General features: G+C 40.4%; 59 protein-coding genes and 1 pseudogene (2 of these 60 cut by a window edge). 16 read left to right on the plus strand and 44 right to left on the minus strand.

The window, feature by feature from the left end; genetic code table 11:
* The 9 genes from pyrG to RYX56_RS09230 form a co-directional block, all read right to left on the minus strand.
* Positions 1-667, minus strand: partial view of a CTP synthase gene (gene pyrG, locus RYX56_RS09190; protein WP_317121761.1) — the start only. The gene continues 932 nt to the left of window position 1, outside the view; the window shows 667 of its 1,599 coding nt (coding positions 1-667); the start codon lies at positions 665-667; the stop codon falls past the left edge of the window.
* A 218-nt stretch (positions 668-885) separates the two neighbouring features.
* Entirely contained in the window at positions 886-1,407 is a 522-nt protein-coding gene (gene rpoE, locus RYX56_RS09195) for a DNA-directed RNA polymerase subunit delta (protein ID WP_317121762.1), read from the minus strand.
* Between the two features lie 703 nt (positions 1,408-2,110).
* Positions 2,111-5,374, minus strand: coding sequence for a fused isobutyryl-CoA mutase/GTPase IcmF (gene icmF, locus RYX56_RS09200; RefSeq protein WP_317121763.1), 3,264 nt, complete (start codon positions 5,372-5,374; stop codon positions 2,111-2,113).
* A gap of 13 nt (positions 5,375-5,387) precedes the next feature.
* Positions 5,388-6,017, minus strand: a complete 630-nt coding sequence (locus RYX56_RS09205; RefSeq protein ID WP_317121764.1) for a TetR/AcrR family transcriptional regulator — start codon at positions 6,015-6,017, stop codon at positions 5,388-5,390.
* A gap of 148 nt (positions 6,018-6,165) precedes the next feature.
* Positions 6,166-7,308 carry an acyl-CoA dehydrogenase gene (locus RYX56_RS09210; RefSeq protein ID WP_317121765.1) on the minus strand — a complete coding sequence of 381 codons (1,143 nt, stop codon included), beginning with the start codon at positions 7,306-7,308 and terminating at the stop codon, positions 6,166-6,168.
* 14 nt (positions 7,309-7,322) lie between these two features.
* Positions 7,323-8,465, minus strand: a complete 1,143-nt coding sequence (locus tag RYX56_RS09215) for an acyl-CoA dehydrogenase (RefSeq protein WP_317121766.1) — start codon at positions 8,463-8,465, stop codon at positions 7,323-7,325.
* 63 nt (positions 8,466-8,528) lie between these two features.
* Positions 8,529-9,380: a 3-hydroxybutyryl-CoA dehydrogenase gene (locus RYX56_RS09220; RefSeq protein ID WP_317121767.1), complete on the minus strand. Its 852-nt coding sequence runs from the start codon at positions 9,378-9,380 to the stop codon at positions 8,529-8,531.
* A gap of 36 nt (positions 9,381-9,416) precedes the next feature.
* On the minus strand, positions 9,417-10,595 hold the full coding sequence (locus RYX56_RS09225; protein ID WP_317121768.1) for an acetyl-CoA C-acetyltransferase: 1,179 nt from the start codon (positions 10,593-10,595) through the stop codon (positions 9,417-9,419).
* Between the two features lie 174 nt (positions 10,596-10,769).
* Positions 10,770-12,872 (minus strand): (Fe-S)-binding protein, encoded by a 2,103-nt coding sequence (locus tag RYX56_RS09230; protein WP_317121769.1) that lies wholly within the window; start codon positions 12,870-12,872, stop codon positions 10,770-10,772.
* A gap of 351 nt (positions 12,873-13,223) precedes the next feature.
* Here RYX56_RS09230 and cls point away from each other — a divergent pair, with 351 nt between their 5' ends.
* Positions 13,224-14,420 carry a cardiolipin synthase gene (gene cls / locus RYX56_RS09235; protein ID WP_317121770.1) on the plus strand — a complete coding sequence of 399 codons (1,197 nt, stop codon included), beginning with the start codon at positions 13,224-13,226 and terminating at the stop codon, positions 14,418-14,420.
* 42 nt (positions 14,421-14,462) lie between these two features.
* On the opposite strand, the gene RYX56_RS09240 is transcribed toward cls, so the two are convergent.
* Complete coding sequence (locus RYX56_RS09240; protein WP_317121771.1) at positions 14,463-15,128, minus strand: potassium channel family protein; 666 nt, start codon at positions 15,126-15,128, stop codon at positions 14,463-14,465.
* 208 nt (positions 15,129-15,336) lie between these two features.
* On the opposite strand from RYX56_RS09240, the pseudogene RYX56_RS09245 reads away from it, so the two are divergent.
* Positions 15,337-15,492 (plus strand): annotated as a pseudogene (locus tag RYX56_RS09245) (DUF421 domain-containing protein); the annotation flags it as partial.
* Between the two features lie 115 nt (positions 15,493-15,607).
* Here RYX56_RS09245 and RYX56_RS09250 read toward each other — a convergent pair.
* The 8 genes from RYX56_RS09250 to speE form a co-directional block, all read right to left on the minus strand.
* Positions 15,608-16,384: an alpha/beta fold hydrolase gene (locus RYX56_RS09250; protein WP_317121772.1), complete on the minus strand. Its 777-nt coding sequence runs from the start codon at positions 16,382-16,384 to the stop codon at positions 15,608-15,610.
* A gap of 14 nt (positions 16,385-16,398) precedes the next feature.
* Positions 16,399-16,569 carry a XapX domain-containing protein gene (locus RYX56_RS09255; RefSeq protein ID WP_317121773.1) on the minus strand — a complete coding sequence of 57 codons (171 nt, stop codon included), beginning with the start codon at positions 16,567-16,569 and terminating at the stop codon, positions 16,399-16,401.
* A gap of 65 nt (positions 16,570-16,634) precedes the next feature.
* Complete coding sequence (locus RYX56_RS09260) at positions 16,635-17,117, minus strand: DUF456 domain-containing protein (RefSeq protein ID WP_317121774.1); 483 nt, start codon at positions 17,115-17,117, stop codon at positions 16,635-16,637.
* A gap of 65 nt (positions 17,118-17,182) precedes the next feature.
* Complete coding sequence (locus tag RYX56_RS09265) at positions 17,183-17,644, minus strand: hypothetical protein (RefSeq protein WP_317121775.1); 462 nt, start codon at positions 17,642-17,644, stop codon at positions 17,183-17,185.
* A 382-nt stretch (positions 17,645-18,026) separates the two neighbouring features.
* Positions 18,027-19,697, minus strand: a complete 1,671-nt coding sequence (gene argS / locus RYX56_RS09270; protein ID WP_317121776.1) for an arginine--tRNA ligase — start codon at positions 19,695-19,697, stop codon at positions 18,027-18,029.
* A 3-nt stretch (positions 19,698-19,700) separates the two neighbouring features.
* Complete coding sequence (locus RYX56_RS09275) at positions 19,701-20,138, minus strand: YwiB family protein (RefSeq protein WP_317121777.1); 438 nt, start codon at positions 20,136-20,138, stop codon at positions 19,701-19,703.
* A gap of 279 nt (positions 20,139-20,417) precedes the next feature.
* On the minus strand, positions 20,418-21,287 hold the full coding sequence (speB, locus tag RYX56_RS09280) for an agmatinase (RefSeq protein WP_317121778.1): 870 nt from the start codon (positions 21,285-21,287) through the stop codon (positions 20,418-20,420).
* A 12-nt stretch (positions 21,288-21,299) separates the two neighbouring features.
* A complete protein-coding gene (speE, locus tag RYX56_RS09285; protein ID WP_317121779.1) occupies positions 21,300-22,127 on the minus strand; it encodes a polyamine aminopropyltransferase in 828 nt (275 codons plus the stop codon).
* A 281-nt stretch (positions 22,128-22,408) separates the two neighbouring features.
* Between speE and RYX56_RS09290 the strand changes: the two genes are divergently transcribed.
* A complete protein-coding gene (locus RYX56_RS09290) occupies positions 22,409-24,526 on the plus strand; it encodes a transglycosylase domain-containing protein (RefSeq protein ID WP_317121780.1) in 2,118 nt (705 codons plus the stop codon).
* Positions 24,527-24,568: 42 nt separating this feature from the next.
* On the opposite strand, the gene nhaC is transcribed toward RYX56_RS09290, so the two are convergent.
* From nhaC to RYX56_RS09310, 4 genes are all read right to left on the minus strand, one after another.
* The gene (gene nhaC / locus RYX56_RS09295) at positions 24,569-26,005 is read right to left on the minus strand and encodes a Na+/H+ antiporter NhaC (RefSeq protein ID WP_317121781.1); all 1,437 of its coding nucleotides are present in this window, start codon (positions 26,003-26,005) and stop codon (positions 24,569-24,571) included.
* Between the two features lie 223 nt (positions 26,006-26,228).
* Positions 26,229-26,939, minus strand: a complete 711-nt coding sequence (locus tag RYX56_RS09300) for a GNAT family N-acetyltransferase (protein WP_317121782.1) — start codon at positions 26,937-26,939, stop codon at positions 26,229-26,231.
* 28 nt (positions 26,940-26,967) lie between these two features.
* Positions 26,968-28,086: a mandelate racemase/muconate lactonizing enzyme family protein gene (locus tag RYX56_RS09305; protein ID WP_317121783.1), complete on the minus strand. Its 1,119-nt coding sequence runs from the start codon at positions 28,084-28,086 to the stop codon at positions 26,968-26,970.
* 53 nt (positions 28,087-28,139) lie between these two features.
* Positions 28,140-29,408, minus strand: a complete 1,269-nt coding sequence (locus RYX56_RS09310; protein WP_317121784.1) for a Glu/Leu/Phe/Val family dehydrogenase — start codon at positions 29,406-29,408, stop codon at positions 28,140-28,142.
* A 307-nt stretch (positions 29,409-29,715) separates the two neighbouring features.
* Here RYX56_RS09310 and RYX56_RS09315 point away from each other — a divergent pair, with 307 nt between their 5' ends.
* A complete protein-coding gene (locus RYX56_RS09315; protein WP_317121941.1) occupies positions 29,716-31,095 on the plus strand; it encodes a sigma-54 interaction domain-containing protein in 1,380 nt (459 codons plus the stop codon).
* A gap of 40 nt (positions 31,096-31,135) precedes the next feature.
* Here the strand turns inward: RYX56_RS09315 and RYX56_RS09320 are convergent, their stop codons facing one another.
* The 3 genes from RYX56_RS09320 to RYX56_RS09330 all read right to left on the minus strand — a co-directional run bounded on the left by RYX56_RS09320 (position 31,136) and on the right by RYX56_RS09330 (position 33,237).
* On the minus strand, positions 31,136-31,555 hold the full coding sequence (locus RYX56_RS09320; protein WP_317121785.1) for a pyridoxamine 5'-phosphate oxidase family protein: 420 nt from the start codon (positions 31,553-31,555) through the stop codon (positions 31,136-31,138).
* Positions 31,556-31,647: 92 nt separating this feature from the next.
* Positions 31,648-32,469: a GNAT family N-acetyltransferase gene (locus RYX56_RS09325; RefSeq protein WP_317121786.1), complete on the minus strand. Its 822-nt coding sequence runs from the start codon at positions 32,467-32,469 to the stop codon at positions 31,648-31,650.
* Between the two features lie 237 nt (positions 32,470-32,706).
* The gene (locus RYX56_RS09330) at positions 32,707-33,237 is read right to left on the minus strand and encodes a YwhD family protein (protein ID WP_317121787.1); all 531 of its coding nucleotides are present in this window, start codon (positions 33,235-33,237) and stop codon (positions 32,707-32,709) included.
* Positions 33,238-33,381: 144 nt separating this feature from the next.
* Between RYX56_RS09330 and thmT the strand changes: the two genes are divergently transcribed.
* On the plus strand, positions 33,382-33,567 hold the full coding sequence (gene thmT, locus RYX56_RS09335; protein ID WP_317121788.1) for a 2-hydroxymuconate tautomerase: 186 nt from the start codon (positions 33,382-33,384) through the stop codon (positions 33,565-33,567).
* A 58-nt stretch (positions 33,568-33,625) separates the two neighbouring features.
* Here the strand turns inward: thmT and RYX56_RS09340 are convergent, their stop codons facing one another.
* From RYX56_RS09340 to RYX56_RS09355, 4 genes are all read right to left on the minus strand, one after another.
* Positions 33,626-34,129, minus strand: coding sequence for a YwgA family protein (locus RYX56_RS09340; protein ID WP_317121789.1), 504 nt, complete (start codon positions 34,127-34,129; stop codon positions 33,626-33,628).
* Positions 34,130-34,142: 13 nt separating this feature from the next.
* Positions 34,143-35,441 (minus strand): HD domain-containing protein, encoded by a 1,299-nt coding sequence (locus tag RYX56_RS09345; protein ID WP_317121790.1) that lies wholly within the window; start codon positions 35,439-35,441, stop codon positions 34,143-34,145.
* A 224-nt stretch (positions 35,442-35,665) separates the two neighbouring features.
* The gene (locus RYX56_RS09350; RefSeq protein WP_317121791.1) at positions 35,666-36,907 is read right to left on the minus strand and encodes a dicarboxylate/amino acid:cation symporter; all 1,242 of its coding nucleotides are present in this window, start codon (positions 36,905-36,907) and stop codon (positions 35,666-35,668) included.
* Between the two features lie 190 nt (positions 36,908-37,097).
* The gene (locus RYX56_RS09355; protein ID WP_317121792.1) at positions 37,098-37,322 is read right to left on the minus strand and encodes a YuzB family protein; all 225 of its coding nucleotides are present in this window, start codon (positions 37,320-37,322) and stop codon (positions 37,098-37,100) included.
* A gap of 210 nt (positions 37,323-37,532) precedes the next feature.
* On the opposite strand from RYX56_RS09355, the gene lipL reads away from it, so the two are divergent.
* The gene (gene lipL / locus RYX56_RS09360; protein ID WP_317121793.1) at positions 37,533-38,372 is read left to right on the plus strand and encodes an octanoyl-[GcvH]:protein N-octanoyltransferase; all 840 of its coding nucleotides are present in this window, start codon (positions 37,533-37,535) and stop codon (positions 38,370-38,372) included.
* Positions 38,373-38,384: 12 nt separating this feature from the next.
* Here the strand turns inward: lipL and RYX56_RS09365 are convergent, their stop codons facing one another.
* Entirely contained in the window at positions 38,385-39,107 is a 723-nt protein-coding gene (locus tag RYX56_RS09365; protein WP_317121794.1) for a hypothetical protein, read from the minus strand.
* A gap of 144 nt (positions 39,108-39,251) precedes the next feature.
* Here RYX56_RS09365 and RYX56_RS09370 point away from each other — a divergent pair, with 144 nt between their 5' ends.
* Positions 39,252-39,914 (plus strand): type 1 glutamine amidotransferase domain-containing protein, encoded by a 663-nt coding sequence (locus RYX56_RS09370; RefSeq protein ID WP_317121795.1) that lies wholly within the window; start codon positions 39,252-39,254, stop codon positions 39,912-39,914.
* Between the two features lie 98 nt (positions 39,915-40,012).
* Here RYX56_RS09370 and pta read toward each other — a convergent pair whose 3' ends face one another.
* A complete protein-coding gene (gene pta / locus RYX56_RS09375) occupies positions 40,013-41,011 on the minus strand; it encodes a phosphate acetyltransferase (protein WP_317121796.1) in 999 nt (332 codons plus the stop codon).
* Positions 41,012-41,282: 271 nt separating this feature from the next.
* On the opposite strand from pta, the gene RYX56_RS09380 reads away from it, so the two are divergent.
* Both RYX56_RS09380 and hemQ read left to right on the plus strand, forming a co-directional pair.
* On the plus strand, positions 41,283-42,026 hold the full coding sequence (locus RYX56_RS09380) for an enoyl-CoA hydratase/isomerase family protein (RefSeq protein ID WP_317121797.1): 744 nt from the start codon (positions 41,283-41,285) through the stop codon (positions 42,024-42,026).
* A 130-nt stretch (positions 42,027-42,156) separates the two neighbouring features.
* Positions 42,157-42,906 (plus strand): hydrogen peroxide-dependent heme synthase, encoded by a 750-nt coding sequence (hemQ, locus tag RYX56_RS09385; RefSeq protein ID WP_317121798.1) that lies wholly within the window; start codon positions 42,157-42,159, stop codon positions 42,904-42,906.
* Between the two features lie 73 nt (positions 42,907-42,979).
* On the opposite strand, the gene RYX56_RS09390 is transcribed toward hemQ, so the two are convergent.
* Complete coding sequence (locus tag RYX56_RS09390; RefSeq protein WP_317121799.1) at positions 42,980-43,426, minus strand: Lrp/AsnC family transcriptional regulator; 447 nt, start codon at positions 43,424-43,426, stop codon at positions 42,980-42,982.
* Positions 43,427-43,591: 165 nt separating this feature from the next.
* Here RYX56_RS09390 and RYX56_RS09395 point away from each other — a divergent pair, with 165 nt between their 5' ends.
* The 3 genes from RYX56_RS09395 to gerQ all read left to right on the plus strand — a co-directional run bounded on the left by RYX56_RS09395 (position 43,592) and on the right by gerQ (position 45,679).
* The gene (locus RYX56_RS09395; RefSeq protein WP_317121800.1) at positions 43,592-44,233 is read left to right on the plus strand and encodes a YitT family protein; all 642 of its coding nucleotides are present in this window, start codon (positions 43,592-43,594) and stop codon (positions 44,231-44,233) included.
* A 216-nt stretch (positions 44,234-44,449) separates the two neighbouring features.
* Entirely contained in the window at positions 44,450-44,881 is a 432-nt protein-coding gene (locus tag RYX56_RS09400) for a cell wall hydrolase (protein ID WP_317121942.1), read from the plus strand.
* Positions 44,882-45,175: 294 nt separating this feature from the next.
* Positions 45,176-45,679, plus strand: coding sequence for a spore coat protein GerQ (gerQ, locus tag RYX56_RS09405; protein ID WP_317121801.1), 504 nt, complete (start codon positions 45,176-45,178; stop codon positions 45,677-45,679).
* Between the two features lie 304 nt (positions 45,680-45,983).
* Here the strand turns inward: gerQ and RYX56_RS09410 are convergent, their stop codons facing one another.
* Positions 45,984-46,358: a DUF423 domain-containing protein gene (locus RYX56_RS09410; RefSeq protein ID WP_317121802.1), complete on the minus strand. Its 375-nt coding sequence runs from the start codon at positions 46,356-46,358 to the stop codon at positions 45,984-45,986.
* A 281-nt stretch (positions 46,359-46,639) separates the two neighbouring features.
* Here RYX56_RS09410 and RYX56_RS09415 point away from each other — a divergent pair, with 281 nt between their 5' ends.
* On the plus strand, positions 46,640-47,263 hold the full coding sequence (locus tag RYX56_RS09415; RefSeq protein WP_317121803.1) for a GNAT family N-acetyltransferase: 624 nt from the start codon (positions 46,640-46,642) through the stop codon (positions 47,261-47,263).
* On the opposite strand, the gene RYX56_RS09420 is transcribed toward RYX56_RS09415, so the two are convergent.
* From RYX56_RS09420 to RYX56_RS09445, 6 genes are all read right to left on the minus strand, one after another.
* Positions 47,258-47,770 (minus strand): hypothetical protein, encoded by a 513-nt coding sequence (locus RYX56_RS09420; RefSeq protein WP_317121804.1) that lies wholly within the window; start codon positions 47,768-47,770, stop codon positions 47,258-47,260. The two genes, RYX56_RS09415 and RYX56_RS09420, sit on opposite strands and share 6 nt — an antisense overlap.
* Before the next feature lie 142 nt (positions 47,771-47,912).
* Positions 47,913-48,206 carry a YwdI family protein gene (locus tag RYX56_RS09425; RefSeq protein ID WP_317121805.1) on the minus strand — a complete coding sequence of 98 codons (294 nt, stop codon included), beginning with the start codon at positions 48,204-48,206 and terminating at the stop codon, positions 47,913-47,915.
* A 71-nt stretch (positions 48,207-48,277) separates the two neighbouring features.
* On the minus strand, positions 48,278-48,532 hold the full coding sequence (locus RYX56_RS09430) for a MerR family transcriptional regulator (protein WP_317121806.1): 255 nt from the start codon (positions 48,530-48,532) through the stop codon (positions 48,278-48,280).
* 51 nt (positions 48,533-48,583) lie between these two features.
* The gene (locus RYX56_RS09435; protein WP_317121807.1) at positions 48,584-49,321 is read right to left on the minus strand and encodes a 3'-5' exonuclease; all 738 of its coding nucleotides are present in this window, start codon (positions 49,319-49,321) and stop codon (positions 48,584-48,586) included.
* 5 nt (positions 49,322-49,326) lie between these two features.
* Entirely contained in the window at positions 49,327-50,304 is a 978-nt protein-coding gene (locus RYX56_RS09440) for a DUF294 nucleotidyltransferase-like domain-containing protein (RefSeq protein WP_317121808.1), read from the minus strand.
* Between the two features lies 1 nt (position 50,305).
* Entirely contained in the window at positions 50,306-51,574 is a 1,269-nt protein-coding gene (locus tag RYX56_RS09445) for an ammonium transporter (protein WP_317121809.1), read from the minus strand.
* A gap of 315 nt (positions 51,575-51,889) precedes the next feature.
* Here RYX56_RS09445 and RYX56_RS09450 point away from each other — a divergent pair, with 315 nt between their 5' ends.
* Positions 51,890-52,558: a spore coat protein gene (locus RYX56_RS09450; protein ID WP_317121943.1), complete on the plus strand. Its 669-nt coding sequence runs from the start codon at positions 51,890-51,892 to the stop codon at positions 52,556-52,558.
* 21 nt (positions 52,559-52,579) lie between these two features.
* Here the strand turns inward: RYX56_RS09450 and RYX56_RS09455 are convergent, their stop codons facing one another.
* The 5 genes from RYX56_RS09455 to RYX56_RS09475 form a co-directional block, all read right to left on the minus strand.
* Positions 52,580-53,629 carry an AbrB family transcriptional regulator gene (locus RYX56_RS09455; protein WP_317121810.1) on the minus strand — a complete coding sequence of 350 codons (1,050 nt, stop codon included), beginning with the start codon at positions 53,627-53,629 and terminating at the stop codon, positions 52,580-52,582.
* A 72-nt stretch (positions 53,630-53,701) separates the two neighbouring features.
* Positions 53,702-54,529, minus strand: coding sequence for an aldo/keto reductase (locus RYX56_RS09460; protein ID WP_317121811.1), 828 nt, complete (start codon positions 54,527-54,529; stop codon positions 53,702-53,704).
* Positions 54,530-54,546: 17 nt separating this feature from the next.
* Entirely contained in the window at positions 54,547-55,203 is a 657-nt protein-coding gene (gene modB / locus RYX56_RS09465; RefSeq protein ID WP_317121812.1) for a molybdate ABC transporter permease subunit, read from the minus strand.
* A 2-nt stretch (positions 55,204-55,205) separates the two neighbouring features.
* Positions 55,206-55,961, minus strand: a complete 756-nt coding sequence (gene modA / locus RYX56_RS09470; RefSeq protein WP_317121813.1) for a molybdate ABC transporter substrate-binding protein — start codon at positions 55,959-55,961, stop codon at positions 55,206-55,208.
* Between the two features lie 223 nt (positions 55,962-56,184).
* Positions 56,185-56,859 (minus strand): uracil-DNA glycosylase, encoded by a 675-nt coding sequence (locus RYX56_RS09475; RefSeq protein ID WP_317121814.1) that lies wholly within the window; start codon positions 56,857-56,859, stop codon positions 56,185-56,187.
* Between the two features lie 331 nt (positions 56,860-57,190).
* Here RYX56_RS09475 and RYX56_RS09480 point away from each other — a divergent pair, with 331 nt between their 5' ends.
* On the plus strand, positions 57,191-57,325 hold the full coding sequence (locus tag RYX56_RS09480) for a hypothetical protein (RefSeq protein ID WP_277814310.1): 135 nt from the start codon (positions 57,191-57,193) through the stop codon (positions 57,323-57,325).
* Positions 57,326-57,521: 196 nt separating this feature from the next.
* Positions 57,522-57,671: the 5' end (the start) of a S8 family peptidase gene (locus tag RYX56_RS09485; RefSeq protein WP_317121815.1), read on the plus strand. The gene runs 822 nt beyond the window's last position; 150 of the gene's 972 nt are visible here — the first part of the coding sequence; it begins with the start codon at positions 57,522-57,524; its stop codon lies beyond the right edge, outside the window.

Genomic DNA, 57,671 nt, shown 5'->3' on the forward strand with positions numbered 1-57,671 from the left:
TCATATCTTGTGGTACTGGCTTTTCTGTACGAACAACAATGACATTTGGTTGAATACCAAGGCTACGTAATTCTTTTACGCTATGTTGCGTTGGTTTTGATTTCATCTCACCTGCAGCAGCAAGGTATGGGATTAATGTACAGTGAACGTACATGACATTATCCATCCCGATGTCACTCTTAATTTGGCGGATCGCTTCTAGGAAAGGCAAGCTCTCGATATCGCCAACTGTTCCACCGATTTCTGTAATGACAACATCTGCATTCGTTTCGCGACCTGCACGGAAAACACGTTCTTTGATTTCGTTTGTTACGTGAGGGATAACTTGAACCGTTCCACCAAGATAATCGCCACGACGCTCTTTTTTCAGAACAGTAGAGTAGATTTTACCTGTTGTAACATTGCTGTTTTGGCTTAAGTTAATATCAATAAAACGCTCATAGTGACCTAAATCAAGATCCGTTTCAGCACCATCGTCTGTTACGAATACTTCCCCGTGTTGATATGGACTCATTGTACCTGGGTCAACGTTGATATATGGGTCAAATTTTTGAATCGTTACCTTTAACCCGCGGTTTTTTAATAAACGTCCTAATGAAGCTGCTGTAATCCCTTTACCAAGTGATGACACTACGCCACCTGTAACAAAAATATACTTAGTTGCCATGCGATCGACTCCTCTACTTTTCATCCAAAATGTATTTTCCCCTAAAATGGTCAATAAAATAAAAAAAACAAAAGCGACAGCTCACCCTAGAAAGGGGGCGCACTTTTGTTTTGGTCATAGTAATATGCATTAGCTTTTAATAAAGCCCAAAAATGATTCTACCTAGTTCAGGCAAAGAAGTCAAGTCTCTCTTAAAAAGACTGAAAACGCAATTAACGTTATTCTTCCTCTTCTTCTAAGTCATCCTCACTATCGTCATCGTCAAATCCATCAAGATCATCTTTTTCAGTGAAGGTATCATCTGCATCATCTTCTTCATCTGCATCTTCTTCATTGGAGATCTCGTCCAACTCATCTTCAAGATCTTCAAATTCATCATCGAAGCCGTCGAAGCCATCTACCATGAGATCGTCCTCTTCTTCTTTAGCAGTCTTTTTACGAGGGTTTACTGGTGCAGTAATTTCCTCTTCAGACTGTTCGTGTGGGTACCAACTTTTTAGTCCCCAGTTGTTATCACCAAGCGTTAAGAAACGTCCATCAATGTTTAAGTCCGTATACAAAAATGAAATACGTTCATTCACATCTTTTTTAGTCATTTGCTTGATTTGAACAATTTCTTTAACTAAATCATTAAAGTTATAAGGTTTACGCTTTTCTTTCATTAAAGCATACGTTACTTCAATCATTGAAAGCTCTTGTAACTCATCCTTTTTCATCTCTTTTAGGTTCAACGTACACACGTCCTTTCAGCATTCTTGCATCTATTGCATATTAAATATTTGGCATAAAGTACATACCTTTCATTATAAACACATTTCATATAAATATGCTAGATTGTAGATGAAAAAGAATTTAAGACAAATTGATCTATTTACTAGAGAAGCGATGCACAAAAAGAGGCCGGAACAAAAGTGATTTAACTAAATGAAAATCCAACATAATGATAGATGTAGATATAAGCCGTTCCTGAAATAGACTTCGCTTTCCGCAGGAAGCCGTTGAGCCTCCTCGTGCTATCGCACTACGGGGTCTCACCTTTGGCTTTATCATCCTGCAGGCGTCTACGTCTATTTCATCCACTCATTCATCGCTTTATTCGGAATTTCAGTTAACTACTTTTGTTATGTCCTAGCCTCTTTTTGATGGGATGATTCTGGCCCCTTATTTGACCGCATGTCAGTGCAGTCGCTTCCGCTTTTCTTGTCTAGCTTCAGCTCCTTGTCCTGCGGGTAAAAACGGTGAATCAAATGAAGTCAAAGTACGACTTCATATCGCTCCCCCTTATTTTACCGCATGCCAGTGCAGTCGCTTCCGCTTTTCTTATTGTCTAGCTTCCGTGTTCAGGTAATCGGCGGCTTCACTTTGCCAAACGAAGCAAAAAGCGCTTCTTTTTGTCAAACCTCCACCCGCCTCATACCTAAGCGAACACTCCAGCTTTTCTTTCTACATATTCCTTCTATACTGTCCTCCTACTTGGTAGAGGGCGCCTGTGATTTGGCCTAGGCTGGCTACTTTGACGGTTTCGATTAATTCTTCGAAGATGTTACCGCCAGTGACTGCTGTTTCTTGTAGTCGTTTAAGTGCCACAGCTGTTTTATCTTGATGCTTTTCTTGGAAGGCACGTAGATTTGTGATTTGTTGCTCTTTTTCTTCTTTTGTTGCACGTGCAAGCTCCATGGTGAACTCTTCTTCTGAGTTATCGTTCGGGTTCATGTATGTGTTAACGCCGATGATCGGAAGCTCCCCTGTGTGTTTCTTCATTTCATAGTGCATGGACTCTTCTTGGATCTTGCTGCGTTGGTACTGTGTTTCCATCGCTCCTAGTACACCGCCGCGATCATTAATTCGCTCTAATTCTTGAAGAACAGCTTCTTCTACTAAATCTGTTAATTGCTCAATGATATATGAGCCTTGTAGAGAATTTTCGTTCTTCGCTAGGCCGAGCTCTTTAGTAATAATCATTTGAATGGCCATTGCACGGCGAACTGATTGCTCAGTCGGTGTTGTGATCGCTTCATCAAATGCATTGGTGTGAAGCGAGTTACAGTTATCATAGATCGCCATTAGCGCTTGAAGCGTCGTACGAATATCATTAAAGTCAATTTCCTGTGCATGAAGCGAACGTCCTGATGTTTGAACGTGGTATTTCAACTTTTGGCTGCGCTCATTTGCTTCATACTTATTCTTCATCACTGTTGACCAAATACGGCGTGCTACACGACCAATGACAGTATATTCTGGGTCAAGTCCGTTACTGAAGAAGAATGATAGATTTGGCGCAAACTTATTAATGTCCATGCCGCGGCTTAAATAATACTCTACGTATGTGAAACCATTTGCCAACGTGAATGCTAGCTGACTAATTGGATTTGCCCCTGCTTCTGCAATATGGTAGCCAGAAATGGATACTGAATAGTAATTACGTACCTCATGGTCGATGAAATATTGTTGAATATCCCCCATCATACGAAGCGCAAATTCTGTTGAGAAAATACACGTGTTTTGACCTTGATCTTCTTTTAAAATGTCCGCTTGTACAGTACCACGAACAGTTGAAAGGGTACGGGCCTTAACTTCAGCATATTCTTGTTCGTTTGGCTCGCGTCCGTTTTCTTCTTTAAACTTCTTAATCTGCTGTTCGATCGCTGTATTCATAAACATCGCTAAAATGATTGGTGCTGGACCATTAATAGTCATCGATACCGATGTTGACGGAGCACATAGATCAAAGCCATCATAAAGCTTTCTCATGTCTTCAAGCGTACAAATGCTTACTCCACTTTCTCCAACTTTCCCGTAAATATCAGGACGATAATCAGGGTCTTCACCATATAATGTGACGGAATCGAAGGCTGTACTTAAACGCTTGGCTTCATCATCTTTAGATAAGTAGTGGAAGCGACGGTTCGTACGTTCTGGTGTACCTTCCCCAGCAAACTGACGTTTAGGATCTTCTCCTTTACGTTTGAACGGGAATACGCCTGCTGTGTATGGGAATGCTCCTGGTACATTCTCTTCCATTGACCAGCGTAAGATCTCGCCCCAGTCTTCAAACCTCGGAAGAGCCACTTTTGGAATCTTAATACCAGATAAACTTTCAGTCGTAAGCTCCGTTACGATCTCTTTATCACGGACTTTCGTCACAAATGTATCTCCACTGTAAGATTCCTTCAGTGAATCCCAGTTATCAAGAATCGATTTGCAAGCTGGGTGAAGCTTCTGCTCGAATGATTCTTTCGTTTGCTCAAGTTGATTCAGAACGTCTTCACTCGCATTGCCATGGGCTTGAATAGCTTCAATTGTTCCCGTTAACTGATAGATCTTACGTGCTACTTCAACCTGCTCATCCGTTAGCTTTTTATACTGCCTAACTGACAATACAATGTCACGTAAATATTGTGTTTGCTCTGGTGGAATGATGACATTTTGCTTGATCACATCTTTACTTGTCTCAATCGACGTATCAAAATCCGTTCCACATTTCTCGTTTAATGCTTTCATAAGAGCGGCAAATAATGTGTTCGTTCCAATATCATTGAACTGACTTGCGATCGTTCCGTAAACAGGCATTTCTTCAGGTGCCTCTTCAAAACGAGTACGGCTGCGTTGATATTGCTTACGTACGTGGCGAAGAGCATCCTCTGAGCCTTTGCGATCAAATTTATTAATGGCAATCACATCAGCAAAGTCAATCATGTCTATTTTCTCTAATTGTGAAGGTGCTCCGTACTCACTTGTCATCACGTATAGAGATACATCTGAGACTTCCGTAATCTCAGCATCCCCTTGCCCGATTCCACTTGTTTCAACAATAACTAGATCATATCCAGCTGCCTTCGCTACATCAATCGCATCACGAATGCTATCAGAGATTTCTTTTCGAGAGTTACGTGTTGCTAGACTACGCATAAACACACGTGGGTTATGAATCGAGTTCATGCGAATACGGTCACCAAGTAGCGCCCCGCCTGTTTTTTGTTTTGTTGGGTCCACAGAAAGAATCGCAACGGTTTTGTCGGAAAATTCGTTCAAAAAGCGACGCACGAGTTCATCAGTTAAGGAACTTTTTCCTGCCCCGCCTGTTCCTGTAATCCCAAGAACCGGTACTTCGTTTGTCATTTGTTTTAATTGCTCTAATGTCTCTTCAAGAGTAGCAGCCACTTCTTTTTTTGCTTCAGCATGAAGCTCTGCATAAGAAATACAACGTGCAACAGCACGAGCATTTTTTTCTTTAAGAGAAGTCAGTTCTTCTGATACTTGTTCAACTGTTGGGAAGTCACATTCTTTTAGCATTTGATCAATCATGCCCTGCAAACCATGCTCACGGCCATCATCAGGTGAGAAGATACGTTGAATTCCGTACTCATGAAGCTCACGAATTTCTGGAGGTGTAATAACGCCACCGCCGCCACCATAAATGCGAATATGGCCAGCACCTTTTTCGTTTAACAAATCATGGCAATATTTAAAGAACTCCACGTGTCCACCTTGATAAGAAGAAATCGCAATCCCTTGAACATCTTCTTGAATGGCAGCGTTTACAATCTCTTCAACAGAGCGGTTGTGCCCAAGATGAATAACCTCAGCACCACTCGCTTGTAAAATACGACGCATTATATTAATAGAAGCATCATGACCATCAAATAAACTTGAAGCCGTCACGAAACGAACATGATTAGTTGGTTTATATGATTGCGTTGTTGACATCAAACTTCCTCCTTTATTTAGCAACCTTTGTGATCGGGGCAAGCAGTTGCTCGCTTTGAAGTTTTGTATATTGCTCTAATGTGTACAACTTGCGAATGGCCCAGCGTCGGAATGTCCACATATGCCCTTGCACTAAAATATTATGGCTCATCAGCTTAATTTCATCTTCACTTAAAGTTACGTTGTAGTTCGTTACATAGTCACGAATAATGTCTTCAAACATCTCTGTCATTTCTACTTCTTTTTGCAATACATACATGAGCGCTTCTTTTGGAAGAGACTTAGCCTCTTGGTACATGACAAGTACTTCATCTTGTAAGTGATCGATCACTCGAAAATAAGCTGCGATCGCTTTTTTTAGTCGATCAATTCCGACTGCTTTTGTATCAAGTTGTTGGACTAGTTGATCACGTACCTCTTCATAAATCGCATCACATACAAGGTAGAGTACATCTTCCTTTGAACCAATGTACTCATAAAGTGTTCCAATACTAAAGCCTGACTCTTTTGCAATCTCTCTTGTTGTTGTGCGGTGGAAGCCTTTTTCAATAAAAAGACGCACGGCTCCTTTAACCATTTGCTCACGACGTTTTTTGACTAATTGCTGATCCTTTACCATTGAGGGCACTGCTTTTTTTTTCAAACCTGTCAACCTACTTCCTTTTATCGTATTTCTTTTTTTATATGCCAATGGTCTACCTGGCAGTGAGGTGCCTCACTGCCCCTAGACCCCTTTATGTTACTTAATAGCATACTAAAAATTGAAGCTACGATCTATCATTTAATGTTGATTAGTCGGCTAACAACATTTTAGAGATAACAAGGCGTTGAATTTCATTTGTACCTTCATAAATCTGAGTAATTTTCGCATCACGCATGTAACGCTCTACCGGATAGTCCTTTGTATAGCCATAGCCACCAAATACTTGAACGGCTTCAACTGTGACATCCATTGCAGTATCACCAGCGAAAAGCTTAGACATCGCAGACTCTTTACCGTATGAAATACCTTCGCTTTCTCTCCATGCTGCTTGGTACGTTAATAGACGACTTGCTTCAATCTTAGTAGCCATATCTGCAAGCTTGAAACCAATCCCTTGTTGTGCACCGATTGGCTTACCGAATTGTTTACGCTCTTTTGCATAGCCTACCGCTGCATCAAGTGCACCTTGAGCGATCCCTACTGCTTGAGCAGCAATTCCGTTACGCCCACCATCAAGTGTCATCATCGCAACTTTAAAGCCTTCACCTTCACTACCAAGCATGTTTTCTTTTGGCACACGGCAATCTTCAAAGATAATTTCAGTTGTAGGAGATGAACGAATGCCTAGTTTCTTCTCTTTTTTCCCAACAGAGAAACCTGGAGTATCTGCTTCAACGATGAATGCAGTTGTTCCTTTATGACGTGCTTCTGGATCTGTTACCGCAAATACGATATAAATATCAGCAATCCCACCATTTGTAATGAAGATCTTTGAACCATTTAATACATAATGGTCACCATCAAGAATCGCTGTTGTTTTCATTCTAGCTGCGTCAGAACCTGAACCTGGCTCCGTTAAACCATATGCCCCAATCTTCTTACCTTCTGCCATAGGACGTAGGAATTTTTGTTTTTGATCTTCTGTACCAAATTTATATACCGGCCAGCCTGCAAGCGATGTATGCGCAGAAAGTGTTACACCTGTTGATGCGCAAACGCGTGATAACTCTTCAACTGCAATACAATAACTCACATAGTCTGCACCAATTCCACCGTACTCTTCAGGCCACGGAATACCTGTTAAACCAAGCTCCGCCATCTTATCAAAGATTTCACGGTCAAAACGCTCTTCCTCATCACGCTCTTCTGCTGTTGGTTCTACTTCATTTTTCGCAAAGTCGCGTACCATTTTACGGATCATATCTTGTTCATCAGTTAATAAAAAGTTCATTATGTTTCTCCCCTTTAATCTGCTAGTAAGTGCTTGCCAATCACGATACGTTGGATTTCACTTGTTCCTTCATAAATCTCACAAATTTTCGCGTCACGGAAAAAGCGCTCCACTGGATACTCTTTTGTATAGCCGTAGCCACCAAATACTTGCACAGCTTCTATTGCTACTTCCATAGCTGTACGTGAGGCAAATAACTTTGCCATCGACGCCTGTTTTCCACTGTCCTTACCAAGCTCACGTAGTTTAGAAGCCTGATAGACTAACAGTTTTGAACCCTCTACTTTTGTCGCCATATCAGCAAGCTTGAAGCCAAGCCCTTGCTGTTGCCCGATCGGCTTTCCGAACTGCTTGCGTTCTTTTGCGTACCCAACAGCTGCTTCAAGTGCAGCTTCAGCGATACCAAGAGATTGTGCTGCAATTCCAATTCGTCCTGCATCAAGATTACTCATTGCAATTTTGAAGCCTTCTCCTTCGTTTCCTAGGAGATTACTAGCCGGAACACGCGCATCTTCAAAAGTAAGCTCTGTTGTATTTGAGCCATGAAGACCCATTTTCTTTTCTTTCTTTCCTACTGAAAACCCTGGGGTATCTTTCTCTACAATAAAAGCAGAAATTCCTTTTGAACCAAGTGTAGAATCGGTTGAAGCAAATACAATGTATACATCTGCTTCCCCGCCATTTGTAATGAACACTTTGGAACCACTTAAGAGATAATCATCGCCATCTTTTTTCGCCGTTGTTTTTAAGCTGCCGGCATCAGAACCTGCACCAGGCTCTGTAAGACCAAAGGCACCTAAGTATTCTCCACTAGCTAGCTTTGGAATGTATTTCTGCTTTTGTTCCTCCGTCCCGAAATAGAGAATTGGATTTGTGCCAACGGAGGTGTGTACCGATAAAATAACCCCAACTGTCGCACTCACTTTAGATAATTCATTAATAGCAATAATATAAGAAGTGAAATCCATCCCAGCCCCGCCGTACTCTTCTGGAATTGGAATACCCATTAAGCCAAGCTCTCCCATTTTGTTGACAATCTCACGTGGGAACGTCTCGTTTTCTTCCATTTCTTCGATAAATGGCGTAATTTGTTCTTGTGCAAAGTCACGTACCATTTTCCGCATCATTTCTTGCTCTTCTGTAAATCGTAAATTCATCCTCTGCACCTCCAAAATCTGTATATCTTCTTTTATAGCGGCTGCTTCGCTTTGTTCGATCACTTATTCGTAAACGTAGAATCCTCTGCCCGTTTTCTTACCTAACCAGCCAGCTTTCACATATTTTCTAAGCAATGGACATGGACGGTATTTGTCATCTCCAAACCCATCATGCAATGTTTCCATAATATAAAGACATGTATCTAGTCCGATAAAATCAGCCAGAGTAAGTGGTCCCATTGGATGATTCATACCAAGCTTCATCACTTCATCGACTGCCTCAGGCGCGGCAACCCCTTCATACACTGTATAAATTGCTTCATTAATCATTGGCATTAAAATACGGTTTGAAACAAAGCCTGGGAAGTCATTCACTTCTACTGGAGTTTTTGATAATGTTCGTGAAAGATCTTCAATCGCTTCATACACTTCATCTGTTGTGGCAAGTCCGCGAATAATCTCAACTAACTTCATGACTGGAACTGGGTTCATAAAGTGCATACCGATTACTTTTTCCGGACGATTCGTAGCAGCTGCAATTTCTGTAATGGGGAGAGAAGATGTATTCGTTGCAAGAATCGCGTGTTCTGGTGCGATTTTATCAAGGTCAGTGAAAAGCTTTGATTTAATCTCCATGTTTTCCACTGCTGCTTCAATTACTAGGTCTACATTAGAAGCATTTTGTAAGTCCGTTGATGGTGTTAGACGTGAAAGAATCTCATCTCGCTTCGTTTCTTCAAGACGCCCTTTTTCTACTTGACGATTTAAGTTCTTTTGAATGGTCGAAAGTCCGCGATCAACAAAATCTTGTTTTAAGTCATGTAAGATCACGTCAATTCCTGCCATTGCATGTACTTGAGCAATTCCTGAGCCCATTTGCCCTGCACCGATTACCATTACTTTTTTCATACTCATGAAGACTCCACTCCTCTATTTTTTTTAAATGTTTATTTATTTCACTTCAATTAATACAGCATCACCTTGACCACCACCACTACAAATAGCTGCAATTCCCAGCCCGCCACCGCGACGTTTTAACTCATGTGCAAGTGTTAAAATAATACGTGCTCCACTTGCTCCGATTGGGTGACCAAGTGCGACAGCACCACCGTTTACATTCACTTTCTCCGGATCAAGCTCGGCAATCTGATTACTTGCTAGGGCAACCGCTGCGAATGCTTCATTAATTTCAAAAAGATCAATGTCACTAGCGCTTTTTCCTGCTTTATTTAATAGCTCATTAATAACAAGACCTGGTGTCTTAGGGAAATTCTCAGGCTCAATCGCAATCGCATGATGAGCGACAATGGTTGCCAGTGGTTCAATCCCTTCAGCTTTTGCTTTTTCATCTGACATAAGAAGCATAGCTGCTGCTCCGTCATTCACTCCCGGTGCATTTCCAGCTGTAATGGTGCCCTCTTTTCCGAAAGCAGGTCTTAATTTAGCCAAGCCTTCTGCCGTGGTGCCAGGACGCGGTGCCTCGTCACGCTCTACTAATATAGGATCACCCTTACGTTGTGGTACTGGCACAGCGACGATTTCATCATTAAATGTCCCCGAGTCAATTGCACTAAGTGCCTTATCATGACTTCTAGCAGCCCACTCATCTTGTACTTCTCGAGACAACGCTAGTTCATCAGCCACTCCATTTCCATAAGAACCCATATGAACAGAACGGAACGAGCAAGTTAAGCCGTCAAATACCATTCCATCAACCATTTCAACATTCCCCATCCGTGCGCCCCATCTTGCTTTTGGCACGTAGTAAGGAGCATTACTCATCGACTCCATCCCACCTGCAAGAATAACTTTTCCATCACCTGCTCGGATGATTTGATCAGCTAGTGTTACACTGCGCATGCCTGATGCACAAACTTTATTAATCGTTTCCGTTTTAACACTCCAAGGAATCTCAGCGTTATTCGATGCTTGACGAGATGGTATTTGACCTTGACCTGCTTGAAGTACATTTCCTAAGATGACTTCATCCACATTCTCGCCTTTCCAGTTTGCGCGAGCTAATGTTTCTTTTAAAACAATGCCCCCAAGTTCAGACGCTTTTAGGCTACTTAATGCGCCTCCAAATTTTCCAAAAGGTGTACGAGCTCCACTGACAATGACTGTTTTCATCGTTATTCCCCTTTCGATTCATGCATTTATTGACCGAACGCTCGCTCGGTAGAATTTCTGATAAAAAGCGCAAGTGTGATTGCGCTTTCATATGATGTCATAAAACATGAGAGCAGGACTCGCTAGACGCGAGTCGACAACTCTCCTGAATTTTCTACTATATTACTTACTATTCTATTGAACTAGTTCGGTTTCCTTCTTAATAAGTGATTTTTCTAAAATTTCTACAATATCCAACGTTTGTACGTCTTCTTCGACTTCTTTTGCTTTCGTACCATCGCTTAGCATCGTTAAGCAATATGGACAGCCTGTTCCAATCATCGATGGCTCAACTTCAAGTGCTTGCTCTGTACGAGCAACGTTTACACGTTGACCAGCATCTTCTTCCATCCACATCATACCGCCGCCGGCTCCACAACACATTCCGTTTTGACGATTACGATCCATCTCAACCACTTTAACCCCAGGGATCGCAGCAAGAATTTCACGTGGTGGCTCGTATACTTCATTGTAGCGACCAAGGTAACAGGAGTCATGATAAACAATCGTTTCATCGACTTCGTTAGTTGGCTTAATACGGCCTTCTTTAATGAGGTCAGCAAGAAGTTCTGTATGGTGATACACCTCTACTCCTTCAAGTCCGAAATCAGGATACTCATTTTTAAACGTATTGTATGCATGAGGATCGATTGTTACGATCTTCTTCACATTATGCTTGTTGAATAACTCAATGTTTGCACTAGCGAGCTCTTGGAATAAGAATTCATTTCCAAGACGACGTGGTGTATCGCCTGAGTTCTTTTCTTTGTTTCCGATAATCGCAAATGTCACGCCTGCTTCGTTCATTACTTTAGCGAAAGACTGAGCGATTTTTTGGCTTCGTTTATCATATGAACCCATTGACCCTGCAAAGAACAAGAATTCGAATTCCTCGCCTTTTTTCTCAAGTTCTTTCACGGTCGGAACATGGATATCCTCACGACCCTCGCGCCAGTTTTCACGCTCTTTACGGCTAATACCCCATGGATTTCCTTGACGTTCAATATTCGTCATCGCACGCTGTGCATCAGCATCCATCTTACCTTCTGTTAAAACAAGATAACGGCGCATATCAATGATTTTATCAACATGCTCATTCATTACAGGACATTGATCTTCACAGTTACGGCATGTCGTACAAGCCCAAATTTCTTCTTCTGTAATCACATCACCAATTAGACTTACATCATAACCAGCTGCCGCTTCTTGACCACCAGCACCTTGCATAGCTAGTTGGTTTGCTTTTGTATTAGAGAACGCAAATTCCGGGAGCCATGCAGACTTTGATGTAACAGCTGCTCCCTTTTCCGTTAAGTGATCACGCATTTTAACGATTAGATCCATTGGAGAAAGCATTTTTCCTGTGCCAGTTGCCGGACACATATTCGTACATCGACCACATTCCACACAGGCATATAAATCAAGCAATTGCTTGTGATTAAAGTCTTCAATCTTGTTGTTACCAAATTGCTCTTGCGTCTCATCTTCAAAGTTAATAGAAGATAGACGACCTACTTGATGCGTACGACCCATGAAGACGTTTGCAGGACCCGCGATTAAATGGGCATGCTTTGATTGTGGAACATACACTAAGAATGTTAATAAGAATAATAAGTGCATCCACCAGAAAACAAAGAACAATCCGCCTGCAACAGCTGGAGATACCCAACTAAATGCTGTAGCAATTCCTGATGCAATCGGCTCAAAACCACTCATTGATTTATCAAGCCAGATGATTTCCATCCCTTTCGCGAGTAGCTTCGATGTCATTAATCCGCCAATGAAAATAAGGACTAGACCAGATTTCCACCCACGCTTTAGACGAACAAGCTTCTCAACATAACGACGATAGAAAGCCCAAACTACAGCAATCAAGATCATCACAACAACGATTTCTTGGAAGAACGTAAAGTATGGATACAGTGGCCCAAGCGGTAGATGTGAGCCTACTGCTAGTCCTTTCCAAATTAAATCAATTGCGCCAAGCTGCACAAGCAAGAATCCGTAGAAGAACATTAAGTGAATGATCCCGCTCTTCTTGTCTTTCAATAACTTCTTTTGTCCGAACACATTTACCCAAACCGATTCAAGTCGCTCTTTCATAGAGTGATCAAACTCTGCCTTCTTACCGAGCTTGATGTACTCAACACGTGTCATAACGAGTGTAGCAAATAAGTACAACGCATACCCCGTCACTAGTAGAAAGGCAACAAGATTAACCCATGTTAACGCTTCCATCTTAAACGTCCCCCTTTTCGACCTAGCTAAATATTTCTGCTGACACATAAGTTGCTACGTCTAATTTGAATGTTTAGAAAATAATAAATTATTACGGTCATTATAGCACATATTTATGTGAATGAGCATTCAGTCGATAAAAAAGTTGAATTTTTTTTTACAATTTTTATGAGCCATTGACTTTTATCCTTTAAAGCCACTGAGATTCCTTTGGATACACCGTTATTTTCGTGAGAGATCAACTACAACCTAATGTTTCAATTGGACCTATTGATAATCAATTGATACATACCACTCTTCTCACTCGGGCATGATACGAATAAATAAATGTGTGGCATAGGAGGTGAGAGGATGAATGGAATGATCATTACACTTGTGATCATTGTACTATTGTTTATTTGGCTTAGAATGGATTTTGTACTCGGACAGAAAAAGCAACGTAAGGAAGCAACTCGCCATACTCAAGTTACTCGTTATGGGAATGTTAATTTCCTTGCAACAGGGGATGATTTTTTTGAGGCTTTATTTGCCGACCTTTCTCAAGCAGAGCATCATATTCATCTTCTTTTTTATATTTTCAAGGAAGATCACATTGGAAAAAAGGCACTTAAAATTTTAGCAGATAAAGCTCAAGAAGGGGTTACAGTTCGTGTCCTTGTCGATCGTTTTGGTTGTGAACTATCGAGAAAGACCATTAAGCAACTGAAGAAAAAAGGGGTGCGATTTGCTTATTCTCACCCTATAAGCTTCCCCTATTTATTCTTCACTCTTAATCGGCGCAATCACAGAAAGCTCGTTATTGTTGATGGACGCGTTGGGTACATTGGAGGGTTTAATATTGGAGATGAGTACTTAGGACGTGATCCTAAATTTGGTCCTTGGCGTGATTTCCACCTTCGACTAAATGGGGATGGTGTTCAGGATCTTCAAGAACAATTTTTAGAAGACTGGCAGACGGCTAAGCAAAAATTTGTACGAGAAGAAGCGCTCTACCCAAGTCTTAGAGAAGGCCCTCATCCTTTACGTATCTTACCGACAGATGGGAGTTATCTTGAGGAATCGTTTATCTCTTTAATAAGCCAAGCAAAAAAAACAATCACGATCGGCACCCCATACTATATACCTGGAAAACCTTTGCAAAAAGCGCTTATTGAGGCCGCAAAGCGCGGGGTCGATATCCGCTTAATCTTGCCCAAAAAAGGCGACCATCCATTTGTAAAAGAAGCAGCTTTTCCTTATTTCAAGGATTTACTTGTAGCGGGCATCGAAGTATATCAATATTACCGAGGATTTTTTCATGCCAAGGCCATTGTCATTGATACGCAGATGGCCGATGTCGGGACCGCAAACTTTGATAAACGAAGCTTCCATATTAACCATGAAATCAATTGTCTCTTGTATGATCAAAGGATCGTGCAAGTTGTGTTAGATCAACTCGAGCATGACATTTTCACAGCGCAAAGAATGACAATAGAGACTTTCAACTCACGACCATTCCTTCAACGTGGCAAAGAAAAATTGGCGACATTAATCTCAGGCCTGCTATAAACAACAAAGAGCACAGACAACGTATTGTCTGTGCTCTCATTCTTAAAGTCCCTCGTCCTCAAATCGGTTAATATCTAGTTTATGACCCATGACCACGAGCATATCGCCTTTATGAATAAGGTCATCTGGCATTGGCGAGATATTCATCTCCTCTCCTCGCTTCATAGCAAGGATTGTTACCCCGTATTTCGCACGTACATTTAATTGAACGAGCGTCTTATCATTTACCTTATCTGTTGCGCGAAGTTCGACGATACTATATTCATCTGAAAGGTCAATGAAATCGATCACTTTTTCAGAAGCCATATTATGAGCTATACGACGTCCCATGTCTGATTCTGGATGGACGACAAGGTCTGCCCCGATCTTTTCTAATACTTTATGATGATAATTATTTTGAGCTTTCACCCATACGATAGGAACATTCATTTCCTTTAAAACAAGCGTTGTTAAGATACTAGCTTGGATATTGTCACCAATTGCTACTACTACATGTTCAAAATTCGTGATTCCAATTTGCTTCATCGCATTTTCATCGGTCGTATCAACTTGCATCGCATGGGTTGAGTAAGCAACGTACTCACTAACCTTATCTTCGTCTTTATCGATCGCAAGCACTTCATGCCCTCTTTCATATAACTCCTTACACACACTTCCACCAAAACGCCCTAAGCCAATGACCGCAAACTGCTTTTTCTTTTTAGCCATGTCTTACCACTCCTTTTTTTAAAACCATCACAAAGAAATGGTTATCTTCCGTTTTCATAGAGTTAATTTACTCCTGTTAAATCGAGTTGTCAATCATACGTTCATGAAAAAATGTAATAGTTGATTACGCTTTGTTATATTGGGTTATTAGCATAGGCTTTATTTCATTTGGTAAGACTGTTGAAGAAATTCTAAAGTGGAGGGCGCTATGGCGGAACATGTTGAAATTTTGACACGAACGATTGTTGCTTTTACTTCTTTATTACTTAGTGCTAAGTTACTTGGAAAACAAACCATTTCTCAAATGACGACATTCGATTTTATTGCGACCATTACACTTGGGTCGATTACGGCAAACTTAGCATCTTACCAAATATGTGATATATGCTGTGTTGGCTCCAAATGGAAAGCTCTATATCGATACATACAAAGACGACTTTCTCGCTCATCCGATTATAAAGAATTGATCCAAGCTATTGTTAGACGAGCTCTCTTCGTTTAAGCCATTCGCTAATCACTTGGTTGCATTCATCCTGCCGCTTTGTAGGGACTTGATGAGCAACACCCGACACCAAAACTACCTCTACATCATGTGCTTTTTTCACGAAATCATAGATGTAATGATGCATGATGATATCTTGTTTGCCATAAACCAATAGCAATGGCATGTTAAGTTGATTAAGTCTGTGGATGGATTGATATTCATGACCTATTTTATAGGTTTCACTTAGCCAATTAGGATCAACCTCTTGAATGATTGACTGCATTTCTTTCGCATGAATTTTATTTTTAAAATGAGCTTTTGGGAGAACATAGCTAATGAGAGACATCCATCTTTTCTTCGCCGCCCACATACCAAGCTTAAATTCTTTATCTAGCATGAAAGTTGCCACTTCAGGAAAGCCACCCAATAATATTAAGCCGCTTGTAATCTCAGGAAATCGCAGGGCAAACTCCTGAGCAATCGAGCCTCCATTTGAATACCCAATAATGATTGCTTTTTTTGCACGAAGCTTCTTTAAAACCACTCGTACGCACTCTGCTTGTTCCTCAATCGATAAAGCTTTCGTATTTTTATCTTTGCTATGTCCATTACCAGGTAAATCAAGAACGACCACTTTACCAAGAAAAGATAACGGATATTGATACCGAAAAGTAAGATGGGACATGGCAGGAGGATGAATAAAGACAAGTGGTAGCCCTCTCCCCCGCACTTCATAAAAAATCTTCGTTCCCTTATAAGAAGCGTACGCCATGTCAACCTCTCCTTCTACTTCATAATCATCGGCCAAACCATTTCATAAAGCTTGTACCCTAAATAAATACCAACGATCCCCATAATTCCTGGTAGAGCCGGTGGTGCTGGAATTGGTAACTTAATTAAAGCAAAAACAAAACCAACGATTAACCCTGCTATGATAGCTAAAATAATTTCCTGCATCCTTATTTCCTTCTTTCTGAGATCTCTCTTCTCTTACTTTGTGTGATATGAAGCAGATTATGCTTCTAAATAAAAACTTCGATAAAAAACCAAATGATCAAGATAAGTTGAACGAGTCCTTTTGCAACCGTCCCACTTAAAAAGGCAAAAAATGAGGCAATAGCAACCAATACTGCTTGACGGGGATCCTTTGTTGAAATCAACTCGGTTATAAAAACGAGGATAAAAGGAACTAAAATGATCCCAAATGGAGGCATGATAAACGAACCGACGATCACACCTAGAGCAGCCATTCGCTCACTCCACTTTGAACCTCCGTATTTCTTCACAAAGAATTGACTGGCGATTAAATCCGCGGCAAATAGTAAGACAGTCAGAACACCAGCTCCAACCCAAAACCAGATTGATAAGGAGGCTCCATCTATTAAAAAGATATACATCAAGAACCCTACCCATAATACAAGCACAGAAGGAACAATGGGAAAGAGCAGTCCAATAAAGCTCAAAATAAACAAAGCGACAATAACAATCCAAATAACAACTTCCATCTTACAGCTCCTTTCTATTAGACAAGAAAAGAAGCCTCATCTAAAAGGCTCCCCAAAAACTAGGACTATCTTGAAATCGTTGCAAGTTCAGCTAACACATAATCACGGTCGCTTTCTTTTTCGATATGTGCAACTTGTTGATGGGCATAGGCAAGATGAGCTTTCATATGCTCAGTCTCACCTAGCAAACGATAAGCCCGAGCCAGGGCTTCCGCAACAAATGCTGCATCAAATCCCGTTAATTGATAGTGATCGTGGATTCGTTTATTCGCTAGAGCGTGCTTAAGTGCCGCTTCTCCTGCTCCAATAAGTGCGTACATACGAGAGATCTGCCACTCACCACGTGACCAATTAACATGATCACCAACCACTCCCCAATGATATCGGGACGTATGAGCCATATGAATCATTTCAAGCTCCTCATCTTCTGTACGATCAGTTTTATCCATTAAAACCCACGTGCGATTAAACAAACTTACAGCTAACTCTCTGTGTTGTTCTTTGGTGAAGGTCGTCTCGGTACTCATTCTACCCCCTCCCGATTTACTAGTAGCTTTGCACATAGTTGAAGGTATTTCTCTCATAAATCTCTTATAGCGCTCATAATAGGTCGAGAAACTGCTTCTCGCTCATTTATATATTTTAGCCGCTCATATCTTCCTGAGAGTCGCTCATATACCGATTATTCCGCACATAACTCAATGCGAGTCGCTCATAAATCTCTTATAGCGCTCATAATAGGTCGAGAAGCGAATTTTCGCTCATTTATAAGTATCGCGTTCATATCTTCCTGTGAACCGCTCATATTCCCATACGAGTCGCTCATAACCGATTAAAGCTGATAACGTTTTCGTATTTTTGAAACAAGTAGCTCCCTTTCACTAAGTGAATAGGGAGCTTTGAGTGGTTTTACATTTTCTCTGGTGCTGATACTCCAACTAGTGCTAGTGCATTTTGAATCGTTACTTGAGTCGCCTTCATAAGAGCAAGACGCGCTGTACTCTTATCTTTATCCTCAGCATCAATAACTCGCTCTGCATTATAAAAGCTGTGAAGAGCAGAAGCTAGGTCATGAGCATAGTTTGTGATACGGTGAGGCATTTGCTTTTCTGCCGCTTCAGCTACAACTGCTGGGAAATCACCAATGGCTTTTAATAGGTCATATTCCTTTTCCGTTGAAACAGCTGATAGATCTGTATCCATATCATACGTTAGGCCAAGCTCTTCTCCTTGACGAAGCATACTACATACACGAGCATGTGCATATTGTACATAGAATACAGGGTTCTCATTAGATTTAGACACAGCAAGATCCATATCAAAATCAAGTTGAGAGTCCGCACTACGCATCGCAAAGAAATAACGGACAGCATCGATTCCTACTTCTTCCATTAAATCACGAAGAGTAACAGCTTTACCCGTACGCTTACTCATCTTCACTTTCTCTCCACCTTGATACAAGCTCACCATTTGAATAATTTGTACTTCAAATTGTTCAGCAGAATAACCAAGCGCTTGGATCGCAGCTCTCATACGAGGAATATAACCATGGTGGTCAGCACCCCAGATATTGATCAGCTTATCAAAGCCACGTTGCATTTTATCTTGGTGGTACGCAATATCAGGTGTGAGATATGTGTACGTGCCGTCATTTTTGATTAGCACGCGATCTTTATCATCACCGTATGTTGTTGAACGGAACCAAGTGGCTCCATCCAGTTCATACGTTTCACCTTTTTCATCAAGTGTGTCGAGAACTTCAATCACTTTGTTCGACTCATAAAGAGATGTTTCAGAGAACCAGTTATTAAACTCAACACGGAACTCTTTTAAGTCAGACTTAATTTTATCTAGCTCTTTTTGAAGACCATATTGACGGAAGAATTCACGACGCTCAGGTTCTGATACACTCACATACTTATCGCCATGCTCTTCTGCTAGAGCTTTTCCAAATTGTACGATGTCTTTACCACGGTAGCCTTCTTCTGGCATTTCCTTTTCTAAGCCTAACGCTTGGAAATAGCGAGCTTCTAGAGAAAGAGCCAGATTGTTTATTTGGTTACCGGCATCATTGATATAGTATTCTCTCTCAACATTAAAACCAGCTTTACTAAGTACGTTGCATAGCGCATCCCCTACAGCAGCTCCACGTGCATGTCCTAAATGTAGGCTACCTGTTGGATTGGCTGATACAAACTCGACTTGAATCTTTTCGCCCTTACCAACATTAGTCTCACCGTATGTTTCGCCCGCTTTAAGAACAGCTGGTACAACCTCACGTAAATAACTTTTGTTCATAAAAAAGTTAATGAATCCAGGTCCTGCGATATCGACCTTTTCAATTGATGCTTGTTCTTTATTTAGTTTAGCTACTAATTCTTCAGCAATCTGGCGAGGTGCTTTTTTAGCAACACGTGCTAGTTGCATCGCCATATTTGTCGCATAATCACCATGAGCTTTATCTTTTGGCGCTTCTAATATGACTTCTGGAAGCTGCTCCTCTGTTGCTAGTCCTGCTGAAATAACCGCAGCTTTGATCTCTTCTTTCAAGTTTTGCTTCATTTGTTCAACACTGTTCATGTCTTACTGATCCTCCTCTAATGTCAATCGTACTTCATGTTCCCCTGCATCTTGTCCTTGTAGTAAAAATCGGTACTTGATGTGGATCTTACCTCGCTGTTTACGGGTTGGCCACGTAACAAGGACTTTATCTGTTATCGCCTTTGTTTCCCACGACGCTTCTGACGTAACATAGCGACCAAGCGACTCTTCACCTGAAATAAAGGCTTGTCGCATTAATACTGAACCTTGACGAATAAGCATTAACTCACGCCCATCCCATTTCATCGTCGTTTGGACAGATTCCGTTTCCGTTAAGGCTTCCTCAAATCGCAAGTAATCTTGACTTCCTTTATGATAGAGCTCACCTCTTGCTGTAAACTCATAGGAATCTGTATGATCGGTATGTTTAATTTTATTTTGGAAGATCATTTTCACTGTTTTCTTATTTGGTTTATTCATTCAGTCGCACACCTTTCTACAAGTGCGGGGGTTTAGATTATCACAAATCTAAACAACCATTCTTCTATTGTTCAAGTTTAGCGATTTTATCCCTTAGTTGCAAGGTTCTGTTCTGTGTCTATCTGTGATTTCGAGTCGAATCGTTTGAACACTGTATATAGGGGATGCCCTAAGCTCACTTTTAAACAACAAATTCAGGAAAAAGAAAAGAAAAAGATGAGCGGCCAATCTTAGTCGCTCATCTTTGTTGTCGTCTATATAATCTGCATAGGCACTACTTTACACCCAGCCTAGTATTATTTCGCGAATCATTTTACTTGCGGTGATTTGCGTTTGTTCTGTTGGGTCATAGGCTGGTGCTACTTCTACAAGGTCCGCTCCAATAATGTTGATACCAGAATCCGCAATGGCACCAATCGCATCTAGTAATTCTTTTGATGTGATTCCGCCAGCTTCAGCTGTTCCTGTTCCTGGTGCACATGATGGATCTAGAACATCAATATCAATTGTCACATAGACGTTACGACCTGCAAGAGTAGGAAGAATTTTTTTAAGTGGCTCTGCTACCTCGAATTTAGACATATGCATGCCAGATTCTTTAGCAAATTGGAATTCCTCGCGCATCCCAGAACGGATACCAAATGAATACACATTCTCTGCTCCAATTAATCCACACGCTTTACGAATCGGTGTAGAATGCGAAAGAACTTCTCCTTCATACTCCTCACGTAAGTCAGCATGGGCATCAATATGAATGATCGCGATATCTTCGTATTTTTTATTCATGGCTTTAAAAATCGGCCATGATAATAAATGCTCTCCACCAAGTCCGATCGGGAACTTACCATCTGCAAGCAACTTATCTACATACTCCTCAACCATATCAAGACTACGAGCTGCGTTACCAAAAGGAAGTGGAATGTCGCCTGCATCAAAGTAATTAACTTCTTCTAAATGCTTGTCCATATATGGGCTATATTCCTCTAACCCAAGAGAAGCTTCACGAATACGATTCGGACCAAAACGAGAACCTGGGCGAAAAGAAACTGTCCAGTCCATCGGCATACCGTAAATAACTGCCTTAGCTTCTTCATAACTTGGGTTACTCATAATGAACACTTTACCTGAGTATGCTTCATCAAAACGCATCGAAATTCCTCCTTATTTCACAAGATCACTAACAAACTTCGGTAGAGCAAATGATGCTTTATGAAGGTCTTTTGTGTAATACTTCGTTTCGATCTCGTGGAAACGTTCCTCTGGCACTTCTAATGGATCATGTTTTTTCGAGCCCATTGTAAATGTCCAAAGTCCACTTGGGTACGTTGGGATGTTAGCTGTATACACACGTGTGATTGGGAAAATCTCACGAACATCACGTTGTACTTGTGTAAGTAAATCTTTGTGGAACCATGGGTTGTCTGTTTGAGCAACGAAGATTCCGTCTTCTTTTAGAGCACGAGAAATCCCTTCATAGAATCCTTTTTCAAATAATTTAACAGCTGGTCCAACTGGCTCAGTTGAATCAACCATAATCACGTCATATTCATTTTCTGCTTTGGCAATATGCATGAAACCATCATCAACTTGTACATCAACACGTGCATCATCAAGAGCACCTGCAATAGTCGGCAAGTATTTTTTAGAGTACTCGATTACTTTCCCGTCGATCTCAACAAGTGTCGCACGCTCAACAGATGGGTGCTTTAATACTTCACGGATTACACCACCGTCACCGCCACCTACAACTAGCACATTTTTAGGGTTTGGATGTGTAAATAAAGGCACGTGAGCAACCATTTCGTGATAAACAAATTCATCTTTCTCCGTTGTCATAACCATGCCATCTAGGACAAGCATATTTCCAAATTCTTCCGTCTCTACTACATCTAATTGTTGAAAATCTGTTTTCTCACTATGTAGCGTACGTTTAATTTTTGCTGTAATCCCAAAACGTTCAGTTTGTTTTTCTGTAAACCATAATTCCATCTTTCTTCACCTCATTAGAATATCTATTTCTTGCACTTATATGACTCATCTAACTGTACCTTTTCTTAGGTGCACACAAACATGGAAGGCAGTAAATATCCTTCCACAAGTTCCTTATTTTCATCATAACAAAAGAAAGTATATAGGAAACGATCAAAAAAGCAAGCAAAATATCAACACACTCACACCCCTAATGTTTAAAACATTCCAAAACAGCCGAGAATGGTATCACAACACTGTTTTATCTTACTTTAAATCTTGATTTTAATGAGGTGACATACATGGAAGTCATCATGAATAGACGGCTGAAAAGACGTAGAAGCTTGCTTCGCCTCTTTTTTAGATTAATTCTCTTAGGGTTAGTGCTTGCTGCAGGTGGGGCTGTTGCTTTAATGTCTTATGCCAAAATGCAAGGTCCACCTCCTCTTAGTGTCGCTCAAACAACAGAATATTTAGCTGTTGATGACACCACGATTGGTGAGAGTCACCGTGGACAGAATCGTTATTTTGTCCCATTTAACGAAATTTCTCCATTAGTGGTCGATGCAACCATCGCAATTGAAGATCGTAAATTTTATGACCACCTTGGCTTCGACCCTATCCGGATTGGGGGCGCAATTGTCGCCAATCTGCGTTCAGGCGCTAGATCTCAAGGAGCGAGTACCATCACCCAGCAATACGCTCGCAACTTATATTTATCTCATGAAAAGACATGGGTGCGAAAATGGAATGAACTGATCTATTCTCTTCGACTCGAGATGAATTATGAAAAGGAACAAATTTTAGAAGGCTATCTTAATACGATTTATTACGGTCACGGGGCATACGGGATTGAGGCCGCCTCCCATCATTTCTTTAGCAAAGACTCCAAAGACCTCACTTTAGCAGAAGCTAGTATGTTAGCCGGTATTCCAAAAGGCCCTAGCTATTATTCACCGCTAATGGACGAAGAGCGCGCTAAAGCCAGACAAGAACTGATTTTAGATGCCATGGTGGAGACTGGCAGTATTACAAGTGCAGAAGCAAGGGTTGCTAAGGGACAGGAACTGATCATTACCGGTGAAAAGATTGTACAAGGGCTGCAAATCGGGCCGTACTTTCAAGACCTAGTTGAGCAGCAATTGATTGAAGAAGCAGGGATTGAACCAGCCCGTCTTGAGGCTGGTGGACTAAAGGTGTACACCACTCTTGACCCTGATATGCAAGAAGAGGCAGAGCGTTGGATCAAAAAAGAAATGCCTCCAATAAAGGCAGAAGCCCTTAATCAGAATTTAACAGATGACGAGCGAGCAGCCTTAATTTTACAGACCGCTTTAGTGGCGATGGACCCTAGAACAGGCGATGTTCGGGCATTAGTCGGAGGACGAGATTACAAACAGAGCCAGCTCAACCGGACCACTCAATCCAAAAGACATGCCGGTTCTACTTTTAAGCCATTCCTATACTATGCTGCTTTAGAAAATGGTTCGACACCGGCATCAACCTTATTAAGTGAACCTTCTACCTTTCAAATAGATGAAGGCCGAGGTAGCTATTCTCCTAGTAATTTTGGAGAAAACTATGCAAATGATTTCATCACACTTTTGCAAGCACTAGCCTTCTCAGATAATATCTATGCGGTTAAAACTCATCTTGTACTTGGAACGGATAAGCTTATTGACGTTGCCCAGCGAGTTGGAATAGAGAGTCCCCTTCGCGAAGATGCTTCTTTAGCTCTTGGAACAGCCGATGTCTCTTTACTAGAAATGGTGACTGGCTATAGTCCATTCGCTAATGGCGGACAAGCGGTTAAGCCACGTTTTATTAGGAAGGTAGTCGACTTGAATGGACGTGTGTTGTATGAAAGTGAGCCAGAAAAAAAGCAGGTACTAGACCCTAAGCTTGCCTTTATTATGACTGATTTAATGACCGGAATGTTTGACCCTACTCTCAATGCCCACGCTTCCGTTACAGGTGGTTCAGTTTCTCATCTTGTGAACAGACCAGTGGCCGGAAAAAGTGGCTCGACCAAGGTCGATAGCTGGATGATTGGCTATACCCCCCAACTCGTCACAGGTGTATGGGTAGGCTATGATAAAGGTGAAAGCATTCATCAAAGCACTGAAGGTCAAATTTCTAAGAAGATTTGGGCTAACTTCACCGAACACGCCTTAAAAGATGAGTTGAAGCTTCAATTCCAGAAACCACGCGGCGTTGTTGCAGTAGAGATGAATCCGCAAAGCGGCTATCTCGCATCGGAGACATGCCCAAAGAGTAGAGTAACGTATTTTGTTGCAGGAACAGAGCCGACGAAGACCTGCCCTGAAACAGCGAAACCAGACGGTACAGATGCCATTGATGAAGAGCAGCATGAGGAAGAGAGATTTATCGACAAGTTCTTTAAATGGTTTGGTCATTAAAAAAAGAGGCTTAGGTTAATCCTAAGCCTCTTAACTGATGGTTTATATCGCTTTCTGTTCGCTCTTGTCTTGAGCCTCATTCATCTCAAGAATTTGTGCATCTGTTAAGCGCGTGATCGTAAAGCCAGTCCACGCATAGATAATCGATAAAATTGGTACAACAAAGTTCAATACTGCATAAGGTGCATATTCAAATGGATGAACAGCTAAAGTGGCAAAAATGAAAATGGCACATGTATTCCAAGGAACAAACACCGATGTTAAGGTCCCCCCATCCTCTACAGCCCTAGAGAGATTTTTAGGGTGCAGCTTCTGGTCTTTAAAGCTTTGTACATACATACGGCCAGGCAATACTACTGATATATACTGTTCAGCTGTCGTAACATTTGTGAAAAAGGCTGAAGAAATAGCTGTCGTGACAAGTCCCTTAGATGTCTTAGCAAGCTTTAAGATTTGATCAACCATAGCTTTTAACATCCCTGTATTCTCAAGCACTCCACCAAATGTCATCGCAACAATAGTTAACGAAACGGTGTACATCATCGCTTCAATTCCACCACGATTAAATAAACTATCAATCATTTCATTACCTGAGCTAATACTAAAACCATCATTTAATGTATTAACTGCATCCCCTATTGATCCACCCTGGATGAAAATATGTGAGAGAAAACCTAAAATCACACCGACCGTGAGTGCAGGTAATGCAGGCACTTTTTTGGCAACAAGCATGATCACAATAGCTGGCACTAACAACAACCATGGTGTAATCACAAAGTTATTTTGAAGGCTCACCATTACCTCGGACACGTTACCATCTATCACATCAGAACCTGAAAATGATCTTCCTAAATACCAGTACACCCCTAAGGCAATGATGAGACCAGGTATCGTTGTTGCTAACATATGCTTAATATGTTCAAATAAATCAACACCTACCACACCAGCTGCTAGATTGGTTGAATCCGAGAGCGGGGACATTTTATCCCCAAAGTAAGCACCAGAGATAATCGCACCTGCAATCATCGGTGCAGGGATGCCCATGCTAATTCCAATGCCCATACCAGCCACACCAATCGTTCCCATTGTCGACCACGAGCTTCCAATCGCAAGAGCGACAATTGCTGAAATAATGGTCATCGTCATAAGGAATACTTGCGGGGAAATTAATTTAAGCCCGTAATAGACCATCGTTGCAATAACTCCTCCACCAATCCAAGCCCCGATAATTACCCCTACAATGATAATAATAACAACCGCAGGTAAAGCGAGACGTATCCCTTTGTAAATGCTCTCTTCTACTTCTTTCCAGCTAAAACCACAACGCCACGCTATGAAAGCGGATACAATCGTTCCTAGAATAAGTGGAATATGAGGCGATCCTTCAAAAACAACAATCGTAAAACTCATCGCTACAATCATAATAATCAACGGTACGACTGCCAAGCCAAAAGAAATTGGTTTTCTCTCTCTTTCCATATGTACTCCCCCTATGCGCATACTCTTCCATTATTTAGAATTATCAAACTATAATTGCAAGCTTTGTGCCAAGTTTGTACATTAGATGTTTCAAGCTTTTCTCTTATTCGAAAAAGAAAGAGCGCAAAATTTCTTTCGTTCCGAAAAAAATTATTACAGTTATGTATGAGCAACCAAGCTTAAAAGGTTCTTCTACATGTGCAAAAAAATGGGCTCTTTTGCCCTAAAGGATTGGTTTTGCAAACCCAACCATCAGTTGGCCTTCTTTTTGAAACAATTCATAACCATAATAACCTTGCTCTAGTAATCGTTTTTGTCCTTCGAGATCCTCTAGTGCAATAAGCTTAGCACCATCATTGTCTAATCTCATCTCTCGTTGTAATTCCCTCATAAAAATATAGCGTAAATGACCAGCATACTTCTCTTTAACTTTTGCAATTAATAAACCTTGAGACAATTTGTCCTTTAAGCTGGGAAGGTTAAAGGGATGAACTGTACAGCAGACATAATGATAGGACCCATTCATATTTTCCAGCTCTTTCATAACTAGAAAAGCTAAGCGCTTTTGCAGCCCGTTTCCTCGATAATCAGGATGAACAGACGAAATCTCTTGATGTACAACTTTCATTTGTTCATCAACAGATAAACCTAAGTCACGTCCTAAATTCTCTTTGTCTTCTCTAGGAAACCATAACGCTCTAAAGGCCACCAGGTGGTTTCTCACAATAACGCCAAGCATAAGGCCATTCCCTTCCAAGATCGTTCTAAATTCATCGTTTGATAAAGGTTGTAATGTATCTTTCTTTTCTAAAGTATCAAGCACCACTTGTTGAACGTTTAAAATAGCCGATAAATCTTCAATCTTTAATCGACGCACCTGATATGTTTCATTTGCCTTTGTAGCTTGACATGTCAACTCTCCTGTATAGGTCACGCGTAACGCTCCTCTCAAATTAAGTGACTTACGATTTTTTAGATATGACGACTTTTTCCTCTGTTAGCTCCTGAAGGACATTTTCATCAATTTGAATTCCAAGTCCAGGAAGTTCATTTAAACGAATATAAGGAATATCATACACTAAATTCCCCACATCTTTTGAAAATTTTAACGGACCTGTAAGTTCGACACTTGTAATTGCTTTTTTGGAAAATGCGACATGAAAGCCTGCAGCAGACCCTATCGAAGACTCAACCATAGATCCTATTTGACAGGTCATACCTATCATCTCCGCTTGATGAACGAGCTTCATTGCTGGATAGATTCCGCCGCATTTCATCAGCTTAATGTTCACTTTGTCAGCGGCACGCTTTAAACTTACTTCACGCATCTCTCGCGTCCCTTTTACTCCCTCATCTACCATAATTGCAACAGATGTCTTTTGTTTCACTTCACGTAAAGCATCAATGTCATCTGCAAGAACCGGTTGTTCAATCCAGTCGACCTGACAATCTTGAATCTTATTAATGACCAATAGCGCCTCACTACACGACATCCACCCTTGATTGGCATCAATTCGTATCAAAATATCACTACCGACTCTCCTCCGAACGGACTTTACACGTTCTACGTCTGTTAAAGGATCTGTCCCTACCTTCATTTTTAGTGCTCGATAGCCCATAGCAACTACTTGTTCAGCCTCATCGGCCATTTCATGTGGAGGTTTGATACTAAGTACATGTGCCAATGAAAAACGTTCATGGTACCTCCCACCTAAAAAATTATATACAGGTTGATTTACCGCTTTTCCGATAAGGTCGTAGCAAGCAATATCTATCGCAGCCTTTGCTGTTGGTACTCCGTAGATGGTCTCATCCATTAATGCATGAATTTTTTCTATTTTAAAGGGGTCTTCTCCAATAATTGCTGAAGCTAAATGATGCTTGATGACTTGAACTGTACTTCTCGCACTCTCTCCTGTTACATGTTCATCGGCAACCCCTTCCCCGTAACCAACCAAGCCACAATCGGTCTCTATTTTCACAATAATCGCTGGCATCGATGAGTACGTATGATAGCTAACAATAAAAGGCTCTTTCAATGGTAATTGAATCAAGTAAATCGATACTGATGTAATCTTCATACGTCTTGCCCCCCCTCAACAATCTGAGCCAAGTAAACTTGGCTTCAATTCTCCTAAACCCATCCTCTAAATCGAGAGGCTTCAGCCATTTTTCTTACTCCAACCATGTAAGCTGCTAACCTAGTATCAACATGATGGCGCTCTGCTGTTTCTATTACATTGTTAAAGGCTTTAACCATCTTATCTCGTAATTTACCGGCAACTTCTTCTTCAGACCAATAGTAACCAAGATTATTTTGCACCCATTCAAAATAAGAAACAGTTACCCCTCCAGAGCTTGCAAGCACATCAGGAACTAGCAGAATTCCTCTTTTTGATAATATTTCAGTAGCCTCGAGTGTAGTTGGCCCATTAGCTGCCTCTACTACAATTCTCGCTTTAATCTTACTAGCATTCTCTTCTGTTATTTGATTAGAGATTGCAGCTGGAACTAAAATATCACATTCTCGCTCAAGTAACTCTTTATTGGTAATCGTCTGTTTAAAAAGAGTGGTTACAGTCCCAAATGAATCTCTATTTTCAAGTAAATACTCAATATCAAGACCAGCTTCATCATATAAAGCTCCGTAAGCATCTGAAATTCCTACGATATTTGCCCCTCGCTCATGAAGGATTTTAGCTAGAAATCCGCCCGCGTTTCCAAAACCTTGAATAATGACCTTTGTGCCGTCAAGATCAAGTTGTTTTTTCTTTGCTGCTTCTTCAATACAAATTGTGACACCCATTGCTGTGGCCGTTTCTCTTCCATGCGAACCACCGAGGACCAAAGGCTTTCCCGTAATAAACCCTGGCGAATCAAATTCTCGGATTCGGCTATATTCATCCATCATCCAAGCCATAATTTGCGAATTAGTAAATACATCAGGCGCAGGTATATCTTTAGTTGGCCCTACTAGTTGACTAATTGCACGAACATACCCTCGACTCAACCTCTCAAGCTCTGGAAACGACATCGTACGTGGATCACAAATGATCCCACCCTTCCCTCCACCATAAGGAACATCTACTATTCCACACTTTAAACTCATCCAAATAGATAAAGCTTTTACTTCGTTTTCTGATACTTCTGGGTGAAAGCGCACCCCGCCTTTTGTTGGTCCTACTGAATCATTATGTTGTGAACGAAATCCTGTAAATACTTTGACTTCACCATTATCGAGCTTAATCGGTATCCGAACTGACAGCATCCGCATCGGTTCCTTTAATAGCTCATACACATCTTCCTTATAACCTAAATTAGACAATGCTTGATGAATAACCTCTTGTGTTGAAGCTAATACATCCTTTTTTACTTTTTTTGTTGGTTCCCCTACCTTCGCCATTCCCTCACCCCATTTTATTAGTAACTCAGCTTGTGAGTCTTGTTGAAACATACATGCTTATTTCTAGATGCAATCCTTGTGCCAATTTTTCATACGCAACAATAGGAGTTCCAGACCTTAATGCTAAAAACTTTTACACAGAGGAAAATCCAAAGTGACTTCCGCCTAATTTTTTTCGTTTTTCAAGAAAGAATGAAAATTTAATTTGCAGAAATCATCCTTTTTCGCTTAGGATAGAAAAGACAGAACGTTCTGAATTGGGGTGAGCGCAGTGGATCAATATCAAAAAATTAAAAAGCAGTTGATCATGTACGAAACACTTATTAATGAGATTGATGTAGGTATTCATGTTATTGATGAATTTGGGAAAACGGTTGTGTATAACGATAAAATGATGGAAATTGAATCATTATCTAGAGAAGACTTGATCAACAAAGACTTTCTCGACGTTTTCCGGTTTGAAGACGAACATGATAGTACGTTGCTTGAAGCGCTCCACCATCAAAAATCCACTCAAAATGTTAAGCAAACGTATTTTACTAAAGGTGGAAAAGAAATTACGACAATCAATAGGACATTTCCGATCACTGATGAAACAAATGTAATTGGAGCGATTGAAGTCGCTAAGGATGTTACTAAGCTAGAGCAACTCATTCGAAGGAATATGGAACAAAAAGGAAATACCAGATATACCTTTGACAGCATTATTGGAGGAAGTCACGCCATTCAAGAAGTCATTGAACATACAAAGCGCGCAACAAGGACTCCTTCATCCGTACTAATTGTTGGAGAAACTGGAACTGGCAAGGAATTGTTTGCACAAAGCATTCATAATGGGAGTGAACGAACAACTGGGCCTTTTATCTCTCAAAATTGCGCTGCGATGCCAGACACTCTAATTGAGAGCATCTTATTTGGCACAAGTAAAGGGGCTTTCACTGGGGCAACCGAGAAGATCGGCCTGTTTGAACAGGCTGAAGGAGGCACTTTGTTACTTGATGAGATCAACTCTCTAAGTCCGATGCTTCAAGCCAAACTATTACGTGCCATCCAAGAGAAATCGATTAGAAGAATTGGCGACACTATTGATCGTAAAGTTAATGTTCGGATCATTTCAACAATAAATGAAGATCCAATCGAAGCCATTGCAGAAAATCGTTTGCGAAAGGATTTGTATTATCGTTTAAGTGTCGTATCCCTTTTCATTCCTTCACTTCGAGAACGAAAAGAGGATATTCCTTTATTAGTGGATTCATTTATTGGGAAATACAATCAATTGTTCCGCATGGAGGTTAAAGGCGTTACACAGGAAGTACATACCCTTTTTGCTGAATATGACTGGCCAGGAAATGTTCGTGAACTTGAACATATTATTGAAGGAGCGATGAACCTAATCGTGGATGAAGAGTGGATTGATGTGAGTCACTTATCATATAATCTCAAAAATAAAATGCAACTGATTAAACATCAAGCCCCTGTTACGTTTACTAAAAGTAAACAGGATAAAGATTTTCCGGAAAGAGCTTCTTCGATTTGCAATCTAAAAGACTATCTACAAGAAGCTGAACAATATTATATTAAAAAAGCTCTCGAAAAACATAAATATCATAAAACAAATGCAGCAAATGAACTTGGACTTAGCAGGCAAACGCTACAGTACCGTATTAAACGATTAGATCTTGAGTAACGAAAAAAAGCCGTCTGCTCCATGCAGACGGCTTTCCTATTTATAATTCCAACACTTGTGGTTCTTCTCCTGCGTTCATGAGACGAATCATTGTCGGCTTAATTTCAAGCACAATATATGAAGGATCTTCTGGACCTTCAAACCATCTGCTAAAGGAATCACTCCAAATTTTCTTCTTCAGCTCATCCGAGTCTCGTATGGTAGCTTGTCCTTCTACCTCGACAAATTTATCACCTAACCCTTCACCTTCATACCCTAATAGAATATGAACATTCGGATTCTCGGCAATCTCCTCTGCCTTATGAGTGTCTTTATCTGTAGGTGTAAACAGTGTGAAGTCTTCGTTAAAGAAAGACATATAGCGTGAATGAGGCTTATTGTTTTTAACAGTTGCGAGTGTGCCTATCTTTTGGTTCTTTAGTACATCTAAAATTTTATTTCTTAATTCCTCTTGATTCATCCAAAACAGCCCCTTTAAATAGATTGTATATGTAGTATTCCTTATCCACTACAAGCTTAAACAACTATTTAGTATAGGACTGCTTTAATCGTTCATTCTGAAAATGTGTAATAATCTTGGGTGCTAAACTGTTCAAACCCGACTGAAGTATACAGTTTAAGAGCATGTGCATTTTCAAGAGCAACCTCTAGCAAAACATCCTGTCCTTTGGCCGCCTCCTGTTGAATCAGTCTGACAAGTACAGCTTGACCAATCCCTTTTCCTTGCATAGATGTGGTCACAACAAAGCCATAAATCCATGAGGCCTTATCATCTACTATAACTCGGAGCTTGCCTGCCCTTACGTTGTTTGCATAAACAATATAATGACCCTTCTCGGCACCTGGACTATACATTGTACGAGCCTCTTTTTCGCTCATACCAAACCCTTCGGCATCCATTTGTATGATATACTCCAAATCTTCAGCCTGCGCCTCCTTAATCACCACATCGTCTCTTCCAGTCTCACTTCTTATATGAGGGTTCCATTTCATCTGATGCTCAGAAAATGAGTAGGTAACAGGCTGGTTCTTAGCAAAACGATGGCCAGAAGTTGAATTTGATGGGATGTTTAATAAGACAGTCTGAATACCAGACGACTTTAATTGCATTAAAGCTTCATTTAAAAGCATTCCTGCATATCCATTTCGGCGTTTGCTTGGTCTAACCATCCCGCATATTTCAGCTTTATTACCGAAGCGATAGATGCCTAAAAAAGCCACCAGCTCCTGATCTTCATAATAAAAATAATCGTTTGTTTCATTCTGTGGTCTTGTCTCGAGCATTTCCCAATTAAGTTTTAAGTTAATTTCGTCATACCTTTCGACATCTTGCTGCAACGTTTTTATATCTTGTAATTGTTTTGTTAGTAGCATGCTTGTATTCCTCCATTCGCATCCCCCTAACCATTCGCTACCAAATGAAGAAATCCTTCAGAACAATGAAAAAGCACGAAGGCAGTCGCCCCGTGCTTTTTCGTGTCCTAGTATAAATGTGTCTTTATACTACCTCAAGTTTACTCTCTCTTGAAGAAAAGCTCAAGTATGCAGTTCAGTGTTCAAAAATCGTTCAAACTTGACCAATATTTAGTATTTACAAAGCTCTATCTTCCTTTATTCCGCACCCAAAAGTGCTTCATGCAGTTCTTTATCAGAATGATTCCACATTGCTTCATTATGCTTTTTTAGAAAGTCAGCCAGAATTTTTTTGGATTTAGAATCCATATCATCAACTAAGATCTTGCCTTTTAACGACTTATCCATTTTATTCACATGCTCAGGTAAACTCTTGTACCCACGACGAATTTCGGTATCAACCGTCATTTCACAGCCAGCTACCCCAGCATAATAAGGTTTACTTTCTTTATATTGAATGGCTACCCATACAAGCCAATAGAGCTTTCCGTTAGGTACGTCCTCTTTGTTCGGTAAAAATTTAATTCGCTTTTCCACCGCAGATCGCGCATGGAGGGCACCCATATCAACAAACGCTTCACCCTCAGCCGGATCAACAAAAACCGGAGAAACATTATCAAGATTCATAACCCCTGCCCCGTAGCCACCGTGACCAGAAGTAGAGTCTCCACTTAAAATATTAAATCCACCCGTTTTCTTTTTAAGGTTATCATTATTTAACAAATCCATTATGTTTCATCCTTTCTTCATTTCATGCGATCTATTCTTTTTAATCCTTACGCTCTTCATTCTCCCTATAGTATACATGATCCTCGTTTGTTCTGAAAATATTTGCTAAAATAAAGATAGTCTTATAACAAAGGAGCGATTCTCATGCCAATCGTAACAGTACAATTACTTGAAGGCCGTACAGATGATCAAAAAAGAGCACTTGTTGAAAGAGTAACAGATGCCGTTTCTGAGACAACAGGAGCACCTGCTGAACGCATTTCAGTCGTCATTGATGAAATGAAGCCAACAAACTTTGCAGTAGCTGGTAAGCGTCCTTCTGATCAGTAACATAAAAGTCTCAAGTTCAAAAAAGCCAAACAACCTATTACTGTTGCTTGGCTTTTCCTTATTGAACTGTCTTCTTTAAAGATTCAATGTACATATAAGCTTGTTCAAAGTCTTCCTCTGTATAATTTTGCTTACGCTTTAACGTTTGTACTTTTTCTTTAACATCTTCCCGCGTTAATTCTTCAAAATACAACAAAGTAGAAACAAGCTCCAAAAAGCGTGCGCTTTGCTCATTTAAACTTTCAAACATCGGCTTCACTTTTGGTAAGTCAAATTGATACATATCTAAAAACTTTTGTCCTTCAGCAGATAGCGCATATCGATATTGATAATAATTGCCTTTATCTTCTTTTGTTTCAGCTATAAAGCCGAGGTTACACAGCTCTTCCATTCTTAATGATAATTCCTCTGAGTAAGGACCGAACATGTGGAATTTGTAGCGTTCTGTGAATGTGATATTCAGCTTTTTGGCAATATAGATAATCTTTTGCAGCTTTTTCCGTCCAACAACCTCACCAGCTTGCAAAAAGACCGCCATTACTTTCGCGTGGTCTTGTAGCAACCGTCACGCCCCCTTATTTCTGTAAAATCTCAAGTATCCGCTGTTTAACCTCTTTATGTTCACGCACGTCCTCTAAGCAGTCGAGCGGAAAGTATAACTTATGATCTGTTCGTTTTTTCCCAGAAATGGCTTCAACGACATCCGACTCACGAGATAGCTCACGAATCTTTCCATTAGGTAGAACTAGATGAATAGGCAGTCTCTCTTCTTCTTCACCTGGTCGATAAAAATCATAGGGAAGATCTGATGAGGAGTCGATCACTAAATAATAATCTGGATTTAGATCTGCTTTCTTAAATAGTTCCTGTAACTCTGGCCAATCGTTCATTCGTTGATTTGGATTAAATTCGACATATTTGAACAGACGTCTATTTAGAAATCTTACACAAAGATCACTCAAAATGCGATCCTCTTCTTCTTGCCAAATTTGAAAATAATAAAGGGTTATCGCCTCATCTAATCGTAAATAATCGTCCAAGCTCCCTTTTCCATAAAAGAAAGAATAAAAATGATTAGGCTTTTGTTTAAATTCATAACCTGCTAAATGCAGTTCTTTTGCGCGCTTAAAGATCTTGCTCAGAATCACTTCAGCACTGCGGGTTACAGGATGGAAATACACTTGCCAATACATCTGATAACGACTCATAATATAGTCTTCTACCGCGTGCATTCCGCTTTGCTTAATGACGACTTGATCTTCCATCGGTCGCATCACACGAAGAATTCTCTCCATATCAAAATGACCATAACTAACACCTGTGTAGTAAGCGTCACGTTGCAAGTAATCCATTCGGTCAGCATCAATTTGACTTGAAATAATACTGGAAATCAGCTTGTTGGAATAGGTTTTTTCGATCACATCAGCTACCGCTTGAGGGAAATCTTCACTCACATTAGATAGAACCTCGTTAATCTCCGTATCACCTAAAATAATTTCACGAGTCCATTCCTCATGGTCCATATCAAACACTTTTTCAAATGAATGAGAAAAAGGTCCGTGCCCCAAATCGTGTAACAGAGCAGCAGATAAGCTTAAAAGACGATCCTCCTCATTCCAATGGGGGCGCCCTTTAAAAACCTCTAAAATCCGCCTTGTAATTTCATATACACCTAGTGAATGATTAAAGCGTGTGTGTTCAGCTCCGTGAAATGTCACGTAGGTTGTTCCGAGCTGGCGTATTCGTCTGAGTCTCTGAAATTCTTTTGTGCCAATTAAAGCCCAAATTAATTCATCACGCACATGTATGTAACGATGCACAGGATCTTTAAATACTTTTTCCTCTTCAAGCTGTCCATAATAAGGTGTCGTCATGGTTATACCTCTCAATCCGTTCATTCTATTGCTTTCATTATATCGTAAGAATCTTACGAGTCCCACCTTTTGCTGTGTAATTTACACCAACTTTAAAGACTAGGACCTAGGTGATTGAGGGAGTAATCCACTACCCTCTACCCCTTAATGACATCATTTGAAACCAAAAGAAAGCATACAGACCAATATCAGTCTGTATGCTTTCTGCTTTATTCATTAATACATTATGCTTCCACACTTTTTTCTTGTTCAACAGTTCGATGTTTCTGTTCTGTACGGTCCACAACAACTGCACATGAAGCATCACCTGTGATATTTACAGCAGTACGGATCATATCTAGAATACGGTCCACAGCAAGTACAAGGGCAATCCCTTCAACTGGAAGACCAACTGAGGTCAATACCATTGCAAGCATGATCATACCTACACCTGGTACACCTGCTGTTCCTATACTAGCTAGTGTAGCTGTCAGAACAACTGTTAATAAATCCCCCATTGATAAATGTACAGCATATACTTGAGCAATAAAGACTGTAGCAACTGCTTGCATAATCGCTGTACCGTCCATATTAATCGTCGCACCAAGCGGTTGAACAAAGCTTGATACTGGCTTTGAAACGCCTAGCTTCTCCTGCGCCGTTTTCATTGAGATAGGTAAGGTCGCACTACTACTTGATGTACTGAAGGCAACCATCATCGCAGGGAAGAAGTTCTTAAAGAATTGAACAGGGTTTTGCTTGCCAAATAAAGCAATAAATCCACCATAAGTGACAATGGCATGAATGATTAACCCAAGGATAACAGCAATCATATACATAACCATTGATGCCAACACATCATACCCTTGTTCACCAAGAGCAGAGGCAATTAACGCAAACGCACCGTATGGGGCAAGCTTCATCGCTACGGTAACAAGATACATCATAATTTCATTACCTTGCTCCATTAACCTCATCACGCCACGCGTTTTATCCCCAAGCTTCGCCATCGCAAGACCTACTAACACGGCAAACGCAATGATCTGAAGCATTTCACCTGAAGCTAGAGCTTCGATTGGATTTGTAGGAATAATATTTAAGAGCGTGTCCATAACTGGAGGTGGTTCTTCTGCTGCAAATTCCTCACTTTGATCACCCATTAACCCTGGGTCACCTGGTTGAATGATGAATGCAACCGTTAAACCAATTACCAGTGCAATCGTCGTTGTTAAAAGATAGTAACCAACCGTCTTACCACCAATCCGACCTAACTTTTTAGGATCTCCCATTCCAGCTGTTCCAAGAACAATAGAAAAGAATACAAGTGGTACAACGAGCATCGTAATTAATTTTAGAAAAAGTTGCCCGAGTGGTGTTAAGAAATATGCATCTGCTACTTCAAAAGCTTCTGGTGCCCATGCATTAAAGGCTAGCCCTACCCCCACACCTAAAATGAGGGCAATTATGATCTTTTTTGTTAAGCTCATACTTAACCATCTCCTCTCTCTTTGCTGCCAATCTATGGTGTTGTCCTACTTTTGCGAATTTTTAATAGCCATATCCCTTTCCCTATTGTATCCGATTGCAAACCTCTTTTAGAAGTGAAAGATTATGGGATTCGACAATTTCCGCTATACTTTAAAAAGAAATCCTGACTTAAAGAATAAGTCAGGATGATTATTTTTTCAACTTTTTCTCTACTTTTTCAATCACTTGCTCCTCATCTGGAGCCGCAACCGGGCGATTATTAACAAATACAAACGATTTTTTTCGACCTGGTCCACAATATGATTGACAACGTACATCTATTGTTGCTTCAGGATCGACTTTTTTCAAGCGAGGCACGAGTGTTTTAATATTCGTCGCTTGGCATTCATCACAAATGCGAAATTCGTTAGCCATCTCCATGTTCCTTTCTTTTAAAAGTTATCTATTTACTAAGAAGTTAAGTTTATATGCAGAATGCCCGAATTTTACACGGACTAATCACTAGTATATCACACTCTTGTCATGGTGCAATTGAGAATTTTAATTCAATCTAGCTGACATACTCCACAGCCTTCTCCACATGCTATAATGACTATTAATTATCATTTTAAGGAGTCACTAATTATGACTAATATTACTTCTACTGCCTTTGAAAATAAATGGCGCTTTTTAGACCATTCTACATTAGGCCCTGCATTTAACGCTCTTCAATCATTTGCTTACGATGACACTTTATGTACGGCAGTTGGGCAAATGGAAACGGCTCCTACACTTAGAAGCTGGGTACACCATGATACGGTTGTTTTAGGTACTCAGGATAGTCGGCTACCCCATATTCAGAATGGCCTTCATTATTTAGAACAACAAGGCTATAAAGTAATTGTCCGGAATTCTGGTGGGTTAGCTGTTGTGCTTGATGAGGGGGTCTTAAACCTATCTCTCATTATGAAAGAAGATAAGAAAATATCGATTGATGCTGGTTATGATTTAATGTTCGAATTGATAAAAGATGTGTTTTCCCCATACCATAAACCGATTGAAGCCTATGAAATTGTCGGGTCTTATTGCCCGGGAAGTTATGACTTAAGTATAGATGGAAAAAAGTTTGCCGGGATCTCCCAACGTCGAATACGAGGGGGCGTTTCCGTTCAAATTTACTTATGCATCACTGGCAGTGGCTCAAAACGTGCCGAGATGATACGAGAATTTTATAGCCATGCTGTACAGGGGTCTAAGACAAAATTTGAATACCCTCGGATCCAACCAGAGACAATGGCATCTCTATCAGAACTGTTAGACACTCCTTTAACAATTTCAGAGGTGATGATGAAGACTTTACAGACGATGCAACATAATGGAGCCGAGCTGCTAATGACCAGCTTGACAGCAGAAGAAATCAGCTTATATGAACAAAATGTAATACGCGTAACCGAACGAAACAACCGATGCCTCCCTCAGGAGTAAGCATCGGTTGTTTTAGATTCTTCCTACAATCGAACTTCTTGCTAAGCGAAGTATCGTCTTATGGTAATCTTCATCTTCAGCCTTTACTGAATAACCAAAGTGATAAATGTATCCATCATAGTAGGTATAGAGTTCATGTGCTCTTGTCGCAACAGTTCTTACGTTCTCATCCTCTTCATCATATTGATAATAACGAAAAACCTGTGCACTTTCTTCCTGTTGAATGTGATGAATAATAGGATCGCCACTAAATAAATAATGCTTCCTTACCTTATTACCAAATAAATCAACACGAGCAATCTCACCAGCACCGTGATCAAATGGGTTTAACGTGCTCTCTGTTATTGTAACGGTGAAAAATTGATCATCCTCTAGATCCCAACAACTCAGTTGGAACTGATCAACATAATCGCCTTCATAATTTTTAATTCGGTTAAAGTAAAGGACTCTTTCACTAAAAGGGAGATCTTCATGTAACATAATATTGACAAGTGGTTCCGTTAAGCGTTGACTCAACTCCACTGGGACATCCCCTAATTGAATTGGCTCATAATGCTTCACTTCTTTATATTCATCTATACGGTCATAGCTTTTAAACATCTCACTATAAGTCACACCTGCTCCTTCTACTTCACTTAATTGAGAAACCTCATTGCTATGACAAGCCGTTAAGCCTAAGCCCAATGATAACAAAAACAAAAAAATGATTAAGATACTTTGTATGTAACCTCGCATGTCATCAACCTCTATCGATTTTGTTTTAAGCTAACTATATTCGACATTTCCCTAAATTTTCCTCTTTTTAACTTGAAGGTTTTATCTATTGTGATCAGGGAACAGTATCTATGTACTCGTACTTGAAATGAGGAGGAATTTTAAATGTCTAAACAAGTTTTAATGGTTGTTACCAATCACACAACAATTACCGATGGGCAAAAAACAGGCTTATGGCTTGAAGAATTTGCTGTACCTTATAACATTTTCAAAGAAAAAGGATATAACATTGAAGTCACGAGCATTAGAGGTGGAGACGTTCCCCTTGACCCAAATAGCTTAGAGGACGCTGATAAACCGGAGTGGAAGGAAGCGAAGGATTTACTAAGAGAAACAAAGAAGCTTTCAGTCAATCATGTAAATAATACAGACGCCATTTTCTTACCAGGTGGTCATGGAACGATGTTTGACTTCCCTGATAACGAAACCTTGCAAGCTGTTATTCAGGCTCTCGCTGAAGATCAGAAAGTAATTGGAGCTGTCTGCCACGGCCCAAGTGGGTTAGTTAATGTCACCTATAAAGATGGCACGCCACTTGTTAATGGAAAGAAAGTAAATGGATTTACTGATATCGAAGAAAAAGAAATGCAGCTTGAGAACCATATGCCATTCTTGCTTGAAGAAACGTTACGTGAACGTGGCGGTGAATTTATCGCAGGAGATAAATGGACTGACTTCTCTATAAGAGACGGCAACCTCATCACTGGTCAAAACCCAATGTCGAGTGAAAGTACTGCCAGAAAAGTTGTCGAGGCATTAGAAGAATAGAATAAAAGATAGATAAAGCCAAGCGGATACCGCTTGGCTTTTTTGCTGACCAAAAAAAGTGTTAGGAAGCACCCTAACACCTTTTAATATCTTTATCTCTATGCCTTTGCAGCTGCTTGTTGGTTAATAGCTTGCATCGCTGTAATAAGCGATAATTTGTAAACGTCTTGAGCGTTACATCCGCGTGAAAGATCATTTACTGGCTTGTTTAAACCTTGAAGAATTGGTCCGATGGCATCATATCCACCAAGACGCTGTGCAATTTTGTATCCTAGGTTACCTGACTCAAGGCTTGGGAAAATGAAGACATTTGCTTGGCCTTGAAGTGGTGAGTCTGGAGCTTTCTTTTGTGCAACAGCTGGTACGAATGCTGCATCAAATTGGAATTCCCCATCAATGACTAAGTCCGGACGTGATTCTTGTGCTAATTTTGTAGCTTCAGACACTTTCTTTGTTTCCATAGAAGAAGCTGAACCTTTTGTAGAGAAGCTTAGCATCGCTACTTTAGGATCTAGGCCGAACACTTTTGCTGTTTCAGCTGTAGCAATCGCAATTTCCGCTAGCTCTTCGCTATTTGGCGCGATATTGATCGCACAATCACCGAATACGAATTTCTGCTGTTCTTTTACCATTACGAATACACCAGACGTACGTTTAATACCTGGTTGCGTCTTAATAATTTGTAAGGCTGGACGTACTGTGTCTCCAGTTGAGTGAGCTGCCCCACTAACAAGTCCGTCTGCTTTGCCCATATACACAAGCATTGTACCGAAGTAGTTTACATCGACTAATTTCTCACGTGCACTCTCTTCTGTTTCTTTTCCTTTGCGACGCTCTACAAATGCAGCAACCATTTCATCTGTCTCTGCATAGTTTTTAGGATCTAGAATTTGGACATTCTCTCCTAATACGATGCCTTGTTCGCTTGCTTTAGCTGAAATTTCTTCTTTATTTCCAACTAAGATTGGCTTTACTACTTGATCTGCTCCAAGTTGTGCCGCCGCCTCTAAGATACGCTCGTCAGTTCCCTCTGGTAATACAATTGTCGGTTGATGCTTTTCAACCTTTTCTGTTATTTCTTTAAATAAATCACTCATGATTTATTCCTCCTTCTGTACTTCGACCACTTTCTTTATAAACCAAGGATACTCCTCTTATTCTCAAAAGGGAACCGGTCTGCACAAGATAATTAAAGTGGCAATTTTTTAAAAAATCTTACGTATTTAAAGGCTTAGAGCCTTATTCCCATCCCTGTTTGAAGTAAAACGCTTTCAATTCTCTTAGGATTCCCAAAGGAATTTTGAAGTATGTGTCGAAATCAGACATGAAACTATTTTTTTAAGACGAATCTTTTAGGAGCGTGACACAATGAATGAAGAAGTCGTTTTATATGAAGTTAGAGATCAAGTGGCGACTATCACCCTTAATCGCCCACAAGTTAAAAATGCGTTAAATGAGGAAATGCACACAGCATTATATCGTGCATTTGACGAAGCCAACCGAAATAAGGATGTCAGAGTCATCGTACTTGAAGGAAGTGATGGGGCATTTAGTGCCGGAGCTGACTTAAAAAGTATAGCAACGGAAGAGGTAGGTGAGCTTGATTACGGGAAATATTTACGTGAGACCTACAATAAGCTTGTTCTCCAGCTCATGAATATTGAAAAACCGATTATTGCTCATATTAATGGGATTGCAGTAGGAGCAGGTTTAAGCATTGCCCTTGCCTGTGACTTCCGCGTTGCTGCACGTGAAGCTAAGCTTGGACTCGGCTTTATGAAGATCGGCTTAGTACCGGATGCAGGTGCTTCATATTTCTTGCCAAGGCTTGTGGGCTTAGGCAAAGCAACTGAGCTTGCGCTAGGTGAAATCATTTCAGCAGAAGAAGCTGAGCGAATTAACCTCATTAATCAAGTTGGGACCCCGGAACCTTTAATCGCACATTTAAAAACGGTTTCCCCTTCAGCTTTTGGTTTAATGAAGAAAAACTTCCGTGCAGGGTTCGATAAAACGCTCGCAGAAGTGCTAGAATTAGAAGTTGAAACACAAAGAGTAGCTGGTGCTACAAAAGAACATAAGTATGCAGTCGCACAGTTTGTGAACAGAGCATGACATTTCACACCCCGGACGTATCGCCTGGGGTGTTTGTTATTTTTGGAACCGCTTCTTTTATGGTATAGTAACGAGTGATAAGGATTAATGAAGATTTTTCGTACATATATGATAAAGGAGTGTTTACACAATGAATGAAGCAGCTAAAACACTAGACGGCTGGTATTGTTTACACGATTTCCGCACAATTAACTGGCCAGCTTGGAAAACATTATCATCTGAGGAACGTCAACAAATCGTGAATGAATTTGTGACAATGCTTGAGAAGTGGGACGTTACTGAAAAAGCAGGCAACGGAAGTCATGCGGTCTATTCAGTTGTTGGCCAAAAAGCAGATATCATGTTCATGCTACTTCGTCCAACGATGGAAGAACTAAATGAAATTGAAAATGCATTCAATAAAACACGATTTGCTGAATTTACGATTCCAACGTATTCGTATGTATCGGTTGTGGAGTTAAGTAACTATATGGCTGGTGATAGTGATGAGGATCCGTACCAAAACCCTCATGTACGCTCTAGACTTTACCCAGAGCTACCTAAAGCAAACCATATCTGCTTCTACCCAATGGACAAGCGTCGCGATGGCGATGATAACTGGTACATGCTACCAATGGACTCTCGTCGTGAAATGATGCGCAGCCACGGTATGATCGGTCGTAGTTATGCAGGTAAAGTGAAGCAAGTGATCACTGGTTCTGTTGGTTTTGATGATTGGGAGTGGGGCGTCACATTATTTGCTGATGATATTCTTCAATTTAAGAAACTCGTTTATGAAATGCGTTTTGATGAAGTATCTGCTCGCTTCGGTGAGTTTGGATCATTCTATGTCGGCAACATCTTAACAGAAGAAAACCTACCAAGCTTCTTCCATATTTAATTGACTCAAGTACTAGGGTCCTAAGGGCTCTAGTACTTTTTTATTTACAAACTTCGATCTACATTTTTTTAATTCATCCCTCTTCCTTGATCGGAAGAATCGCTCGATAGGCCACTGGTGAACCAATAACGGTTGAGGTATTAATATTTCCATAGGGAATAAGGGTATCAATTAAAAGTCTCATACTGTTCATCGACGGTACAGCCGCTTTTAGAAAATAGCTAACCTCCCCTGTTACTCGGTGACATTCAATGATTTTCTCTTCTTTTTTCACCATCTCTTCAAACTCCTGCAACGGAACCTTTAATCCACTTACTAAAATGATTAATAAAATCTCTCTACCGACTGCAGCTAATGAAATACGCGCTGTATACTCTTCGATAATTCCTCTTTCATGAAGCCGTTGAAGACGTTCTGATACACTCGGCCGACTTAAAGCCAATTCCTTTGATAATTCACTTATTGTAATGCGCGCATTTTCTTGTACTAATTCTAACAACTTACTATCGATCTTATCCACGCCACCACATCCTTTCATCTTGACAATAAGACAACCTTATTCTATTCAAATTGAAGTTTAATCAGTTATTTTTCCTTCATTATACTATGCAAAAACATTCAATCAACTATTAAAATAAAGATAGGATAATTGTGCGGAATCTATTTACAAAGAGGTGGAATGAATATGAAAAAATGGCTAATGATTTTACTCGCTATTGTGATCACAAGCTTTGGAGTTATTCTTTTAAAACATGCCAATATTGTTACAGGAGGCACGGCAGGCCTTTCTCTAAGCATTGCTTATTTTTTTAGTCTTCCTTTTGGAGTTACGTTCTTTTTAATTAATATCCCATTCTATATCTTTTCGATGATGAGAATGGGTTGGAACTTTACGTTTACAACGATCATTTCTGTAAGTTTGTTATCTCTTGTAACAGGAATTGATTATTTCTTACCCGCTTTCTCCGTATCAGTTTGGGTGGGAGCAATCGTTGGTGGATTTATCATTGGGGTAGGACTATCCTTATTGTTCATGAATGGCTCTTCCCTTGGTGGAGCAAATATTCTTGCCCTATTTCTTCAAAAGCGTTGGAATATTGATCCGGGTAAAACGACATTTGCGTTTGACTTTATCGTTGTGATGACAGGATTTTATACGGTTGGACTCGTTCGTGGTCTTGCTTCGATTCTCTCAATCGCTGTTATTGCCAGGGTAATCAGTTATTTTAAAAATGAAATTGCTAAGCGCGGTACAGACGCAGCTGCTAAAGAAAAAGAAAAGAATTTAAAAGCACCCACTAAACAGCATATTCCCGTTGCTGAATAATAAAATACCGCTAAAACACATTGAGATTCAGCTCGATGTGTTTTTTATTTTCCGTGATTTACTGCATAAGCATTACTAGCCTCTCATATAGTCAAGTAACGGTAATGCTTTCGCCACTCGTCGTGTTCTCTACATACTTAGAGGCACAACTTAGGACTCCTCGAAGTGAGAACTCACAGCAAGGACATTACATCAACTTTGAATGGAGGTGGAGAAATGGCAGTAATTAAAACGTCTTCAAGTGATATCGACATGCTCGCTCGGCTGATGCGTGCAGAGGCCGAAGGTGAAGGCGAGACCGGTATGATGGCGGCAGGAAATGTCATGGTAAACAGGGTGCGTGTAGGGTGTCTTGATTTTCCAAACATCACATCTGTCCCCCAAATGGCTTTCCAATCACCTGGAGGATTTGAAGCGGTTCAAAAAAGCTATTTCTATCAACATGCGAGAGAACGGGATAAGCGACTAGCCAGACGTGCTGTAGCTGGAGAACGCACACACCCTGCTGAATTTGCATTGTGGTTCTTCAGACCAGACGCAGCATGTCCGGCCCAGTGGTGGGGGCAATGGAACTCGGGACGATACAAAGCACACTGCTTCTACACACCACTCGCCTCCGAATGCCCAGAAGTTTATAGTACTTATTAGAAAAGCAGAAGTGACTGGTCTAGCATTCGAAAACAATAAGAAGTCGCTTTTTGACTTCGTTTGATTCACAAAAGTTTCTCGAAGGACAACGAACCGCAGCTAGACAGGAAAAGCGGAGGGGTTCGGTTAGGTATGAGGGGGATGGAGGTTTGGCAATTAGAAGCGCTTTTTGCTTCGTTTGACAAAGTGAAGCCACCGATTACCTGAACACTGAAGCTAGATAGGAAAAGCGGAGGGGTTCGGTTCGGTATATTTTTAAACTGAATGATTTACTAGAAAAAGGGGCGATGAATAGTGTATCAACAATGGAATCAGCAATTCCCACAACAGCAATCAGAAAATCAAGGATACGGTAATCAGCAAGCCTTTAATCAAGCACAACAGACTCAAATGCAGCAACCGCAACAACAAATAATGCAGCAACCACAAGGGCAATTTTTCTCCGCACAGAGTTACCAAGTACCAGGTTTCGTACAGCAGCAATTCGGTGGTGAAGGAATGTTACCGCTTGAGCAGTCATTTATTGAAAACATCCTTCGTTTAAACCGTGGCAAGATCGGAACGTTTTATTTCACCTATGAAAACAATGCTGAATGGAACGCTAAAATCTTTATAGGACGGGTAGAGGAAGCAGGTCGAGATCATATAATCATCAGTGATCCCGAAACCGGGATGTACTATTTACTTCTAATGGTTAACCTTGACTATGTAACATTTGAAGAACCGATTGAATATGAATATCCGTTTAACACCGGGAGTGCTGCTCAACTTGCACAGTATTCTCCAAGGTCAGAATAGCTTATGTAAGCCTCCTACTGAAAAGGAGGCTTTTTTGTATATTATGCACTAAAAAGAGGCTGGGACAAAAGTATTTTAACTTATGGAAAATCGAACATTACTGATGCGGTCTATGTAGTCGCTCCTGAAATATACTTCGCTTTCCGCGGGAAGCTGGTGAGCCTCCTAGCGCTACGCACTGTGGGGTCTCACCTCTGCTTTTCATCCCGCAGGAGGTCTACGTATATTTCATCCGCTCATTTAGCGCTTCGTTCGTATCCTGAGTTAAACCTCTTAGATATGTCCCAGCCTCTTCTTTTCTTTATTATAGACCTCTAACCGCAGCTAACCCAAGCAATACCCAACCAACGATAAATGCCAGCCCGCCAATTGGAGTAATTGCTCCAAGCTTTGTTACACCGGTTAATGCCATCGCATATAAACTTCCAGAGAAAAGAATAATGCCAATCAAAAAGCTCCACCCTGCTCCATTTAACATGCTTGAAGATGTTAATTTTAAAGCTACTAACCCTACAATTAATAGGCCAATTCCGTGAATCATATGATATTGAACGCCAGTCTGGTAGTTTTTCATCATCCGTTCAGATAAACGAGGCTCTAACCCATGCGCACCAAAAGCACCAATTGCAACAGACAACGCCATGACAATACTTCCCATTAAAATAAATAATTTAGCCATATTTCCACTCCTAGACCAATATGTAATCGTAACCTAAGAATAGCACAGTGTCTCCATCTAGACAAAATTACTAAAACATTATAAAAGACCGACCTTGTTGCAGGATCAATACTTTGTACTAGTTACTTCCCACTGTATCGCCTTATGATAAGTCCCTTTATATTAAAGGATTTTTCAATTGTAATAGAATTTGAAAAAAAGTCATTTTAGGAGTTATTCTCCGTGAAATATTTTAAAAATTCAGATAAACTAACAGTAATAACAATTTGAGGAGGGGAATAATGAGCAACTTAATCATTCGTCCTTATACACTTGATGATTACGAAGGGTTACTTGGTGTACAAAAAGAAGCCTTTCCCCCACCATTTCCTGAAGAACTGTGGTGGAGCAGAGAACATATCCGATCTCACGTTGAGACGTTCCCCGAAGGGTGCTTGTTAGCTGAAATAGATGGAATCATTGTTGGCTCCGCAACATCCTTAATTATTCAATATACAGGTGAGGACCATACTTGGGAAGAAGTCAGTGATCATGGTTACATCAAAGGAAGTCACCAAGAAAACGGAGATAGCTTATATGGAATCGATGTGTGCGTCAGACCTAGTTACCGGGGGCAAGGAATTGCAGGCGCATTATATGAAGCTAGAAAAGAAACTGTCAGAGAGCTTGGGTTAGCACGCTTTTTAGCAGGATGCCGAATTCCAAATTACCATCAATACGCCAAAGAGCTTAACGTATCCACTTATATTGATAAGGTGAACAACGGGGAAATCCATGACTTAGTTTTATCTTTCATGATCAAGCAGGGGCTCTCTCCCTTACAAGCACTACCTAACTATTTAGAAGACGAGGAGTCCCTAGACTTTGCGGTTTTAGTAGAGTGGAAATCAAACGATCGATCATAAACTAGGAAAAACAAAGAAGGTGCCTATGAATACAAGTATCGTCCATATGAGCGACCAATGAACAGAGCTTTCCACATGTCGATGATGAAACCGTCTTTTATGTATAAGTGAGAACACAAATAAAAAGGTTATAAATAAAAAGAATACACCTACTATATAAAGTAAGAATCGAACGTGTAGAACCCAATTAAATAACGGCCCCATTGTCGCCAACCCAATAAAAGCACTAGCAGCAACAATCGCTATAAGTAAAGTGAGCTGAGGCATTTTCAACCAGGCGCTATGGGCAAACAACGCTCTATTCTTTTTAGCCTCAAACAAAAACAATAAATAAAGTCCAAGTAATATGATTGTATACACAAGTAAGGTAGAAAAACCTGTGTTCACAGCTCCCCCACCTGCTGTTGGCGGTTGAAATGTGTGTGAGCTCACCATTCTCTCTAGCATAAACATAAACAAGATCATATTTGCGACGATCAGAACTTGAAAGGTAGACCATTTAGCCATTTGCCATCTCGACCCCTTTCTATTTATAAGGCTTATACTACTTAGACGTATAAGCCTATCGTTTGGTTTCACAATCTTCCAATTTTATGTTTATTTTTTTACCATAAAAATAACCTGCCCCGTAGACTAGGAGCAGGTTCACTTAGAAATCAAGTAAATTGGGTTCTTTTACTGGAGCTGGTTCACTTTCTACAGGGGTAGAAGAAACGATATGCGTTTGCTTTGGGGCAGTTTGTGCCATCATCTGATTAGGATAAACCGGACGAGCAGGCTCACTCGCTCTAGATTTTGTTCCACTCTTTAATAATTGGCAATGAGATTCAATCACTGCTGTATATTCACGAATAGTAGCTTGATCACCTTGTTCAATCGCTTGTCTTAAGCGGCTAAGTTGCTGTTCCATTTGATCAATAATCATCGTTCCGGAAATATTCATATCTAACACCTCTCTTTTCTCACCCCCATATTATCATATTCATAGCATAAAAAGACAACCAACATGCCGGCTCATAAATCCCGCACATTGGTTGCCAATATTGTTTTAATCCCTGCGACATTTATCCCTCGCTCAATATAAGACTTTATTAAGCGGAATCGTTCAATATCTTCTAAAGAAAACATGCGTTGATTTCCATCATTCCGAGCTGGTTTAATCAACCCTTGTTCTTCGTAGTAACGAATTTGTCTTGCCGTTAAATTCGTCATCTCCATTACGACACGAATTGGAAAGCAGGCTTGTTTTTTAGAAACAGTCGGATCCACTCCCTCCCCTCCTTCTCTAATGTCATGTCTAGGATTCCCCTCTCCACTCCATTATTTTTTTAATGTAGCTAAATAAATATAAATATCTCTCAGTGTAGAAAATCCTTTTTCCTGCGCTCGCATCAAGCACTCCTGCCAAAGCTTTGCAGTCATTTCGGCATCGTGCAAGGCATGATGCCTAGTCGTAATCGGGATATTGTAATATTCACAGCATTCATCAAGGGTCACAAGTGGCTCATCACTAGCTACAACTCTCGTCAAAAAGGTTGTATCAATGATCCTGTGAGCAAATGGCATTCTCATCAATTGCCACGTCATGTGAGACATAAAGCGTTTTTCATGTGTGGCATGATGAGCAACAAGAGTGCCACCGCCAACAAAATCGTAAAAATCGTGTAATACTTCTGGTAAGGGGTTTGAGGAAGCTAATTCTTCGAGTGTAAGACCTGTTAATGACAAAACATCACCTGAAGGTTCCTTTTTACATTGTACGGTTGAATAAAACTTCTTTTCCTCAAAAATCTCTACCCCATTCATTTTTATTGCACCTATAGAAAGAATTTCATCTCCTTTATCAGGAAAAAAACCACTTGTTTCTAAGTCAAACACGATAAATGGTACGGAATGAAGGGGTTGATCAAGAGCATCATCATTTTTTAGTTCTCGCTGAATTTGCCTTAGCCTAGCAAGCCCCTCTGCCTCGGATTGCTGCATCGTCGATGAATACATACTTGGACTTAATTTCGTTGATAACTGTTTAACAAACTGCACCATATGGTTCATTACCATTAGGATCAACCCTTCATTAATGCATTTTCAATAAAATGATAAAGCTCATGACCTTCACGAACCCATTCTTTTAACCGATTCTTCTCTGCTGAAGATAGTCGGTCAATGTTTATAAAGTGAATACCTTCATACTCATTATGACCATATTGAAAGCGGAGGCGATGCGTGAGTAACTCTTGAAATGAAAGCTGATGGCCTTTTACATGCCAATAAGCAGCTGGTAATTTCTTCATGCGTTCCAGAGTGGAAGAAGCCATTATTCCCTCTTTTAAGGCGAGTAGTCGTAGCCCGTTTACATATGGAAAAAGAACCGTCTGTTTCAGATCAAATTTCCCTTGATGAATTCCCTTTGATTCTGTGAGTAGTTGCCCAAAAAAACCAATCCCTTTTTTAACTCTACCCGTATTTTCAGTAAGACGTTTTATGAGTTTAGCATTTATTTTCAAATGTTCATGAATCATTTGTTTGATTTCCTCTACATAAAACTCTTCCCCTATGAAAATTCTTGCATCAGCTACCGTTAAAACATAACGAAGTGACTCCCACGTATCTTCTTCGATCCATTGATCAATCTGAAGTCGCCAAGCTTTTCTTGACTTACACCAACGGTTAGAAGAAGCCATCACCCTCCCGTCACACTCTGCATACCCAGCGTCTTCAAGTGCACTTGATATTTCACTTCCTAATTTAAGGAAATACTCCTCATATTCAAGATGATCTTCCTCATATAGAATCGCGTGATCTTGGTCACTAAAGTAGGATTGTTCACATCGACCAGCACTACCCATTACAAAGAAAGCAAAGTGAGTAGGAGGACTCCCCCACTCACTTTCCATCTTTCTCAACGCTTTATTTACAGCATGTTCCATTCGCTTATCGTGAATTTCTTGCAGTTTACTTGGCCTTTGTTCCTTTAAACCCATCTCACGTAACTCTGCTTCACTTTCTTCAAATGGCACATCTTGTTCTTTTGGTGTCGACATCTTAAGCTCCTGGCTTTTCGTGTTTTTCTGGCATGCTTTCAGGATATCCGTAGCTACCATGCTCACTTAGATCTAGCCCAAGAATTTCTTCTTCTTCTGATACTCGTAGTCCACCTACAATTGCTTTTGTAACAAGAAGTAATACATAAGATGCGATGAATGCAAAAGCACCACATGCGACAACACTTAATGTTTGAACGCCTAGTTGTGCGAAGCCACCACCATAAAATAGACCAGCGCTTCCGCCATTTAATTCAGCAAGTTGAGGTGTTGCGAAAAAACCTGTAGAAATCGTACCCCATACACCAGCTACACCATGTACAGACAAGGCAAAGATCGGATCGTCAATTTTCGCTTTATCGAATAATTTCATACTGAAGAATACGATTAGTCCACCAATGATACCAATAATAACCGCGGCCCAAGGTGCTACAAACGCACATGAAGCAGTAATGGCAACTAGACCAGCTAGAGCACCATTTAACATTGTTGGAACATCAGATTTCCCAAGCATTGCCCAGGCAATAAATAGAGCTGCGACTGCACCAGCTGCTGCAGCAAGCTGTGTGTTCAATGCTACGTATCCAAAGAATACTCCCTCTACACCTAACGTACTCCCTGCGTTAAAGCCAAACCAACCTACCCATAAAATTAAAACCCCTAATGCTGTATACACTTGATTGTGACCAGCAAGATCATTTGCAGAACCGTCTTTATTGAATTTCCCAAGACGAGGTTTCAATAAAATCGTGGCTGCTAATGCTGCCATTGCACCCGTTAAATGAACTACTGTCGAACCAGCAAAGTCTTGCTTCCCTAGTTCAGCTAACCAACCGTCACCCCAAATCCAATGTGCAACGATCGGATAGACAAAGGCTGAGAATAAAACAGCAAAGACGATATAAGCTGATAATTTCGCACGTTCAGCAAAGCCACCAAACGCAATTGTTAAAGCAATGGCTGCAAATGCTAATTGGAAAAAGAAATCAACCGAACCCGCTAAGCCATCGAACATCGTTGTAAAATCACCGAAGAAGAAATCACTTAATCCAATAAATAAGTTCCCTTCACCGTAAATAAATCCGTAACCAACTGCCCAGAAGACAAGTGATGCAATCCCGATTGTAAAGACTGTCTTCCCTGCGATGTGACCTGCATTCTTCATTCTTGTTGAACCTGCTTCAAGTAAAATAAATCCACCTTGCATCAACAAAACTAATACTGCACAAACCATGACCCATAAGTTATTCATCAAAAATAGTTCATCCATCGTACTGACTCCCCCTTTTGGTATTGTTTCTTTACTAGTAATGATGTCTTGAGTGCTCTGCTGACGTTTTTCGTCATGTAAGCTAACATCTGTTGTTAAGTCCTATTATACGTTCGGAATTTTCAGAATCTACTGTCTTGTTAGATATCCTGACATGGTTTTTAAAAAGAGGTAAATCACTGAAAACGCTTACCATTATAGGGTTATAGGATCAACTAGCTAAAAGTGGCAGGATGAAAAAACCGAATGGGGAAAGAGTAACAAAAGGGGATTTTTCGTCCTCTAATGATTTGGGGAGGTCATAAGATGAATCAAATGAATCAACAACAACCAACAGGTACCATTCAATCCAACCAGTTACCACAAAATATGAGCCACGGTGGGCATGAGGTGTTTGATGCGCATGAAATTCTGGCTGAAATGATCAATGTAATGGATCAATATATGATGTTCCGTTCATTTATGAAAGATCAAGAATTAATTGATATTCTCGATCGTCAGTATCAATTTCTAGAGAGCCAATACAATTTAGCTGTAGACGCTTTTTCTACTGGTTCCAAGCCTGCAGCTGAATCAACCGATGTCTACAAGATGACACAAAGCAATGATGTCGTATTTGGTCTCACACCATCACAACCAAAAAAGCCCAATCGATCGATTTCTGAAATTAAAGAAGCCGGCTTATCCGCTCATATGTTAGGTCTGCTTAAAACAACTGCCTCTACAATGGCAATGACAGCCGTTGAGATGACAAATCCTGTATTGCGCCGAATTATGGCTGATACTGTTCCTAACATGATTGAGATGGCTTATGAAGTATTTTTATACCAAAACAAGCATGGTTACTATCAAGTACCTCAATTAAAACAACAGGATATGCAAATGATGACACAGGCTTTTGCACAAACGACTACACCACCGCAAATGCCAAATGCAACTATGCCTCCAAACCCAACTCAACCTAACCAACAAATCACTCAATAAACAAAGAGCAACCCACCGTGATTATGAATCACGGTGGGTTTTTGGCATATGGTTAACAGCAAACCATTTTATTAAAAATGGGAGGGCAAGAAATAAGGCTAGAACCCTTAACATCTGAAGTGTAGCCACCATGGTTGGCTCTATCGCTAAAGCCGTGGCAGTTGAAGCCATTTCAGCTGCGCCTGCAGGTACAATGCTTAACAGGCTGATCGAATAATGAATGGGTGTTAGCAAAAAGAATATTGTTGCTAATCCAAAGCTCATCAGAAAGTACAAGCTAAGAGTAGCCGCACTAATACGTCCTACCCGTTTAATCTCATGAAACGTTTCTTTATCAAAGCGCATACCAATAATCGCCCCCATCAATGCTTGAGCCAGCCCTGTTACAAAAAAAGGCATATCTGATGATGGGAGGACCCATTGATGAGCAATAAACCCTAAAGCAATGGCAAAAAACAAAGCAGAACCAGGAAATTTCACTTTGGTACCTAACCAAAGGGTTAAAAAAACGATGACCACTAATGCACTAATCGCTAAACCTCCACCAATTAAGGAAACATTAGTTGAAGTGAAAACAGGATTTACCACTGGATGGCTTAGCCCTACAATAAAAGGTATAAAGAGCACAAATAACGTAATTCTCGTCGTATGAAAGGCTGCTACAAGACGCTGATCAGCTCCGTAATCTTTGCTAAGCGCGATCACTTCAGACGCACCCCCTGGCAAACAACAGAAAAAGGCCGTATTAGGGTGAAGTCCTGAATAGCGTAGGAGAAAACGCCCTAATAAGATCCCTCCAATAATCGTTAATACAAGAGTAATTAAAAAAGGACCGACCAACATATGATAGGTGAGAAATTGCTCAGGTACGACCATATATCCAATGTTCCCTCCGATAATCGCTAAAGAAATCTTAAATAATTGGTCGGAGAAGATGAGCTTCTTAACATAAAAAGCACAGATAATTCCGGTTAATAATGAGCCTAGCAACCACCCTGCCGGAACATTCAACAAGGCGAATATCGCTCCAACAATTGTTGCAACAAATAGAAAGAGTGTCTTTTGCATCATATGGCCATCCCCCCTTTCTTAGTCATAAAGCTAAAAGCCTTCACGATAGAGAGCGGAAGGCTTTTAAACAAATTATAATTCAAATGTGTCTGGGTCAGGACCGTAGCGCTTATCTTGATTTAACTGATCGAGTTGTCGAATTTCATCTACCGATAACTCAAAATCAAAGATTAAGCTATTTTCGACGATTCTTTGTGGTGTAACTGATTTTGGGATCGTGACCACTTGATGCTCGATATTCCAACGTAGAAGAACTTGAGCAGGAGTCTTTCCATGGGCTTCAGCAATTTGCTTCACCGTTAAATCCGTAAAAATATCTCCTTTAGTTAATGGACGCCATGCCTCAACTTGGATCTTATTTTCTCTACAATAAGCACGGACTTTATCTTGAGTAAGATACGGATGGAACTCAATTTGATTAACCATTGGTTTAATCTCAGCCGTTTCCATTAGCTCTTCTAAATGGGATACTTGAAAATTACTTACACCAATGGCACGCACTTTTCCCGCTTTATACAATGTCTCAAGTGCCCGCCATGTCTCCTTGTACTTATCTGCCACTGGCCAATGAACAAGGTATAAGTCAAGCACATCGAGACCAAGCTTACTCATGCTTTTATCAAACGCGGCAAGGGTCTCCTCATACCCTTGATCATCATTCCACACTTTTGTTGTCACAAAAATCTCTTCTCTTGGCACATTGCTTTCCTTAATCGCTTTGCCAACGCCTTCTTCATTAAAATAAAACGACGCTGTATCAATGCTTCTATATCCTGCCTCAAGTGCACTATGAATCGCTTTTTCTACCTCTGTACCGTCTTCAGCTTTGTAGACTCCTAGTCCAAGCCAAGGCATTTTCACTCCATTTGCAAGGGTTGTATAGGCTGTTTTTACATTCATACAATCAACTCCTATAATTATGATTTGTACCATCTAGACAAGAGAATTAAAAAGATAATCGTTGTCGCACTCAAGGCGAGCACCATTAAATGAGCATCCATCATTCGGTTGGCTTGAACAGCATCATAAATCGCAATCGATAAAGTCTGTGTTTTACCTGGGATGTTACCTGCTACCATAATAGTGGCGCCAAATTCACCCATTGCTCGTGCAAAACCTAACACGAGGCCTGCGAGTATTCCTTTGTAAGCGAGAGGAACAATAATCAATTTTAGTAACTGCCAATGTCCAGCTCCATCTAGTTTTGCGGCATCCAATATCCCCTCATCAATTGATTCAAATGAGGCTTGAATCGGCCTAATTAAAAGGGGTAAAGCCGCAATAGCAGCTGCAATGACAGCGGCCTTCCAAGTGAAAATAATCGGCTGTCCAGTTAGGCTCTCGACCCATTGACCGAGTGTACTATTGCGCCCTAAGAGAATGAGCAAATAATAGCCTAATACAGTCGGCGGGACGATTAAAGGTATGGTCACTAGTATCGAGAGCAATTGAGTGAGTTTAGTCTTATAAAAAGCAAACCACCAAGCAAGAAGAACGCCCACTACAAAAGCAAACCCCGTAGCCACTACAGATATTCTAAGTGATAAAAGTAAAGGTGTAAGAATCGTATCCATTATTACGGCGCTTCGAATCCATATTCACTAAGGATTTCTCTTCCTTTTTCACTCATCATATATTCTGCAAATTGTTGACTAAGCTCAAGATTTTCAGATGTACTAGGGATCCCTAAAGCTTGGACAATTTGATTGTGCGTTCTCTCATCAATTAGTTCATAGGGTCTTTCACTGTCGTTCATTAAGGCAAGAGCAACGATTCCTGCATCTGCATTTCCAGATTCAACATATTGATACGCTTGTCTAATATTCTCAGCGTATACTAATTTATCTTGAAGTTCTTCCCATAACCCCCATGATTCCAACGTTTCCTTAGCAGCTTTTCCATACGGAGCATGCTCAGGATTCGCGATTGCGATCGTTTGTACATCAGAATCTGTAAGGCTCTGCTCACCTTCTAATTGAGTATGTTCCTCTGAATAAACCAATACATTGCGACCAATTGCATAGACTTGCTTGGAGTCTAAAACAATTGCACCGCTCTCATTTAATTGATCAATATACGATTCATGTGCCGCTGCAAATAAGTCAAAGGGTGCCCCTTCTAGGATTTGTTGTGTCAACAATCCGGTAGAACCAAATGTAAATTCAACATCAATGTTTGTTTCCTTAGCAAATTCTTCCCCTATTTCTGTTAAAGCATGATACAGGTCAGAGGCAGCCGCTACATATATAGTTTCAGTTGCTTTCTCTTCATTCGCGCATCCAATTATACTAAAAAATGCCAGGAATATCAGTACAGTTAAACTCTGTTTCATAATCGAACCCTTTCCTTAGCCTTTATGTTTTTAAGATAGTGGTGAATGATATTTGAGTGCTTATAAGCTAAGCTACCTTCATCATACTATTCTACCTTTTTGGAAATTTTTTTTGAAGCTTTTCTTCTGTTCCCTAATTGAGCTTTCATTGCTTGAACTCTTACATAAACACTTTTAACCAGATGAAACACCCCCTCAACTAACAATTGAAGGGGTGTTCCGTTTACACGTTTGGCAGTTGCCACTCGATTGGCTCTTCACCTAATTCGACTAACATTCTATTAATCGTTGAAAAGGGACGACTTCCAAAAAAACCACGATGTGCCGAAAAAGGGCTTGGGTGAGGTGCCGTGATGATTCGATGGTGATGCTGTGTGATCCGTTCTTGTTTTGCTTCGGCATGTTTTCCCCAGAGGACAAAAATAACCGGCTGTTCTCGTTCATTTAACAGATCAATAATCCGGTCGGTAAACAACTCCCATCCCCTTCCTTTATGAGAAGCTGCCTGTCCTCCTCTAACCGATAGTACGGTATTTAGTAAGAGAACACCCTGCTCGGCCCACGGGACTAAGTAGCCATTGTTAGGGACTTGGCACCCCAGATCTTCTTTAAGTTCTTTAAACATGTTCAAAAGAGAGGGAGGAATTTTCACACCAGGCTTCACTGAAAAACTAAGACCATGCGCTTGCCCTTCTCCGTGGTAAGGGTCTTGCCCTAGAATTACTACTTTCGTGTCTTTATATGATGTTAGTTGCAACGCTTCAAAAAGATGATGCATAGATGGGTACACGACTTCAGATTGGTACTCACCTTTTAAAAACTCCCTTAGCTCTTTATAATAAGATTGTTCAAATTGATCACTCAATAATTCATTCCAGTCATTTTTTAAAATACTCATGGAATTTAACCTCCAAGTCATACTTACTTGTTGATAGTATAACATGGAGAAAAACGGGTTAGACAAGCATCCCACCTACAAACTAGTAGGAAAGTAATAGGACACTCCTGTCGAATTGTAAGATGAAATAGGAGTAATTTACTGAATAATACAACTATTATTGTAGGAGTTTTACAAACGTGGTACAATCAAAAGTGACATATATTCCATTTTTATCCTTACAATATGAAGCACCTATATGAAGCACCCTATGCAGACTCTTATACCATGAGTCCTACCAGTCGTCTTACTACTGTGTAGGGCTCTTTTTGTAAAAAAGGGGGGGATAGTTGTGATGGTGTTGCTTGAGCAGTTGTTGACGTTGTTCGTTCTTGCTGCCACTTGCTTCTCTACCGTCATGTTAGGAATTAAACATTATAAAGAGATCAGAAAAAAGAAACCTAAAAAGAGAAGACGATTCCCTTGAGGAAATCGCCTATATGAGAAGAATTTTTGCCTACGAATAAAGTATAATACAAATTACACTAATTTATACAGATTATTTTCCGAATTTTCAATTAAAATATAAGTGTATTTATATTGTAAGGGTAAATTGGAAATATGTCGAGTCATTTAATCACATTTCTTTTATTAAATAACCTAAAACTAAAGGGGGAATCACATTGAGTAGAGTAAGCCTTATTCCTTTCAAGGTCGAAAAAGTGCTGAATGATACTAAGGTTGTTCCACCAGGAATTGAGTTAATTGAAGCCCCATCTCTTTGGGAGGCTGGATACTCTGGTGAAGGTACGGTAGTAGCTGTGCTTGATACA

Source organism: Alkalihalophilus lindianensis (genome assembly GCF_032843265.1).
Taxonomy (GTDB): Bacteria; Bacillota; Bacilli; order Bacillales; family Bacillaceae_D; genus Alkalihalophilus; species Alkalihalophilus lindianensis.

Excerpts from the sequence above, each read along its gene's own strand:
- icmF (WP_317121763.1), bottom strand. The coding sequence starts at position 5,374 with ATGTCAACAACGCAATCATATAAACCAACTAATCATGTTCGTTTCGTG.
- RYX56_RS09210 (WP_317121765.1), bottom strand. The coding sequence starts at position 7,308 with ATGAACTTTTTATTAACTGATGAACAAGATATGATCCGTAAAATGGTA.
- RYX56_RS09215 (WP_317121766.1), bottom strand. The coding sequence starts at position 8,465 with ATGAATTTACGATTTACAGAAGAGCAAGAAATGATGCGGAAAATGGTA.
- RYX56_RS09220 (WP_317121767.1), bottom strand. The coding sequence starts at position 9,380 with ATGAGTATGAAAAAAGTAATGGTAATCGGTGCAGGGCAAATGGGCTCA.
- RYX56_RS09225 (WP_317121768.1), bottom strand. The coding sequence starts at position 10,595 with ATGAAAACAGTCATTGTCAGTGGAGCTCGTACACCTTTTGGAAAATTT.
- RYX56_RS09230 (WP_317121769.1), bottom strand. The coding sequence starts at position 12,872 with ATGGAAGCGTTAACATGGGTTAATCTTGTTGCCTTTCTACTAGTGACG.
- cls (WP_317121770.1), top strand. The coding sequence starts at position 13,224 with ATGAATGGAATGATCATTACACTTGTGATCATTGTACTATTGTTTATT.
- RYX56_RS09240 (WP_317121771.1), bottom strand. The coding sequence starts at position 15,128 with ATGGCTAAAAAGAAAAAGCAGTTTGCGGTCATTGGCTTAGGGCGTTTT.
- RYX56_RS09250 (WP_317121772.1), bottom strand. The coding sequence starts at position 16,384 with ATGGCGTACGCTTCTTATAAGGGAACGAAGATTTTTTATGAAGTGCGG.
- RYX56_RS09255 (WP_317121773.1), bottom strand. The coding sequence starts at position 16,569 with ATGCAGGAAATTATTTTAGCTATCATAGCAGGGTTAATCGTTGGTTTT.
- RYX56_RS09260 (WP_317121774.1), bottom strand. The coding sequence starts at position 17,117 with ATGGAAGTTGTTATTTGGATTGTTATTGTCGCTTTGTTTATTTTGAGC.
- RYX56_RS09265 (WP_317121775.1), bottom strand. The coding sequence starts at position 17,644 with ATGAGTACCGAGACGACCTTCACCAAAGAACAACACAGAGAGTTAGCT.
- argS (WP_317121776.1), bottom strand. The coding sequence starts at position 19,697 with ATGAACAGTGTTGAACAAATGAAGCAAAACTTGAAAGAAGAGATCAAA.
- RYX56_RS09275 (WP_317121777.1), bottom strand. The coding sequence starts at position 20,138 with ATGAATAAACCAAATAAGAAAACAGTGAAAATGATCTTCCAAAATAAA.
- speB (WP_317121778.1), bottom strand. The coding sequence starts at position 21,287 with ATGCGTTTTGATGAAGCATACTCAGGTAAAGTGTTCATTATGAGTAAC.
- speE (WP_317121779.1), bottom strand. The coding sequence starts at position 22,127 with ATGGAATTATGGTTTACAGAAAAACAAACTGAACGTTTTGGGATTACA.
- RYX56_RS09290 (WP_317121780.1), top strand. The coding sequence starts at position 22,409 with ATGGAAGTCATCATGAATAGACGGCTGAAAAGACGTAGAAGCTTGCTT.
- nhaC (WP_317121781.1), bottom strand. The coding sequence starts at position 26,005 with ATGGAAAGAGAGAGAAAACCAATTTCTTTTGGCTTGGCAGTCGTACCG.
- RYX56_RS09305 (WP_317121783.1), bottom strand. The coding sequence starts at position 28,086 with ATGAAGATTACATCAGTATCGATTTACTTGATTCAATTACCATTGAAA.
- RYX56_RS09310 (WP_317121784.1), bottom strand. The coding sequence starts at position 29,408 with ATGGCGAAGGTAGGGGAACCAACAAAAAAAGTAAAAAAGGATGTATTA.
- RYX56_RS09315 (WP_317121941.1), top strand. The coding sequence starts at position 29,716 with ATGTACGAAACACTTATTAATGAGATTGATGTAGGTATTCATGTTATT.
- RYX56_RS09320 (WP_317121785.1), bottom strand. The coding sequence starts at position 31,555 with ATGAATCAAGAGGAATTAAGAAATAAAATTTTAGATGTACTAAAGAAC.
- RYX56_RS09325 (WP_317121786.1), bottom strand. The coding sequence starts at position 32,469 with ATGCTACTAACAAAACAATTACAAGATATAAAAACGTTGCAGCAAGAT.
- RYX56_RS09330 (WP_317121787.1), bottom strand. The coding sequence starts at position 33,237 with ATGGATTTGTTAAATAATGATAACCTTAAAAAGAAAACGGGTGGATTT.
- thmT (WP_317121788.1), top strand. The coding sequence starts at position 33,382 with ATGCCAATCGTAACAGTACAATTACTTGAAGGCCGTACAGATGATCAA.
- RYX56_RS09345 (WP_317121790.1), bottom strand. The coding sequence starts at position 35,441 with ATGACGACACCTTATTATGGACAGCTTGAAGAGGAAAAAGTATTTAAA.
- RYX56_RS09350 (WP_317121791.1), bottom strand. The coding sequence starts at position 36,907 with ATGAGCTTAACAAAAAAGATCATAATTGCCCTCATTTTAGGTGTGGGG.
- RYX56_RS09355 (WP_317121792.1), bottom strand. The coding sequence starts at position 37,322 with ATGGCTAACGAATTTCGCATTTGTGATGAATGCCAAGCGACGAATATT.
- lipL (WP_317121793.1), top strand. The coding sequence starts at position 37,533 with ATGACTAATATTACTTCTACTGCCTTTGAAAATAAATGGCGCTTTTTA.
- RYX56_RS09365 (WP_317121794.1), bottom strand. The coding sequence starts at position 39,107 with ATGCGAGGTTACATACAAAGTATCTTAATCATTTTTTTGTTTTTGTTA.
- RYX56_RS09370 (WP_317121795.1), top strand. The coding sequence starts at position 39,252 with ATGTCTAAACAAGTTTTAATGGTTGTTACCAATCACACAACAATTACC.
- pta (WP_317121796.1), bottom strand. The coding sequence starts at position 41,011 with ATGAGTGATTTATTTAAAGAAATAACAGAAAAGGTTGAAAAGCATCAA.
- RYX56_RS09380 (WP_317121797.1), top strand. The coding sequence starts at position 41,283 with ATGAATGAAGAAGTCGTTTTATATGAAGTTAGAGATCAAGTGGCGACT.
- hemQ (WP_317121798.1), top strand. The coding sequence starts at position 42,157 with ATGAATGAAGCAGCTAAAACACTAGACGGCTGGTATTGTTTACACGAT.
- RYX56_RS09395 (WP_317121800.1), top strand. The coding sequence starts at position 43,592 with ATGAAAAAATGGCTAATGATTTTACTCGCTATTGTGATCACAAGCTTT.
- RYX56_RS09400 (WP_317121942.1), top strand. The coding sequence starts at position 44,450 with ATGGCAGTAATTAAAACGTCTTCAAGTGATATCGACATGCTCGCTCGG.
- RYX56_RS09410 (WP_317121802.1), bottom strand. The coding sequence starts at position 46,358 with ATGGCTAAATTATTTATTTTAATGGGAAGTATTGTCATGGCGTTGTCT.
- RYX56_RS09415 (WP_317121803.1), top strand. The coding sequence starts at position 46,640 with ATGAGCAACTTAATCATTCGTCCTTATACACTTGATGATTACGAAGGG.
- RYX56_RS09420 (WP_317121804.1), bottom strand. The coding sequence starts at position 47,770 with ATGGCTAAATGGTCTACCTTTCAAGTTCTGATCGTCGCAAATATGATC.
- RYX56_RS09425 (WP_317121805.1), bottom strand. The coding sequence starts at position 48,206 with ATGAATATTTCCGGAACGATGATTATTGATCAAATGGAACAGCAACTT.
- RYX56_RS09435 (WP_317121807.1), bottom strand. The coding sequence starts at position 49,321 with ATGGTAATGAACCATATGGTGCAGTTTGTTAAACAGTTATCAACGAAA.
- RYX56_RS09440 (WP_317121808.1), bottom strand. The coding sequence starts at position 50,304 with ATGTCGACACCAAAAGAACAAGATGTGCCATTTGAAGAAAGTGAAGCA.
- RYX56_RS09445 (WP_317121809.1), bottom strand. The coding sequence starts at position 51,574 with ATGGATGAACTATTTTTGATGAATAACTTATGGGTCATGGTTTGTGCA.
- RYX56_RS09450 (WP_317121943.1), top strand. The coding sequence starts at position 51,890 with ATGAATCAACAACAACCAACAGGTACCATTCAATCCAACCAGTTACCA.
- RYX56_RS09455 (WP_317121810.1), bottom strand. The coding sequence starts at position 53,629 with ATGATGCAAAAGACACTCTTTCTATTTGTTGCAACAATTGTTGGAGCG.
- RYX56_RS09460 (WP_317121811.1), bottom strand. The coding sequence starts at position 54,529 with ATGAATGTAAAAACAGCCTATACAACCCTTGCAAATGGAGTGAAAATG.
- modB (WP_317121812.1), bottom strand. The coding sequence starts at position 55,203 with ATGGATACGATTCTTACACCTTTACTTTTATCACTTAGAATATCTGTA.
- modA (WP_317121813.1), bottom strand. The coding sequence starts at position 55,961 with ATGAAACAGAGTTTAACTGTACTGATATTCCTGGCATTTTTTAGTATA.
- RYX56_RS09475 (WP_317121814.1), bottom strand. The coding sequence starts at position 56,859 with ATGAGTATTTTAAAAAATGACTGGAATGAATTATTGAGTGATCAATTT.